At 34.9% G+C, this 57671-nt stretch carries 62 protein-coding genes and 3 pseudogenes (2 of these 65 only partly in view); 51 read left to right on the top strand and 14 right to left on the bottom strand.

The window, feature by feature from the left end; genetic code table 11:
* From AB1284_RS12830 to AB1284_RS12820, 3 genes are all read left to right on the top strand, one after another.
* Positions 1 to 735: the 3' portion of an alpha/beta fold hydrolase gene (locus AB1284_RS12830; protein ID WP_429748893.1), read on the top strand. Its footprint begins 114 nt before the window's first position; the window shows 735 of its 849 coding nt (coding positions 115–849); the start codon falls outside the window, past its left edge; its stop codon occupies positions 733 to 735.
* A 14-nt stretch (positions 736 to 749) separates the two neighbouring features.
* The gene (locus tag AB1284_RS12825) at positions 750 to 1808 is read left to right on the top strand and encodes an alkene reductase (RefSeq protein ID WP_429748895.1); all 1059 of its coding nucleotides are present in this window, start codon (positions 750 to 752) and stop codon (positions 1806 to 1808) included.
* A 102-nt stretch (positions 1809 to 1910) separates the two neighbouring features.
* Positions 1911 to 2903: an NADP-dependent oxidoreductase gene (locus tag AB1284_RS12820; RefSeq protein ID WP_429748896.1), complete on the top strand. Its 993-nt coding sequence runs from the start codon at positions 1911 to 1913 to the stop codon at positions 2901 to 2903.
* Between the two features lie 226 nt (positions 2904 to 3129).
* Here AB1284_RS12820 and AB1284_RS12815 read toward each other — a convergent pair whose 3' ends face one another.
* Genes AB1284_RS12815 through AB1284_RS12805 form a run of 3 tightly spaced genes read right to left on the bottom strand, consistent with a single transcriptional unit; the run spans position 3130 to position 3996 of the window.
* Positions 3130 to 3474, bottom strand: coding sequence for a hypothetical protein (locus AB1284_RS12815; RefSeq protein WP_429748898.1), 345 nt, complete (start codon positions 3472 to 3474; stop codon positions 3130 to 3132).
* A gap of 20 nt (positions 3475 to 3494) precedes the next feature.
* Entirely contained in the window at positions 3495 to 3701 is a 207-nt protein-coding gene (locus tag AB1284_RS12810) for a hypothetical protein (protein ID WP_429748899.1), read from the bottom strand.
* The gene (locus tag AB1284_RS12805; RefSeq protein ID WP_429748901.1) at positions 3694 to 3996 is read right to left on the bottom strand and encodes a hypothetical protein; all 303 of its coding nucleotides are present in this window, start codon (positions 3994 to 3996) and stop codon (positions 3694 to 3696) included. Before AB1284_RS12805 ends, AB1284_RS12810 begins: the two co-directional genes overlap by 8 nt.
* Positions 3997 to 4818: 822 nt before the next feature.
* Between AB1284_RS12805 and rpmG the strand changes: the two genes are divergently transcribed.
* From rpmG to AB1284_RS12755, 10 genes are all read left to right on the top strand, one after another.
* Positions 4819 to 4968, top strand: a complete 150-nt coding sequence (gene rpmG / locus AB1284_RS12800; RefSeq protein WP_429748902.1) for a 50S ribosomal protein L33 — start codon at positions 4819 to 4821, stop codon at positions 4966 to 4968.
* A 216-nt stretch (positions 4969 to 5184) separates the two neighbouring features.
* Entirely contained in the window at positions 5185 to 5574 is a 390-nt protein-coding gene (locus AB1284_RS12795) for a MogA/MoaB family molybdenum cofactor biosynthesis protein (protein ID WP_429748904.1), read from the top strand.
* A gap of 83 nt (positions 5575 to 5657) precedes the next feature.
* Positions 5658 to 6563 (top strand): GTP cyclohydrolase FolE2, encoded by a 906-nt coding sequence (folE2, locus tag AB1284_RS12790; RefSeq protein WP_429748905.1) that lies wholly within the window; start codon positions 5658 to 5660, stop codon positions 6561 to 6563.
* Positions 6564 to 6653: 90 nt separating this feature from the next.
* Positions 6654 to 7829 carry an FAD/NAD(P)-binding protein gene (locus AB1284_RS12785; RefSeq protein ID WP_429748907.1) on the top strand — a complete coding sequence of 392 codons (1176 nt, stop codon included), beginning with the start codon at positions 6654 to 6656 and terminating at the stop codon, positions 7827 to 7829.
* 1583 nt (positions 7830 to 9412) lie between these two features.
* Positions 9413 to 9910 (top strand): DinB family protein, encoded by a 498-nt coding sequence (locus tag AB1284_RS12780; protein ID WP_429748909.1) that lies wholly within the window; start codon positions 9413 to 9415, stop codon positions 9908 to 9910.
* Between the two features lie 333 nt (positions 9911 to 10243).
* Positions 10244 to 10699, top strand: coding sequence for a MarR family winged helix-turn-helix transcriptional regulator (locus AB1284_RS12775; RefSeq protein ID WP_429748911.1), 456 nt, complete (start codon positions 10244 to 10246; stop codon positions 10697 to 10699).
* A 71-nt stretch (positions 10700 to 10770) separates the two neighbouring features.
* A complete protein-coding gene (locus tag AB1284_RS12770) occupies positions 10771 to 11742 on the top strand; it encodes an acetyl-CoA carboxylase carboxyltransferase subunit alpha (protein WP_429748913.1) in 972 nt (323 codons plus the stop codon).
* Between the two features lie 144 nt (positions 11743 to 11886).
* Positions 11887 to 12297, top strand: coding sequence for a nuclear transport factor 2 family protein (locus AB1284_RS12765; RefSeq protein ID WP_429748915.1), 411 nt, complete (start codon positions 11887 to 11889; stop codon positions 12295 to 12297).
* 476 nt (positions 12298 to 12773) lie between these two features.
* Complete coding sequence (locus AB1284_RS12760; RefSeq protein WP_429748917.1) at positions 12774 to 12935, top strand: hypothetical protein; 162 nt, start codon at positions 12774 to 12776, stop codon at positions 12933 to 12935.
* Between the two features lie 338 nt (positions 12936 to 13273).
* Positions 13274 to 13894 carry a recombinase family protein gene (locus AB1284_RS12755; RefSeq protein ID WP_429748918.1) on the top strand — a complete coding sequence of 207 codons (621 nt, stop codon included), beginning with the start codon at positions 13274 to 13276 and terminating at the stop codon, positions 13892 to 13894.
* 603 nt (positions 13895 to 14497) lie between these two features.
* Here the strand turns inward: AB1284_RS12755 and AB1284_RS12750 are convergent.
* Positions 14498 to 14626: pseudogene (locus tag AB1284_RS12750) on the bottom strand (spermidine acetyltransferase); the annotation flags it as partial.
* Positions 14627 to 15161: 535 nt separating this feature from the next.
* On the opposite strand from AB1284_RS12750, the gene AB1284_RS12745 reads away from it, so the two are divergent.
* Entirely contained in the window at positions 15162 to 15878 is a 717-nt protein-coding gene (locus AB1284_RS12745) for a carbonic anhydrase (protein WP_429748920.1), read from the top strand.
* A 127-nt stretch (positions 15879 to 16005) separates the two neighbouring features.
* A pseudogene (locus tag AB1284_RS12740) lies at positions 16006 to 16305 on the top strand (IS4 family transposase); the annotation flags it as partial.
* Positions 16306 to 16401: 96 nt separating this feature from the next.
* Here AB1284_RS12740 and AB1284_RS12735 read toward each other — a convergent pair.
* On the bottom strand, positions 16402 to 16944 hold the full coding sequence (locus tag AB1284_RS12735; RefSeq protein WP_429748922.1) for a GNAT family N-acetyltransferase: 543 nt from the start codon (positions 16942 to 16944) through the stop codon (positions 16402 to 16404).
* A 214-nt stretch (positions 16945 to 17158) separates the two neighbouring features.
* The gene (locus tag AB1284_RS12730; RefSeq protein WP_429748924.1) at positions 17159 to 17626 is read right to left on the bottom strand and encodes a GNAT family N-acetyltransferase; all 468 of its coding nucleotides are present in this window, start codon (positions 17624 to 17626) and stop codon (positions 17159 to 17161) included.
* 661 nt (positions 17627 to 18287) lie between these two features.
* Here AB1284_RS12730 and AB1284_RS12725 point away from each other — a divergent pair.
* Positions 18288 to 18710: a hypothetical protein gene (locus AB1284_RS12725; RefSeq protein ID WP_429748926.1), complete on the top strand. Its 423-nt coding sequence runs from the start codon at positions 18288 to 18290 to the stop codon at positions 18708 to 18710.
* 76 nt (positions 18711 to 18786) lie between these two features.
* A complete protein-coding gene (locus tag AB1284_RS12720) occupies positions 18787 to 19068 on the top strand; it encodes a hypothetical protein (protein ID WP_429748927.1) in 282 nt (93 codons plus the stop codon).
* Between the two features lie 138 nt (positions 19069 to 19206).
* Here AB1284_RS12720 and AB1284_RS12715 read toward each other — a convergent pair whose 3' ends face one another.
* Positions 19207 to 19434, bottom strand: a complete 228-nt coding sequence (locus AB1284_RS12715) for a hypothetical protein (protein ID WP_429748928.1) — start codon at positions 19432 to 19434, stop codon at positions 19207 to 19209.
* 367 nt (positions 19435 to 19801) lie between these two features.
* On the opposite strand from AB1284_RS12715, the gene AB1284_RS12710 reads away from it, so the two are divergent.
* The 5 genes from AB1284_RS12710 to AB1284_RS12690 all read left to right on the top strand — a co-directional run bounded on the left by AB1284_RS12710 (position 19802) and on the right by AB1284_RS12690 (position 24179).
* Positions 19802 to 20680: a class I SAM-dependent methyltransferase gene (locus AB1284_RS12710; protein ID WP_429748930.1), complete on the top strand. Its 879-nt coding sequence runs from the start codon at positions 19802 to 19804 to the stop codon at positions 20678 to 20680.
* 339 nt (positions 20681 to 21019) lie between these two features.
* Entirely contained in the window at positions 21020 to 21226 is a 207-nt protein-coding gene (locus AB1284_RS12705) for a DUF3311 domain-containing protein (RefSeq protein ID WP_429748931.1), read from the top strand.
* Positions 21227 to 21242: 16 nt separating this feature from the next.
* Positions 21243 to 22697, top strand: coding sequence for a sodium:solute symporter family protein (locus tag AB1284_RS12700; protein WP_429748932.1), 1455 nt, complete (start codon positions 21243 to 21245; stop codon positions 22695 to 22697).
* 256 nt (positions 22698 to 22953) lie between these two features.
* Positions 22954 to 23625: an HAD family hydrolase gene (locus tag AB1284_RS12695; RefSeq protein ID WP_429748934.1), complete on the top strand. Its 672-nt coding sequence runs from the start codon at positions 22954 to 22956 to the stop codon at positions 23623 to 23625.
* A gap of 53 nt (positions 23626 to 23678) precedes the next feature.
* Positions 23679 to 24179, top strand: coding sequence for a GNAT family N-acetyltransferase (locus AB1284_RS12690; protein WP_429748935.1), 501 nt, complete (start codon positions 23679 to 23681; stop codon positions 24177 to 24179).
* Positions 24180 to 24363: 184 nt separating this feature from the next.
* Here the strand turns inward: AB1284_RS12690 and AB1284_RS12685 are convergent, their stop codons facing one another.
* On the bottom strand, positions 24364 to 24720 hold the full coding sequence (locus tag AB1284_RS12685) for a winged helix-turn-helix transcriptional regulator (protein WP_429748937.1): 357 nt from the start codon (positions 24718 to 24720) through the stop codon (positions 24364 to 24366).
* A 136-nt stretch (positions 24721 to 24856) separates the two neighbouring features.
* Here AB1284_RS12685 and AB1284_RS12680 point away from each other — a divergent pair, with 136 nt between their 5' ends.
* The 3 genes from AB1284_RS12680 (at position 24857) to AB1284_RS12670 (ending at position 27429) form a co-directional block, all read left to right on the top strand.
* A complete protein-coding gene (locus AB1284_RS12680) occupies positions 24857 to 25876 on the top strand; it encodes a zinc-binding alcohol dehydrogenase family protein (RefSeq protein WP_429748939.1) in 1020 nt (339 codons plus the stop codon).
* 309 nt (positions 25877 to 26185) lie between these two features.
* Positions 26186 to 26752, top strand: coding sequence for a hypothetical protein (locus AB1284_RS12675; RefSeq protein WP_429748940.1), 567 nt, complete (start codon positions 26186 to 26188; stop codon positions 26750 to 26752).
* 173 nt (positions 26753 to 26925) lie between these two features.
* Positions 26926 to 27429 carry an N-acetyltransferase family protein gene (locus tag AB1284_RS12670; protein WP_429748942.1) on the top strand — a complete coding sequence of 168 codons (504 nt, stop codon included), beginning with the start codon at positions 26926 to 26928 and terminating at the stop codon, positions 27427 to 27429.
* Between the two features lie 156 nt (positions 27430 to 27585).
* Here AB1284_RS12670 and AB1284_RS12665 read toward each other — a convergent pair whose 3' ends face one another.
* The gene (locus AB1284_RS12665) at positions 27586 to 27921 is read right to left on the bottom strand and encodes a hypothetical protein (RefSeq protein ID WP_429748944.1); all 336 of its coding nucleotides are present in this window, start codon (positions 27919 to 27921) and stop codon (positions 27586 to 27588) included.
* Positions 27922 to 28215: 294 nt separating this feature from the next.
* On the opposite strand from AB1284_RS12665, the pseudogene AB1284_RS12660 reads away from it, so the two are divergent.
* From AB1284_RS12660 to AB1284_RS12645, 4 genes and pseudogenes are all read left to right on the top strand, one after another.
* A pseudogene (locus AB1284_RS12660) lies at positions 28216 to 28769 on the top strand (GNAT family N-acetyltransferase).
* A 58-nt stretch (positions 28770 to 28827) separates the two neighbouring features.
* The gene (locus tag AB1284_RS12655; protein WP_429748946.1) at positions 28828 to 29256 is read left to right on the top strand and encodes a YkvA family protein; all 429 of its coding nucleotides are present in this window, start codon (positions 28828 to 28830) and stop codon (positions 29254 to 29256) included.
* 492 nt (positions 29257 to 29748) lie between these two features.
* Entirely contained in the window at positions 29749 to 30642 is an 894-nt protein-coding gene (locus AB1284_RS12650; protein ID WP_429748947.1) for a mechanosensitive ion channel family protein, read from the top strand.
* Between the two features lie 478 nt (positions 30643 to 31120).
* A complete protein-coding gene (locus AB1284_RS12645; protein WP_429748949.1) occupies positions 31121 to 31486 on the top strand; it encodes a hypothetical protein in 366 nt (121 codons plus the stop codon).
* A 312-nt stretch (positions 31487 to 31798) separates the two neighbouring features.
* On the opposite strand, the gene AB1284_RS12640 is transcribed toward AB1284_RS12645, so the two are convergent.
* The gene (locus AB1284_RS12640) at positions 31799 to 33178 is read right to left on the bottom strand and encodes an aldehyde dehydrogenase (RefSeq protein WP_429748951.1); all 1380 of its coding nucleotides are present in this window, start codon (positions 33176 to 33178) and stop codon (positions 31799 to 31801) included.
* A gap of 834 nt (positions 33179 to 34012) precedes the next feature.
* Here AB1284_RS12640 and AB1284_RS12635 point away from each other — a divergent pair.
* Complete coding sequence (locus AB1284_RS12635; protein ID WP_429748953.1) at positions 34013 to 34177, top strand: alpha/beta fold hydrolase; 165 nt, start codon at positions 34013 to 34015, stop codon at positions 34175 to 34177.
* A gap of 93 nt (positions 34178 to 34270) precedes the next feature.
* Positions 34271 to 34447, top strand: coding sequence for a hypothetical protein (locus AB1284_RS12630; RefSeq protein ID WP_429748955.1), 177 nt, complete (start codon positions 34271 to 34273; stop codon positions 34445 to 34447).
* A 73-nt stretch (positions 34448 to 34520) separates the two neighbouring features.
* Here AB1284_RS12630 and AB1284_RS12625 read toward each other — a convergent pair whose 3' ends face one another.
* Entirely contained in the window at positions 34521 to 34859 is a 339-nt protein-coding gene (locus AB1284_RS12625) for a YmzC family protein (RefSeq protein WP_429748956.1), read from the bottom strand.
* 451 nt (positions 34860 to 35310) lie between these two features.
* Between AB1284_RS12625 and AB1284_RS12620 the strand changes: the two genes are divergently transcribed.
* From AB1284_RS12620 to tlp, 5 genes are all read left to right on the top strand, one after another.
* Positions 35311 to 35886 (top strand): TlpA family protein disulfide reductase, encoded by a 576-nt coding sequence (locus AB1284_RS12620; protein WP_429748958.1) that lies wholly within the window; start codon positions 35311 to 35313, stop codon positions 35884 to 35886.
* Positions 35887 to 36050: 164 nt separating this feature from the next.
* The gene (locus AB1284_RS12615; RefSeq protein WP_429748960.1) at positions 36051 to 36941 is read left to right on the top strand and encodes a 3'-5' exonuclease; all 891 of its coding nucleotides are present in this window, start codon (positions 36051 to 36053) and stop codon (positions 36939 to 36941) included.
* 282 nt (positions 36942 to 37223) lie between these two features.
* The gene (locus AB1284_RS12610) at positions 37224 to 37367 is read left to right on the top strand and encodes an FbpB family small basic protein (protein WP_098309921.1); all 144 of its coding nucleotides are present in this window, start codon (positions 37224 to 37226) and stop codon (positions 37365 to 37367) included.
* A gap of 42 nt (positions 37368 to 37409) precedes the next feature.
* Positions 37410 to 37544, top strand: a complete 135-nt coding sequence (locus tag AB1284_RS12605) for an acid-soluble spore protein N (RefSeq protein WP_429748962.1) — start codon at positions 37410 to 37412, stop codon at positions 37542 to 37544.
* Between the two features lie 105 nt (positions 37545 to 37649).
* Positions 37650 to 37877 (top strand): small acid-soluble spore protein Tlp, encoded by a 228-nt coding sequence (gene tlp, locus AB1284_RS12600; protein ID WP_429748964.1) that lies wholly within the window; start codon positions 37650 to 37652, stop codon positions 37875 to 37877.
* Between the two features lie 17 nt (positions 37878 to 37894).
* Here tlp and AB1284_RS12595 read toward each other — a convergent pair whose 3' ends face one another.
* Positions 37895 to 39184 (bottom strand): LysM peptidoglycan-binding domain-containing protein, encoded by a 1290-nt coding sequence (locus tag AB1284_RS12595; protein ID WP_429748966.1) that lies wholly within the window; start codon positions 39182 to 39184, stop codon positions 37895 to 37897.
* Between the two features lie 109 nt (positions 39185 to 39293).
* Between AB1284_RS12595 and AB1284_RS12590 the strand changes: the two genes are divergently transcribed.
* Complete coding sequence (locus AB1284_RS12590) at positions 39294 to 39713, top strand: acyl-CoA thioesterase (RefSeq protein ID WP_429748968.1); 420 nt, start codon at positions 39294 to 39296, stop codon at positions 39711 to 39713.
* 24 nt (positions 39714 to 39737) lie between these two features.
* On the opposite strand, the gene AB1284_RS12585 is transcribed toward AB1284_RS12590, so the two are convergent.
* Both AB1284_RS12585 and plsY read right to left on the bottom strand, forming a co-directional pair.
* Positions 39738 to 40028 carry a HesB/YadR/YfhF family protein gene (locus AB1284_RS12585; RefSeq protein ID WP_429748969.1) on the bottom strand — a complete coding sequence of 97 codons (291 nt, stop codon included), beginning with the start codon at positions 40026 to 40028 and terminating at the stop codon, positions 39738 to 39740.
* Between the two features lie 107 nt (positions 40029 to 40135).
* Positions 40136 to 40738, bottom strand: coding sequence for a glycerol-3-phosphate 1-O-acyltransferase PlsY (plsY, locus tag AB1284_RS12580; protein WP_336481090.1), 603 nt, complete (start codon positions 40736 to 40738; stop codon positions 40136 to 40138).
* Positions 40739 to 41054: 316 nt separating this feature from the next.
* Here plsY and AB1284_RS12575 point away from each other — a divergent pair, with 316 nt between their 5' ends.
* The 14 genes from AB1284_RS12575 to AB1284_RS12510 form a co-directional block, all read left to right on the top strand.
* Positions 41055 to 42923 carry an anaerobic ribonucleoside triphosphate reductase gene (locus AB1284_RS12575; RefSeq protein WP_429748970.1) on the top strand — a complete coding sequence of 623 codons (1869 nt, stop codon included), beginning with the start codon at positions 41055 to 41057 and terminating at the stop codon, positions 42921 to 42923.
* The gene (gene nrdG / locus AB1284_RS12570) at positions 42920 to 43372 is read left to right on the top strand and encodes an anaerobic ribonucleoside-triphosphate reductase activating protein (RefSeq protein ID WP_429748972.1); all 453 of its coding nucleotides are present in this window, start codon (positions 42920 to 42922) and stop codon (positions 43370 to 43372) included. The genes AB1284_RS12575 and nrdG overlap by 4 nt, the downstream gene beginning before the upstream one ends.
* Before the next feature lie 15 nt (positions 43373 to 43387).
* Positions 43388 to 44065 (top strand): response regulator transcription factor, encoded by a 678-nt coding sequence (locus tag AB1284_RS12565; RefSeq protein ID WP_429748974.1) that lies wholly within the window; start codon positions 43388 to 43390, stop codon positions 44063 to 44065.
* 176 nt (positions 44066 to 44241) lie between these two features.
* Entirely contained in the window at positions 44242 to 45456 is a 1215-nt protein-coding gene (locus AB1284_RS12560) for a S1C family serine protease (protein WP_429748976.1), read from the top strand.
* A gap of 72 nt (positions 45457 to 45528) precedes the next feature.
* Complete coding sequence (locus AB1284_RS12555; RefSeq protein WP_429748978.1) at positions 45529 to 45942, top strand: CoA-binding protein; 414 nt, start codon at positions 45529 to 45531, stop codon at positions 45940 to 45942.
* A gap of 523 nt (positions 45943 to 46465) precedes the next feature.
* The gene (gene parE / locus AB1284_RS12550) at positions 46466 to 48430 is read left to right on the top strand and encodes a DNA topoisomerase IV subunit B (protein WP_429748979.1); all 1965 of its coding nucleotides are present in this window, start codon (positions 46466 to 46468) and stop codon (positions 48428 to 48430) included.
* 1 nt (position 48431) lies between these two features.
* Positions 48432 to 50855 carry a DNA topoisomerase IV subunit A gene (gene parC, locus AB1284_RS12545; protein WP_429748980.1) on the top strand — a complete coding sequence of 808 codons (2424 nt, stop codon included), beginning with the start codon at positions 48432 to 48434 and terminating at the stop codon, positions 50853 to 50855.
* 140 nt (positions 50856 to 50995) lie between these two features.
* A complete protein-coding gene (locus AB1284_RS12540; protein ID WP_429748981.1) occupies positions 50996 to 52204 on the top strand; it encodes a branched-chain amino acid ABC transporter substrate-binding protein in 1209 nt (402 codons plus the stop codon).
* A gap of 66 nt (positions 52205 to 52270) precedes the next feature.
* Positions 52271 to 53257: a branched-chain amino acid ABC transporter permease gene (locus AB1284_RS12535; protein WP_429748982.1), complete on the top strand. Its 987-nt coding sequence runs from the start codon at positions 52271 to 52273 to the stop codon at positions 53255 to 53257.
* Between the two features lie 9 nt (positions 53258 to 53266).
* Positions 53267 to 54550: a branched-chain amino acid ABC transporter permease gene (locus tag AB1284_RS12530; RefSeq protein ID WP_429748983.1), complete on the top strand. Its 1284-nt coding sequence runs from the start codon at positions 53267 to 53269 to the stop codon at positions 54548 to 54550.
* 10 nt (positions 54551 to 54560) lie between these two features.
* Positions 54561 to 55337 (top strand): ABC transporter ATP-binding protein, encoded by a 777-nt coding sequence (locus AB1284_RS12525; RefSeq protein ID WP_429748984.1) that lies wholly within the window; start codon positions 54561 to 54563, stop codon positions 55335 to 55337.
* A 26-nt stretch (positions 55338 to 55363) separates the two neighbouring features.
* Positions 55364 to 56065 carry an ABC transporter ATP-binding protein gene (locus AB1284_RS12520; protein WP_429761855.1) on the top strand — a complete coding sequence of 234 codons (702 nt, stop codon included), beginning with the start codon at positions 55364 to 55366 and terminating at the stop codon, positions 56063 to 56065.
* 368 nt (positions 56066 to 56433) lie between these two features.
* A complete protein-coding gene (locus AB1284_RS12515) occupies positions 56434 to 57462 on the top strand; it encodes an oxidoreductase (RefSeq protein ID WP_429748988.1) in 1029 nt (342 codons plus the stop codon).
* A gap of 198 nt (positions 57463 to 57660) precedes the next feature.
* Positions 57661 to 57671 carry the start of a branched-chain amino acid ABC transporter substrate-binding protein gene (locus AB1284_RS12510; RefSeq protein ID WP_429754274.1) on the top strand. It continues 1141 nt past the right edge of the window, so only the first 11 of its 1152 coding nucleotides appear in the window; it begins with the start codon at positions 57661 to 57663; the stop codon falls past the right edge of the window.

Below are 57671 nucleotides of genomic sequence, written 5' to 3'. Positions count from 1 at the left end.
TTTAGAGGAACGATGGAAAACTGGGATCCAAACATGCTTGAACCTATTGCAAATACACGCCCAGTAATCTTATTTGACAATAAAGGGGTTGGTGAGACCGATGGACTAACGCCTACTACAATTGTTGATATGGCAAAAGATACAGCAACATTTATAAAAGCTCTTGGATTAGAACAAGTTGACATTCTTGGTTTTTCCATTGGTGGCATGGTTGCACAAGAGCTAGCTTTACAAGAAGGAGATTTAGTAAGAAAAATTATTATGGCAGGTACTTCGCCTGAATCTGGTATTAATCCAAATCCAGAGATTTTTGAAAGAATGAATCGTCACGGCGGAACGGAAGAAGATGGAATAAATGATTTTATGTTCTTTTTCTACGAACAAACCGAAACAAGTAAATCTGCAGGAATGGCTTCACTACAAAGAATTTTTAATCAGAAAAAAGTAAACAGTTCAGAACAAGTAAAAGAGGCACAATTACAAGCCATTGCAAAATGGGCTAAACAAAAATCTAATCATGATTATGAATGGTTACAAAACATCAAACACCCTGTACTTGTTACTAATGGTGTTAATGATGTGATGGTACCGACTAAAAACAGTTATATCTTAACAGAGAAATTACCCAAAGCACAGCTGATTATATATCCTGATTCTGGTCACGGGCATCTGTTTCAATTTCCAGAACTATTTGCAGAACACGTAAATTTATTTCTTGATTCTAATTCTTATTAAAAAGGAGTATTCATATGAGCAGATTATTTGAAAAAGTTCGTATCGGAAACATTGACTTAAAAAATCGTATAGGAATGGCTCCGATGACTAGAAGTAGAGCTTTACCAGATGGTACGCCGAGCGATTTAGTAGCAGAGTACTATGGTCAGCGTGCTTCAGTCGGTTTAATTATAAGCGAAGGAACTCAACCTTCAGATGATGGGCAAGGTTACACTAATACACCTGGTATTTATACAGAAAATCATATTAAAGGGTGGAAAAAAGTAACTTCTAAAGTTCATAGTGAAGGAGGTCATATTTTTGTTCAGCTTATGCATGTGGGACGTGTATCACACCCTGATAACACACCTCACCACCGCCAAGCAGTTGCACCGTCAGCTATTGCACCTGGTGTAGAAATTTTCACGGCAGAAGGAATGAAAGAAATTCCAATACCAAGAGAATTGAGTGAGCTTGAGATAAAAGATGTTATCAATGAGTTTCGTTTAGCAGCACGCTCAGCAATTGAAGCTGGTGCAGATGGAGTTGAAATTCACGGAGCGAATGGTTATCTGATCCAACAATTCCTTAGCGAAAACTCCAATCATCGTCAAGATGCATACGGTGGTACGATTGAGGGTCGTTCTCGATTCGCTATTGAAGTAGCTAAAGCAGTTGTTGATGAAATAGGAGCAGAAAGAACAGGCATCCGTTTTTCTCCTCAAGGAACACTGCAAGGCATTGATGAGGGGGAAAATAGCCTTGAGATGTATCGCTATTTAATAAGTGAATTAAATAAGCTTAACCTTGCATATCTACATTTAATGCACTTTGGAAACGAGCAATTCCTAAAAGATGTGCGTCAACTTTGGGATCAATCACTTCTTGTTAACCGTCCAAGTCGTCCTCTAGATCAACTTTCGTCTGATGTAGATAATAATCTTGCAGATGTTGTCACAGTAGGCACTTGGGTACTAGCTAATCCAGACTTTGTAGAACGGATTCAATCAGGTGCTCCCCTAAACGAACCTGATAAAAACACGCTCTATGCAGGAGGAAAAGAAGGTTATACAGATTATCCTTTCTTAAAATAATTTATTTAATATGAATATCCCATCTAGGGATATTCATAATCTTTTTCTTAGGTTCGTTATGAAAAGATACATGTGCGTTAAATAAAAATGTGGAGGATTGTAATGAAAGCTTTAGCAATTGAAAACTACGGTAAAAAACCAAATTTTTTAGACTTCCCTATGCCCAAAATAAATAATGACGAGGTCTTAGTTGAGATATATGCGGCAAGTATAAATCCTCTTGATACAAAAATTCGAAAAGGTGAATTAAAATTATTATTGAAATACAAGATGCCGCTAATTTTAGGAAACGATTTTTCTGGAAAAATTGTTGAAGTAGGTACTAGTGTCACGAAGTTTAAAGTCGGTGATGAGGTATATGGTCGACCTAGAGCAAATAAAATGGGAACTTTTACTGAATATCTCTCTGTTAACCAAGAAGATATTGCATTAAAACCTAAAAATTTAAGTTTTGAAGAAGCCGCCTCCATCCCTCTAGTCGGATTGACATCCTACCAAGCTTTACATGATATTCTGCGAATTGAAAAAGGATATAAAATATTAATACATGCAGGATCAGGGGGAGTAGGAACATTTGCTATCCAACTTGCAAAACATATGGGTGCTTTTGTCGCAACTACAGCTAGTGATGGTAGTGATTTAGTAAAATCTCTTGGCGCTGACGAAGTTGTTAATTACAAGACAGAAAAGTTCGAACATTCGATTCGTGACTACGACGCAGTTCTTGATACCATTGGGGGGGCGACGTTAGAGAGATCATTTGTAACATTAAAAAAAGGAGGAAAGATTGTTTCTATATCTGGAATCCCGAATGGTCGCTTTGCTAAAGAAAACGGATTTAGCTCATTTAAAAAAAACTTATTTTCAATTGCAAGTTATAAACTTACGAAGCTAGAAAAAAAACATAATGTCCAATATACGTTTCTTTTTATGAAGCATAGTGGAGAGCAGTTGAGAATTTTAACAGAAATGTTAGAGTCAGAAGTGATTAAGCCTACACTTGATAAAGTTTTTATTTTCGAAGATGCCCAAAAAGCATTGGAGTATGCAGAGGCGGGAAGAGCAAAAGGAAAAATAATACTTAAATTAAAATAATTAGTCTTATCTAACAAACCTTTCTTTAGGTAGAAAGTGTTTGTTTTTTTAACTTATCGAGGTTGCTTATAGAACTAACAGGTGCGTTAGTTGATTAAAACGGCTCCCAATTTGGTGGGTTTTTATATCGCAATTGACACAAACTGTGAATGTAAATTGTGCATAAAAGAGGTTGTACTCTTGGACAAAAAAATGAAATGCTGTACAAAAAATATGGACAGCATTTTTAATTGATAAATTTTTGAAAACTTGCGCTTCTCATAAGTCCCTTTTTAGACAAGCATTGGAATTTCACTTCACACTTTATTAATGGATCAAGATAAAAATAGTTCTCATCCTCGTTAGTGATTAGCTGCTTAGATATTTCGTAAAAGGCTTTTCTTTCTTTTGGAGGAACAAATTCTAATATGCTTTTGTATTGATTATCCTGATCTAACATTAACCAACCAAATTTTTTCTTGCGAATTTCTCCTATTTTTACCGAATCATATTGATAGTTCTTTATTTTGAGAAATACGTCTTGTGGTCTTGAATCCAATGTATAAGGTCTATTTAAATTCTTAGAAACCACACCTTCCAGTCCTAAATCCTCTACTCTGTTATAAAGTTCATCACCGTCTGAATAAGTAGGACAAGTAGATATATACGAGTGTTTTCTACAATGGTGTTCAAGGTATCTAAGCGTTCAGATAAAGGTTTGTTTATAAGAGATTCACCATTCAAATACAAAATATCAAATGAAGAAAAATGAACAGGTAACAGGTCTTTTATTTCTTTGATTTTTTCCTGATTAGACATTTGAAAAACGTACCATTAAACTGTCGAAACAAGGTTTTGGAGGGTTTTCTTTTCCGTCAAAGCAAATCATTTCTCCATCTAAAATACAAGTCGTTACAGGCAATTTGATACCTTGTAGCTCAATGTATTTATAGGTGACTTCATTTAGGTATCTGGTGAAAATTTTTATATTGCCTCTATCGTAGTGAAATAAAGCCCTGTGACCATCTAATTTTAATTGGTGGATATACTTATTGCTTTTCGGGATTTCTGTAGCTGGTTGCAAAAGCATCGGCTTAATAGGTGTATTTAACATATTTAAACCTCCTCATACAACAATAACATCCTAAATTACAACTTTTTATGGAGGTTTATTAGAAAAAGAGGATAGATGTGGAAGTTAATTATGTATAGTTAATAAATCTTAAAGGGATGTTACGCAGTACGTTTAAAGATGTACAGTGAGTGACGTTTGCTTTTACTTGAACTAAAGGGCCAGGATAGTTGAACAAGAAAAACTGAAGAAGCGATTTCACCCCTAGCATAGGGAAAATTGCTTTTTTACATCAAAAAAATGTCTTAGCGCACAAAATTCGCGTTTTGCGGTCGGGACCCCTTGTTGCTCTTCACATTATTCCACTCCTTCCAGCCTGTACCTCATTTTCAGTAACCATAAAACTTAATGGGCATGAGGATGCTACTCGGTAAAGAAGAACTAATCTTTAATTTATGTATACATTCGAAAAATGTTATATAAGGGGTCATGTCACATGCCCATCAACTTAAGAAAATGAATTAACCCAAAAAAGAAAAAAATGTGCTTTTTTTATTACAAGTTAACACAAAATTTCGTTCTGGGGGGCGTTATAAAATTTTAAGTTGATGGAGATGTAATCACACCCCTTTTTTTAGAGTAATACTATCAGTATGTCCAAGTTTAGGAGATTACTTGCAAGAGCTTTAGAGTTTTTGCACCAGAACCCCTTGACGTTTAAGAATCAAATTTTATAAAACACTTGCAAATAGGAATGATTACGTTTTATTATTAGTAAGTGATTTTAGCAAAGGACAGGTCTTGATTTAAAGATTCTCTTCCACCGTTTGTTACAGTAGAGGAAAAATATGAGGAGGAATCATGATGAGAGTAAAAATTACATTAGCATGTACAGAAACGGGAGACAAAAATTACATTACGACAAAAAACAAACGTACAAATCCAGATCGTTTGGAATTGAAAAAGTATAGTCCTCGTTTGAAAAAACATACTTTACATCGCGAAACAAAATAGAAAAGACACCAACTTTTTATGGTTTATTTCACTCTTAGTGGAAATGTGTTTTGAAGTCAAGGACATCTATACGTGGGGCAACACAATCGATACAGGCCCATTTTTATGATCCATTCACATAACTCTTACACTATCCAGAGTGTAATTCGCCTAAAAATTTGAATAGAAGGCGGATTGAGTTGACCAGTCGTAAAGAAATAAAAGTAGAAGAAAAGTATGAGCGTAAAGCAACATAAAAAAGAAGCGCCGAAAAGGGTTCATTGTCAAGTGATTACGGTTAGCGATACACGTGTACAAGAAACGGATCGAAGTAGAAACATGATGATACATATGTTAGAAGAAAATGGCCACGCGGTTTGTAGATATAGAATTGTCACTGATAACTATGACCGAATAAGGGAAGTGATTATTGAAGGTTGTGAAGATCATGATATTGATGTCATCTTGATAAATGGTGGGACCGGTATTGTAAAACGGGATGTCACCGTAGAAGTTGTTCGTAATCTATTGGATAAGGAACTAAGCGGGTTTGGTGAAATATTTCGTATGCTTAGTTATCTAGAAGATATAGGAGTAGTGCGGGAACTACGTAAAGATTTGAAGTAGAACAGTGAATAGTAAAACGATTAAATCGAAAAGGTTCCTTTTAAATAGTTATATATGTTTACTGACTGTAAGGAGGATAATGCATGAAGGATTTTAAACTACCCCCAAAGAATGAACGATTAAAGCTGTTTGGTTCTATGGAGCCTGGAATAAAAACGAAACCAAGCGAAAAAGAACATATGCCTGATTTACAAAACATAAGAGAGGATTTCTTGTTTGAGATTGATGCTGTCGGTATCACAAACGTTAAAATTCCTGTTTCTGTCACTTCAACGTTAAATCCAATAACACAAACTACAATCGCTATTTTTACTCTAACTTCTACGATTCCACGAGATGCAAAGGGAACAAATATGAGTCGCTTTACTGAACAATTGGAGCTATATCGTAGACAAGGATTTAATTTAAATTTTTCACAAATACAAGATTTTGTAAAAGAATTATCGGAACGTTTAGGCCAAAGAGATGCAAAGCTTGAAGTAAGTTTCCCTTGGTTTTACGAACAGGAAGCCCCTGCGTCTTCTCTTATGGGTTTGAACCATGCTGATGCCAAGATTTCGTTATCTTATCAAGAGGGAAAGATAGTAGAAAAATTGGTCGAATTAACCTGTGCTGTAACCACCTTATGCCCTTGTTCTAAAGAAATCAGTGAATACAGTGCTCATAACCAACGAGGCTATGTAAAGATGATGGCATTGTTAACTGATGATTATAAGGAATCAGATGATTGGAAGGCTGTACTTTTATACGCTGCTCAGTCTAATGCCAGCGCCATGATTCACCCGATTTTAAAACGTCCTGATGAAAAAATAGTGACTGAGAAAGCATACGAAAATCCTCGTTTTGTCGAAGATATGGTGCGTCTTGTAGCTGCTGATTTATATGAAATGCCATTTATCCAATCCTTTACAGTAGAATGTCGCAATGAAGAATCCATCCATCTTCATGACGCCTATGCCTCTGTAACATTCGATAAAACCAAAAGATAAAGCGTTTTGTTCATTTAAAAAAGTGATAAATGATCAATTGCACCCAAATAAATCGTAATTATTTTGATTTAAATAAGGGGGGGTATACATATGTATGAATGGATTATTGTGGGCGGAGGTATTCAGGGGATTACAATGGCTACTTTTTTACTTAACCGAGAGAAAACATCAATTGATAAGCTTGCCATTATCGATCCGCATTCTGAACCGATTGAAAACTGGAAGCGTTGCACAAATATTATCTCAATGCCTTATTTGCGCTCTCCGTCTGTTCATCATCTAGATGTTGAACCGTTTAGTCTGCAAGCATTTGTGAAAAGTAACTCGCATGATTGGAATACTGCTTTTTACGGACGATATAAACGTCCTTCTCTGCAAGTATTTAATGAGCATTGTGAACATATCATTGACGATTTGTTGCTACATAAGGCTTGGATTCAAGGGCGTGTACAAGAAGCTAATCGAATGGAAAACGGCTGGAGTATCGAACTACATAATGGACAGGAACTAAAAGGGAAAAATCTAGTATTAGCTATAGGAATTAGCGAGCAGCCGTCTTGGCCCGAATGGGCAGAAAGGTTAAAACAAGAATCGGGTTCTTCCGTGTATCATATTTTCGATTCTGATTTGCCAAACTTTGAGCAGCTAAAATGTCCCTTCACGATTATCGGCGGGGGCATTACATCTGTTCACCTAGCCATAAAATTAAGTGCTTTGTTTCCTATGGATGTAACGTTATTAAAACGACATCCGTTTCGCCTTTATGATTTTGATAGTGATCCTGCCTGGTTAGGCCCCAAAAATCAGCAGTCTTTCCGTAAATTAGTAAGCTATAAGAAACGCCGGGAACAAATTATTGATGCGCGCCATAGAGGCTCTATTCCGCGTGATTTACACATAAAACTATTACATTGCCTTCAGCAAGGCAGGCTGCATATAGCAGATGGGCAGGTTGAACAGGCCATAGTAAGCAACGGTCAGGTCATGTTGTATGATGATCAAGACAATATGATTCATCAGACGGGCACCGTTTTATTAGCGACAGGCTTTAAGCCAACATTACCAGGAAAAGAATGGTTGACGCCAATGATTTACAAACACCATTTACAATGTGCAGAATGTGGCTATCCCATCATATCAAAATCATTACAATGGGGACCAGATTTATATGTAACTGGAGCTTTAGCAGAGCTTGAAATGGGACCGATTGCTCGTAATATTTCTGGAGCTCGCCAAGCAGCAGAACGGATTGTTAGTAGTTTATAAAGATCTATTTTTCATGGTTTATAAATAGTTGGATTCAATGTTATTCTATAGAAATTGTCATTTTTCAATGATGAGGCACCAAAAATATCTAGCTATCAGGGGTCACCATACATTACTATCAACTTAAGATGAATTTATACGCATAATTTATAGAAAACGCTATTCTTTTTGTAGAAATATACAGTGGGGTACAGCCGAGATATGTGTAAAAATAGGTCATAGACTTACTTTTATTTCCATATGAGATTTATAGGGCTTATAAATACAATTTTGTCTATTATGGGTACACCCTAATCATCCATTAGTTAGCTACTGAAAACACTTCGTTTCAATTGTATGATTAGGATGTGTGATAATAGGTTCAAAAATAATAAAGAAAACGTCAATTTGATTATGTCTGGAAATAAAAGTAAGCTTATATCTCGAAATTACACGTATTTCGGCTGTACCCCAAGTTATCCAAAAGAATAAGTAATAATAAAACGCCTTGACGTAATGTCTTAGCGTTCTTTTTCATACGTTTACAAAAAAAAAGAAGACAGCAGCACGTCCATACCACCATCTTCAAACGAAAATAAGCATCTTAATTCAATAATTAAATATTAAGATTCAACAAACCTTTACTTATATTGTAAGATTATTGTATATAAATGTCAATAAAAAAACGCCCCAATATAACGTTGAAGCGTTTCTTCGTTATTCTTTTTTCTAGGCAGGGACGCTTGGGTCTTCGTGTAGCTTCGTAATCAATCCCTTAAGTTCCTCGTACGCGTTTAGCACAATTAGGTCAAAAGAAGAGGTTCTGGTGCAAAAATATTTGATAGAGACATAGAACCTATATGGACTGTTCAATGACAGTTTATGATGCAATAATAGGCTTAGCGTACAGTATACAACTTAAAATTTGTCTAAATTGTGTCGTAACGTACAATTTTCTTTTTTTGATATGGTGAGTCCATGAAGAAAGAATCAAAAATTAGAGAGGTGAAAATTCAATGGATTGTGTTGCTCCCCTATGCCTATCAAACACGTCACAGAATTACATACTATCGTATCCATTTTTAATCAGAAATACAAAAAGAACTTGTAGAAATCACTACAAGTTCTTTTTAGGTCTAGGGTAAAAAATAGAAAAACATAAACAATCTTATAAGACATACTAACCTAAGGAGAACTGTCTTAATAATTTTATTATATAACAAATATTAACATTTCAAGATTGTAATTTTGAAATTTATGTGAATTATGAAAACGAATTGCACCTTTGAAATAAAATCGTACTGTTTATAAAAGGAGGTACCGTTTTAGAGAAAGTTATACCGTTTACATAAAAAGTTGCAACGGTTTATTCCTTTTCGATTAAAGAACTCTATGTGAGTTTTAATCAATTTTTTTCATTTTAGGGGGTGTTTTGTTTTGCTAGCTTGATGGCGATGTGGTGCTACCCCATACAGAAAAGTTTTTCGTTTCATAGTTATCGACGGATGAGTTATGATTGAAGAGATTTCGTTATGTTTGCAAATGATGGAAAGATTCAGTGTAGATAACAATGTGTCATAATAAAATAAACAGGAGGTATTATATTGCTGAACGATATTCAAGAAATCCGTGAAGAATTGTTGCAGAGTGTTTCCGGTTTAACAGATGAACAGTTGAATGAAAAACAAGAGAGCAAGTGGAGTATCATGCAGGTATTGGAACACCTATATTTGACTGAGAACCTCATTGTACATAAAATGAAGGTGGTCATGGCAAGTGATGAAGAGACCAACGTAGAGAACAAATCCTTCCGCCAGGCAACAAACCGTAGCCACAAATTTACAGCACCGCCATCCATGACACCGTCCAATGAGTTTTCAACATTTGCTACAATACAAGAAAAGTTGCTTGCATCACGTACTTCTCTGAAAGAATTTCTTGTGAATGCTGAAGAAGAAAAAATGCTAAAACGCTCACTGCCTCATCCTGTTTTTGGTTCTCTTAATGTAAAACAGTGGGTAGAGTTTATTGGTTTACATGAGAAACGACATTTGGCACAAATTGAAGAAATAAAGCAAGAATTAAGATTGATCGATTGTTAAGAATAGTCACTTCCGATAACAAGAATTATGTAAATGAGCTGTCCATATGGGCAGCTTATTGTATTTTTTGCTTAGCGGGGATTTTTTCCAAAATGTGGCGGTACCCCATCGCCATCAAGCTAACATTTTGAGACATCCCCATTACGAGAAATTTACCTTTTTACAGTTATTTATGAGAATTCGACTCATTTTTTCGTTTTGGGGGACAATCAATTTCTTAAGTTGATGGCGATGTGACGTGACCCCTATTTCTTTTAATGAACTTTATGTGTATAATACAATAGTTGTATGATACACTAGTTGTGCGATACATCATTGTAGGAGGAGATATGTTTGAAAAGAGAGGAAGCTCTAAAATTAAGAATGGATATCCTGAAATTTGTAAGAATGTTTGGGTTTATGGATTCTCTGAATAAACCGTTAGGAAGATCTTTATCAGTTTCTCAGGTAATGGCATTAGAAGAATTAGAATTTACCAAATTAACGGTTTGGGAACTAGCTAATAAACTTATGTTAGAGCGTTCGTCAGTGAGCCGATTAGTAGACAAATTGATAAAAGAAGGGGTCGTTTGTCGTGAAATAAACGAGAAAAACAGAAGAGAAATTCACCTCTCTCTGACAGATAAAGGTGAAGTAACAGTTCATCAAATAAGGGAACAATCAATTGAATTTTATCAAAACGTTCTAATGAATTTATCTGAATTAGAACAAAAGAAGGTTGTTGATGGCTTCGAATTACTTATTAAATCCATTTCCGAAGTAACGTGCAAAACAAATAGAGAAAATTAAAAACAGTATTTAAATTTCAAAATATACTCTCATTAATTTACAATTATTCACACTGTAAAAGGGGGACAAACATGAGTCTGGACTTCGAACGTCCTATAATTGAGTTAAGAAAAAAAGTTTCTGAAATACAGAAGTTTATGATAGAAAACGATCTGGATTTATCATCGGAAATCGATATATTACAAGAACGTTTAAATAAAATAGAAAATGAGATATATGATAACCTTACCCCTTTTCAACGAGTTCAAATCGCAAGAGTTCGTAATCGACCTACAACATTAGACTATATTCCCCTATTGTTTACGAACTTTTTGGAGCTTCATGGTGATAGACTATATGGAGATGATAAAGCAATCATAGGTGGAATTGCTAAGTTTCAAGAAGTACCTGTTACTATCATTGGTCAACAAAGGGGAAGAAATACAAAGGAAAGTATCGAACGAAATTTTGGAATGGCACATCCAGAAGGGTATAGAAAAGCTCTAAGGCTTATGAAGCAAGCTGAAAAATTTAAACGTCCTGTTATCACATTTATCGATACATCAGGAGCGTATCCTGGAAAGGAATCTGAAGAACGTGGAATATCAGAGGCAATAGCTCGGAATCTCTTTGAAATGAGCAATCTCAAAGTACCAATCGTATCTATTGTAATCGGCGAAGCTTCAAGTGGTGGAGCCCTCGGTATCAGTGTTAGTAATCATATTCATATGTTAGAAAATTCATGGTACTCAGTTATTTCCCCGGAGGGTGCAGCATCTATACTATGGAAAGATTCTGCTCAAGCTCCTAAAGCAGCTGAATACATGAAAATTACCGCAGCAGATGCGAAAGAATTAGGAATTATTGATACTTTAATCCCTGAGGTTAAAGGTGGAGCGCATAATGATGTAGAATCACAAGCGAAAATGATCGAATCTACAATCGAATCTTCTCTAAAAGAATTGGTATCATTATCTTTAGAAGAGCTTATACAACAACGTTATGACAAGTTTAGAGATATAGGTGAATTTAGGATTGGAGACGGAAACCCTCTATCTTTTTAAACTAGCGATGAAAGTCTGCTTTGTCCAAAAATCTCTTTGTAAAATAGTAAGGAAAAACTTTTCCTTTTTCTCAATTTGCATGATTTTTACTAATTTCTCAAACAATGGGATGAAAACTGTAAAATTTAAGAAAGGAGTTTTGGAATGATGAATAATGCCCAACTGGTTTTAGCCAATTATTATAATGCATTAGGGAGTAAACAAATTGATAGAGTGATTGAACTAGTTCACGATGAAGCAAAATTTATTATTCTTAAAAAAGAGCCATCTAAAAAAATCCCTTTATATGGTACATACGAAGGTAAAGAGGGAGTAAAAAAATATTTAAATATTTTAGCGGAAGCATATCAAATAGATATGTTTGTCATTAATAAAATAATTGGTGATCAAGATACATCATTTGCATGGGGAAGTTTTCGAATCAAAGTCCGAGTAACTGGAAAAACTTTTGAGAGTGATTGGGCAGTGGTTTGTAAAATTGAAAAAGAGAAGATTAAGTTATTTCAATTCTTTGAAGATACAGCTGCATTGGAAGAAGCTTTTGAGTTAACTTAATCGAATAATGATTGAATATTGAGGTGTGATTAATTCAAAAAATTACAAGAAAGAAGAGACATTCATTTTCCATAACCATTATGTTAAAAAATCTGTTGTTCCCCAAAACGAAAAAAATGAGCTGAATTCTAATAGGGGTACAACTGAGATACGTGTAAAAATAGGTTATAGGATTACTTTTATTTTCAATATGATTTAAAATTGAATTTTTTATCTATAATCACACAATTGAAACGAAGTGTTTTCAGTAACTAATCAACGGATGGTTAGGGTTAACTCATAGTAGACAAAGCCAGGTTTTTCATTGTAAATAAACTTTATTTGGAATAAAATAAAGTTATCAATAAATGTCAGAGATAAATATGGTAAAATATACATAGAGTAACAGCTCAAAAAGTAAAATGGTGATTCAAGTTAAAAAAGTACTCATGTGGGTGCTTTTTTTGCTGTCTTACATATACAGAGGGGATTTCATCATGAATATTATCGACTTAGAACTAGTACGAAAGAGAAAGAGCAAGGAAAATAAAATGATTACAATACCCATTATCGAACGGGTTTTTGAAGTAAATGGAGAAATTCAGTTTGAAGTAGCTGGCGAAAAAGAAATTCCCATTTCTTGGCTAGAAAAGGAATAGATATTCTTAAAAAGAAGAGAAATTCAGTTATACTATGAGCTCTTAAATATGTATATTTGTTTATAACAAGTTGTACCATATATAATTATAACTATTTCTGTAAAGAATCCTTATATTACAAGGATTCTTTTTTTGCACCAAAAGGTACACCTTTAGATACATTTTTTACTTTATGAATTAGGATCTCTTAATTCGTTCGTAAAAGTATACCTTTACAGATATATAGAATACTATAAAAAAACACATCTATAAATGTCTATTTCTCACTTTACAGACATCTGTATTTTTCATATACCTTTACGGACATGATTGGTAAAATTAACAGTGAGGTGTAGCATATGAAACATAAAAAATTTGGATATGTACGAGTTTCAAGTAAAGATCAAAATGAAGAACGACAAATTCAGAATATGAAGGATTTAGGAATAGAGGATCGAGATATTTTCATTGATAAAGAATCTGGAAAAAATATGGAGCGAGAGAATTATCAAATGCTAAAACGTCTTGCTCGTACAGGGGACACGATTGTGTTTGATTCCTTAACAAGACTTGGAAGAAATATGAACGATACATTAGAAGAATTTAGATATTATGAAAAACATAAAGTGAATTTACAATTTATAAAAGAACCATACATTAACGTCAATTATACTGGTGAAAGTACAAATGATGTTATTCAGAGTGCAATTCAAAAAGCAACCCTTACAATATTATCAGCCTTTGCAGAAAAAGAGCGGATTGATATTAAACAACGTCAAGCTGAAGGAATTGCTCTTGCCAGAAAACAAGGAAAACACTTGGGACGCCCTCCTGTCGAAATAACAGAAGCATTTATTGAAGCTTATAAGGAATGGAAATCCGGTTCAATTACAGCAGTAGGGGCGATGAAAAAGTATGGCATCAAACGTTCTTCATTTTATAAACTTGCCAAACAGTATGAAGAAAGAATCAAAAATTAGAGAGGTGGAAATTCAATGGATTGTGTTGCTCCCCTATGCCTATCAAACACGTCACAGAATTACATACTATCGTATCCATTTTTAATCAGAAATACAAAAAGAACTTGTAGAAATCACTACAAGTTCTTTTTAGGGTTAAAGTACATATTAGGGAAAAATAAATAATTTCATTAGACATACTAACCTTAGGGGTAATGCCTTAATGATTTTATTATTATATAACAAATATTAATATTTGTTATATAATAATTTTGAAATTTATGTGAATGAGGGGTACAGCCGAGATACGTCTAAAAACAGGCTATAGTCTTACTTTTATCTCCAATCTGATTTTGAATCGAATTTTTATTTCCCCTGAAGGGGGACCGCCACATATCCATCAACTTAAGAAAAATAAATGCCTCCAAAACGAAAAATGAGCTGACTTCTCAGAGTAACTACCTGTAGAGAAAGAAAATTTTCATTTAGGGGGGATATTAAAACCTTAGGTTGATGGGCATGTGATGTGACCCCAAGCACGTTCTGCACCTTCCTTAATACTTAAAAGGAATTTTAGCATACGGTGGTTTTGCGAAGCGTCAATATTACTTTCAATTCAATCAACTACGTACTTTCAAAATATTGCTTCTGAAACATACACATTCTTATCGCATTATGATAGTTACCATCAACGAAAAACTCGTCTAGAAGCTCACCTTCCACCACAAATCCAACTTTTTTATAAACATGTAGGGGGACCGCCACATCGCCATCAAGCTAACAAAATAAAATACCCCCTAAAATGAAATTTTTATCTCTTCATCGTTGTCCATGGGAATTCAGCTCATTTTTTTCTTTTTGAGGAACAATTAATTTCTCAAGTTGATGGACATGCGGCTGAACTCTCGTTCGGAGTAAATCGAATCTTTAATAATTAAAGGACGAAAAAAGAAACATGGAAGTGAAAAACTTCTGTGTTTCTTTTTGATTAATATATTTATTGAAAAAGCATGTTCACAGATGCTTCTGCTATCCTAATTATAGAAACTAGTTTGAACGTAAGAAATTTGTAAGGAATGGATAAGAAAAAAGAAATTTTTCTTGTGTAAGATAAAAATATAAAGAAGAGTGAAAGGGGGATTCACCGTTTGTTAGGATAAAAATAATCATTATGAAAATAATTACAAATTCCATGTAATGAAATTTTTATTTTTTTTACTCATGATATGATTTACTATACTTCTTTTTATGCTCTTCTAAATAATTCAAAAGGATGTGTATAAATATTATGAAAATAAAGTTATTTTCATTTTTGATTGTTTTTAGCATTATAATTAGTGCTTGTTCTAATGATGTTTTAAAAACAACAAAAGAAAAAAACGAATCGAAATCTAACATGATTGAATCGGGTAAATATCAATCACCGATTAATATTGTATCTAATAATGTAAAATCAATGAATGATATAGGAACATTAGATCTAAATTACAACAATTCATTTGTTTCCGTAAAAGATAATGGCCATACTATTGAAGTAAAAAATCAGGATGGAATTGCTAATATTAATGGTAGACAATTTTCTTTAACACAATTTCATTTTCACGCGCCAAGTGAACATACAATAGATGGAAAACAATATGAAATGGAGCTTCACTTTGTTAACAAAAGCTCATCCGGTCGTCTTGCTGTTCTAGGTGTATTTTTCACAATTGGCTCGAAAAATGAAGCATTTCAAACTATTTTAGACCAAATTCAAAAAAACAAAAAAATAGAATTACCACCTACAACAACTATTAATATACAACAATTGCTTCCACAAGAAAGAAATTATTATCATTATTTAGGATCATTAACAACTGCACCTTATACAGAAAATGTTGAATGGTATGTATTAAAACAACCAGTAGAAATTTCAAAAAATCAGCTACAAACTTTTCAAAAATATTATTTAGATAATTCCCGTGAAGTACAACCTTTATACAATCGGGTCATTTTAGAAAAATAAAGATTTTAGAATGTATCCATGTTGGGGTAGCGCCACACATCCATCAACTTAAGGATTTAGACTATTTTTGAAGTTAAAAGCACGTTACTATTCTCTTATGTTAATGAGAAAGGGTGACGTGCTTTTTATGAATATGAACCCAAAACAAGAATTAGCTTTATTTGCCGAAGAGTTATATCGATATATGTCTCCTGCTACACTTAATCAATTAGCTATAGAAGCAGGCGGGATGAAACGAAAACGTAAGTGCCACGGGCACCATTTCTTATCTTTGTGTGTATGGTTAAATCAACAAGTCGCTACTACCTCTCTTACTCAACTTTGTAGTCAACTAGAAACTTCAACAGGAGTTTTATTAAGTCTAGAGGGACTTAATCGACGATTTAATTCGGCTTCTGTAGCCTTCTTTAGAACTGTATGGGGTACCGCCAGCATTTCGGAAAAACCCCACGCTAAGCAGAAAAACTAGCCTCTACAAAAGAAGCTAGTTGACGTAAAATTCGTTAGCGGAAGTAGAATGATTTTAATTATTCCACTCGCTTTTTACTAGAGAATAACTGATAACATCGTTCGGATAATTATTTTGGTACATATATTCTCTTAATACTCCATCTTGTTTAAAACCAAATTTTTGTACTGACCTATGTGAGGCGATATTGTCTGTAAAAATAATTGCACCAATCCTATTTAAATCCCATTCATTAAATCCATATGTAATAACAGTTCTTACGGCTTCTGATATATATCCTTTTCTCCAATAATCCGGATGAATCTCATAACCTATTTCTGTACGTTTATGTTGAGGACTCCAAGCATGAAACCCTATTGTTCCAATGAATTTATTTTCTGTTTTTGTAACAATTCCCCATCGAATTCCTCTTTTATCATGAAAAGCACTCTGAAAGTTCTCTACAAGAGTCTCAGCTTCTTTTAAATCTTTAAAAGAATTCATACCATAAAATTGTGTTACATCCTCTTTTGAAAAATAATCGAAAATAGCCGTTGAATCCTCTTTTGTAATTTCTCTTAGTATTAATCTTTCTGTTTCTAGAACTGGAAATGACATAATGGTTACTCCTCCTTTTGTATTTAGTTTATTTCGCTATGAATATATTTAAATCCTATGTAAATAATAATGTATATTCTATACATGTGAAGTTAACATAACGTATCATTACCGGGATTCAATGTATTTAAGAGACTATTAAAAGTCCCCCAGATTGTTTAACTGTGGGACTTTTGTGTTCACATAATTCTTGTTATCAGAAGTTACTGTTTAACTAAGCGTCTTTTTTCATGAACACTGTTTTTACTTCACTTCCATTTGGTTTTACAACTACTTCTTCTCCACAAATCTCATATCCAACTGATTTGTATAATTTTATATTTTGTGGGGCAGACATACGTACTTGGCAACGAATCTCTTTTTTGCCATGTTGACGAGCATATGTTTCTAACCATGAAAGCATATATTTTGCTACACCTTTCCCTCGTTTTTCTGGACAAACAGAGAGACGGGAAAAATAAAGGGAATTTTCACTTAATTTAAATCTTGCTGAGCCGATTGGAATGTTATTTTGTATGTATAATAAAGCTTGCTCTTTATTATCAGATAAAGATTTTTGTATAGAATTTACTGTTTCGCTTAATGCACTTGATGGAATATCTATATGTCGATACTCTTCAAATGCAGACATCATAACGTCATGAACCAAATGTGCATCTTCTACTTCTGCTAAACGAATCATTATATCCCTCCTTTTTTTCCTAATTATACCACGTAGCAAAAAGCAAAAATTTCAAAGTTTAAATGTATGCCATATACACGTTAGGTTAACATAACGTAACATTATTAGCAGTAACCAAATCTCAGAAATCCATTCATATCAAGGGTTTGCCAGCCTTCCGTTCCCTCCACTGTATGTAGGATTTCATGCATCCCTGTCACAACAGCATTTGGCAGTTCAAACCGTTCTCGCAATCTGCATGAAATCCAGCATATCCTTAGCGTTTAAAATCCGCGTTTTGCCGTCAGCATCCCATTGCCATCAACCTAAGAAAGCAGGTTACCCCCAAAAAGATAAATAAGCTTTTTTTCACAAGAAATTCTAAAAATTTCGTTCTGGGGGTGTAATAAAACTTTAGCTTGATGGGCATGGGGTACATTCAACTAAATATCACATTTTCTACGTTAAGACATTTACTGGAAGTGGCATTCTTGATTTTCTTACACTTAGGATTTTTTTCACTATAACCTCTCGTTTATAGCGAAATTAAAGATACGTTTTTTCTTATAAATAAAAGTATGTTTTGGTTAATTTTTTTGGTTCTGTTAAAGGTAAATGTTGATATTTGATAACTCTCCTGGAACTAAGTATAGTAAGAACGAACATTCGGGAGGTGGCAAGGTTGAGCGAAGCGTTCAGAAATTCATTAAAACATATCGACAAATTATCCCACATAGAAAAAGAGCGAGTGTTGCAATGGGTAAAACGTTATGTAGAGCCTTCTTCCTCTGTCGATGGTCGTTTAATCAATGAAATGCGTGAAATACGTTTCAAAGAGGGATTTGAATGCCCTCATTGTGCTTCTGAACACGTTGTAAGGTTTGGAAAGTATAATGGTCTCCATTCTCGTATGAAACAATGGATAGACCGATTTAAAGGCGTGGCTACAAAATATCTCGATAACTATCTCGCTTGGTTTTTATTTGTTGATAGTTGCAGTAACGAAAGCACTAAACACAATATAAAAGAATTTCTCCTATCGTCATTTGTGTATGAAATGATTGATACGTATGAGAGCTTACGTTTATCTAAGTTTATCGTGTAATTGTTAATTCATATGCAACAAAAAATAATTATCGTTTACTCCTTAAAATGGTAAAATCATATTTGGAGGTGTAATTATGAAAAAATCCAGTATATTGTCGATAGTCTTGATGTTTATAGGGCTATTATTATTCGGATTAAATTCGATAATAGATGGCTATTCTGAACCGATTGTCCTTTTTAGTTTTATTTCTTTTTTAGTTGGAATTGTACTAAGTTTTATAGCAGTTGCTAAACGGGAAAAAGGAACATTAAAATTCATATCACTTATTTCTTTCTTCGTTGTGATGTTTTTAATTACTTGGTTTGAACCATCTCAGGTACTTCGAATTATTACTTGGCTAAAAAATGTTTCTTAACAGCGAAAAAGTCAAAAGTATAAAAACGGGAAACCAAAATATAAGGGTTTCCCTCTAATTTACTCAATTATCAACATTAAAATTTAACAGGGCTATTTTTTTAAAAGAGAAGGGGAGGTAAAACGGAGTAAATCTATATTATTTTTTCTTAAAGTCTTCTAAAGGGCTCTCATCGCTTAGTTCAACGAAGAAAGGAAAAAGGAATAAAAAGAGGCCGCGTAAAATTTCACTTGAAAAACGAAAGGTTTCGGCTGAAATATATTGTCTTTGATTACAATACGGACAATCTTTACCATCATTTTGGAAAAATAGAGACCATACATCTTTTGCTTTCCATCTCGCCTTACAATTTGTACAACGAGTCATAATACTCCTCCTATTCTTTTAACCCATTTTTTAGATTACAATTTGTGTAGTTTCCGAAATATACCATTTAATTATACATAAAATAGTAGGCTATGCTAATTGAATATATATAGCATACAACTAAAATCTCTTCTATTTAGTCTTACTTTTTGATAAGGGCGTGGATGATTGAGCTCTCACATCTTTTATAGGTTCTTTCTGTCTTGATATATTGTTTGCGGTATTCAACAGGAGAAAGGAAAGGGAATTTCAAGAGAACATAACCATTCGTAGATGAAGGATAAAGCTTCACTGAAATTAATTTCTGCTTTTGTGACTTAAGTTAACTCAAAATACTAACTAAACATGGAGAAAGGAGCTTGTTATATTGGAAGATTATTATTGGGATAAAAGATTGGATTATTTAAGGAATACAAGAGATTTGTATTATAACGATGACTATTTAGGATTTTTAGTGAATTCAGTTTGGAAAATTTTTAAACCCGTACATATTATTGACTTTGGGTGCGGGTATGGATATTTAGGACTTAAACTGTTACCTTTGTTACCGCTAGGTTCAAGATATACAGGTATTGATAAAGGGCAACAATTGATTCAGACAGCAAAGAGTCTATTTCAGGACCTTCCGTACGAAGCTGAATTTATTGAAGCTGATATTACTGAAATTGAATTAGAGAGTAAGTATGACATAGCGGTGTGTCATGCATTTTTGTTACATATGGCTGATCCAATAAAAATGCTGCAGAAAATGATTCATTCAGTCATTGATGAAGGTAATATCATATGTTTTGAACCGCACTGGATTTCCAATATGTCTTCGTACAACCTTAACAAACACGACCAATCAGAAATTATTCAGCTTGGTTTTCTTCAAAAACTATTTGAAGAAGATACAAAACGAAATGGAAAAGATGGAAACATCGGGATTAAGTTACCAACCTACCTGAGCGAATTAGGTGTAAAAAACATTGATTGCCGAGTTAGTGATAAAGTTAATTTTCTTGATTCTAATATAAATGAAACAGATAAGCAGAGATTATACGATTCACTCAAAGAAGAAGGATTAGGTGCAGCTCCTACTGAAAGGAAAGAATTTATTGAGCATCTAATCAATCGAGGGGCTACATTTACCGAAGCACAAGATCAGTATGAAGCAGAACTGCGATTTTCTAAAGTATTTAATAGTAATTCCTCTTTAATCTACGCTCCAAGTATGAAAATTACTTTTGGAGTGATAAAAAAATAAGAAACATAGGTTTTAGAATTCAAAATGAAGAAAACTGCTTATTTACTTAATCTATCAGGAGGATGGGCAAGGCCCTTATAATCTTAATTCGTACTAATGTGCAATTTTTCCTATTTGTAGCATCACTTGGCTTCTTATGTTTCGATATCACCAAAATCGTGTAAGAAAAGTTATGACTTTATAAAAAGCACGGTCGATTGTTCTCATCGGCTGTGCTTTTTGTATGTTTTGGTCTATATTCATTGTTATTAATTTTTAATCAAAAAAGGAAATTACCATTTTATGTAGAAAATGATAATTCTGTAAATTGTTATATTATTTTGAAAGGAGGTGTACACTATGAAGTTCGGCAGTGTTTTTATTGGAATGATTATTCCGTTTGCAGCTATTGTTGGTGTCTTACCATTTATTGCATCATCTAATATAAGCATCATGGGGTTCCCAATCGTTTATTTTTGGATTTTTCTATGGCTGCCGCTTACATCGCTTTGTCTTTGGTTATCTTGGATGTTGTATGATCGTCATAATCTGAAGGGGGATTTATAGAAAAGGGGGCTATCGTGTGTCACTAATTATTTTTTCTGTTATCATACTTGCTACTATTCTGTATGCTGTATATTCAAGAGAGAAGAGTGAGCAACTCAGCGTAGAGCAATATTTAGTAGGAGGCCGAAAATTTAACGCTATATTGCTATTTTTCTTAGCTGTGGGTGAAATTTACGGTGTAGGTACTATTTTAGGGTTCCCAGGCGGTGTATATGCAAAAGGGCCAAGTTATGGAATATGGTTTTTAGGATATATCCTGCTGGCTTATGCTGTCGGCTATTTCTTTGCACCTTTAATTTGGAGGGCAGGTAAGCAGTACGGTGCAATGACCATAGCAGATATTTTTAAAGGCCATTACTCACATCGAGGTCTGGAATTGACTGTTACGATAACAGCTCTCATTTTTTTAATTCCATGGGCTCAATTACAATTCGAAGGCCTGGTTGTTTCTTTAAATGCACTGGGGTTTCACTTATCAGCTCCTGTAGCGACTATTATCGCTGGAGTTATGGCTTATATATACATATCGGTATCAGGCGTCAAAGCACCGGCTATTATTTCTATCGTAAAAGATATCCTAATGTTTCTTGCTATTGTGATTGTAGGCGGAGCAGTTTTACACAAGGTTGGCAGTGTGTCCCACCTATTTGAAATGGCGAAACAACAGGGGGCTTTAGTCAAAGTTGATAAGCCAATGGATATGAACTTTGCAATTTCAACTATCATTTTTCAAGCATTTGCATTTTATGCAGTTCCTCATGTTACAGGTGTATTTTTTACTGGCCGTTCTGAACGAGCGGTAAAAAAAGCACAGATTGTCATGCCGCTCTATATGTTTATGTTTCCATTTTTAATCATCATCTCGTATTTTGCTCTGGCTACAATACCAAATCTAGACAAACCTAACAGTGCATTTATGGCTACGGCAATTTCTTTGCTGCCTCCATGGTTAATTGGCGTCATTGCAGCAGGAGCAGTGTTATCAGGCATTGTAGTGCTATCTATGATTAGCCTTGTCATTGGTGCTTTAGTTTCTCGTAATCTTATAAAGAATATATCGGAACAAGCGCAGCTAAAATCAATTAAAGGTGTAGTCATCTTATACTTACTGCTATCTATGGCCATAACGATTTTTGCCCCTAGCTTAATGATATCTCTTGTTAATACAGCTTATTATGGATTTGGACAGATTCTTCCAGGATTTATCGGTGTTTTCTTTATCCGTAAACTTACTCCAATTGGAATTGCCGCAGGTATTCTTGTCGGAGATGTGGCGGTACTTGGAATGAGTATAGGAAAAATTAGTATTTACAATATAAATATCGGCCTTATTGCTCTTATATTAAATGTAATCGTTGCATATGCAGTCAGTGTGTTATTTAAAAGTAATCCAATCTTCGTATCTCCCATCACAAAACAAGAAAATTCTAGTCAGCCTTCAATTTCGTCACAAAAACATGTGGGGAGCTAATCTTAAATATATTTTTTGAAATTATAGGAAGCTGATATAATGCAGCTTCCTATTTCAATTTAATTTTGTATGGGTGTATGCTTGATTTTCTAAAATATATTCCAATCAGAGAAATAATGATTAAGGCAACCATAAAAGGCCAAAAGATTCTCTAATTTGGGAGATTCTTAGAAAAGCGGATAAATGGGGCCAGAATACAGGATGGATTTCTCAAAAATCAGATGCGTAACAATCGCTTAAGTAGGGGGACGAAAGAATGGTTAAAGCTGTAATTTTCGATTTAGATGGAACTCTATTAGATAGAGATAGTTCTCTTAAACTCTTCATTAAAGATCAATATAAGAGGTACATCAATGAACTAAAACATATACCTGAAGAGTTATATGTAAATCGATTTATTGAATTAGACAATAAGGGCTATGTTTGGAAAGATAAAGTATATAAGCAATTATTCCAAGAATATGTTATCTCTAGTTTAACTTGGGAGCAGCTGTTAGAGGATTACATAAGCAATTTTCAACATCACTGTATTCCTTTTTCTAACATGGAGCACGTATTACAAGAGCTTAAAAATAGAGGGATATTATTAGGTATGATTACAAATGGATTCACTGAATTCCAGCTACTGAATATTCGTGCTCTAGGGATTGATAAGTATATGGATGTCATATTAGTTTCAGAGCAAGAAGGGCTTAAAAAACCTCAAGCTGAAATCTTCCTAAGAGCTATAGAAAGATTAGGTATTACTCCTGAAGAAAGTGTGTACGTAGGCGATCATCCAGAGAATGATGTAATAGGAGCTCGGAATGTGGGAATGCATGCAATATGGAAGAAGGATGTATTTTGGGGAAATCAGTTTACAGATGAACATGTAATTGATGATTTAAGAGAGTTATTATCCATAGTTAATACACTTCAAAGAGTTTAGGGAATTTAATCACGAAACACTTATCAAATTCTTTAAAGTAAGGGGAGAAAAATTTGAGTTATATTATTCGGCAAATGAATAGTAGCGATGCAGAGGAAGTAAAGAAAATAGCAAAAATAACTTGGCAGAATGCATATGGACATATCCTTCCTTTAGATATTCAAGAAAAGACATTGGAAGAAGCTTATTCTCTTGAGACGATGCAATACAGATTTGATAATTCTATAATGCTAGTCGCGCAGGAAGAAAGAAGGATAATTGGTTATGCTTTTTTCTCTAAGAAACAAGAAAACGGGGAAGCATTGTTAGAATCGATTTACATACATCCTAATCATCAAAATAAAGGGATCGGATCAAAGTTAATGCAGGAAGGGACACGAATGCTGCAGCCATTAAATAAACTATCGCTACATGTCTTAAAAGGAAATGAAAGTAGTTTATTGTTTTACAGGTCAAAGGGATTTCAAGTTGAAAAGGAATTTAATCATAAATTCCGAGAATTCCCAGTTACCTTTATTAGAATGTCCTTAGAATTGAAGCAATTAAACAAATAGCTATACTTAATTATTATTACTAGAGAACTGTGAAAATGTCATTTGATAAATAATAGGAAGCTGACGTAATTTAGCTTCCTATTATTTATCAATTTCGTATTGTGACCCAATATAATTCACAGCTGGTATGTGCTGAAAAATAATTATGTCATTGCAAGAAAACATGTGGGTTAAACAGTTATTATTATAGTGTTTCTGATTTTTCCGCTAACCTTGACTTGTACATTTTTCCCCAATTCCTCATTTGGACAATAATCGGCTCTAGCGTTCTTCCGAAATCAGTTAAAGAATATTCTACTTTAGGGGGAACCTCTGGGTAAACTTTTCTATGTACAATTCCGTCATTTTCTAGTTCGCTTAATTGTAAAGATAACACTCGTTGTGTAATGCCGGGGATTAATCTTCGTAACTCATTGAATCGCTTTTTTTCATCTAATAGATGATACAAAATAACACCTTTCCATTTTCCGCCGATAACATCAAGTGTTATTTCAACAGGACACCCCTCCTGGCAACCATAACCGCTTTTTCTATTCCTCATAAAGACAGCACTCCATAGTAATAATAATAGTAACACTAATGATACTATACTACATTAATGTGCCTTCTTACATAATTTAATGTTGCAATTTATAATGCAAGGAGAAGACAAATTTCATTAAATGGAGGAAATGAACATGAAAGCAATTGGCTTATTAGAATATCTACCTATCGAAAATGAGAATAGTTTGATTGATATTGAATTGCCAAGACCTATGCCAAAAGGAAGAGACTTACTCGTTAAAATCCATGCCATTTCTGTTAATCCCGTTGATACAAAAGTTCGAGCGCCAAAAGATAAAAAAGAAGAAGAGCCGAAAATACTTGGATGGGATGCTAGTGGTGTTGTTGTAGAAGTTGGGGAAGATTGTACGCTGTTTCAACCGGGTGATGAAGTTTTTTATGCAGGGAGTATTACAAGACCTGGTACATATAGTGAATATCATGTAGTAGATGAAAGAATTGTTGGAACAAAACCGAAAAATTTAACTCACGCACAATCAGCTGCTGTACCTTTAACAGCTATTACAGCGTGGGAAGGAATGTTTGAACGTTTAGCAATTGATTTTAATAATAAGGAAAAGAACAAATCAAAAAATATTTTAATCATTGGCGGTGCAGGTGGTGTTGGTTCTATTGCGATACAATTAGCAAAATGGGCGGGTCTTAACGTCATTACAACAGCCTCTCGAAATGAAACGAAAGATTGGGTGAAAAGCTTAGGTGCTGATTATGTAATCAATCACCATAAATCATTTAAAGAACAATTGTCACAGATTGAAATAGAAGAAGTTGATTACATTTTTTGCTTAAATAATACGGATCAACATTGGAATGGTATGGCAGAAGTAATCAAACCACAAGGAGGGATTTGTTCGATTGTAGAAAATGAGAAACCATTAGCATTAGGTTTATTAAAAAGTAAAAGTGCTACATTTGTTTGGGAATTCATGTTTACACGACCTATGTTCTATACAGAAGATATGATTAACCAACACCTTTTATTAAATCAAGTGAGTGAATTGCTTGAGCAAAATACGATTAAAACAACATTAAACGAGACATTATCGCCAATTCACGCTGCTAATATTAGAAAAGCGCATGCGATGATTGAAACAGGAAGTACGATCGGAAAAATTGTATTAGAAACATTTTAAAACTATAAATGAATAGTGATATATGGAAAATGGAGCTGTATGTATTATGGCTCCATTTTTTAATGGATTAAAAATTATTATGTTTATCCTCTTCAAAAATAAACGGCCTGTTCTTTTCTAATTTCATAAGATTCCTCATATATATATTATTTCACAGAAAACATCTTGTAAGTAATATTGAATCGCTGTAGAAGAGTGAGTTGCTTCACTTTCAAAATTTTTATGGCAGTAAGGAAGGAAAACGATGGAGCGATGTGAAAGAGCGTTATAAGGGGTGAAATTTACATATATCAAGCGGGAGGGAATTGTATGTATATTCTTATTGGGATTGGAATTTTAATTGTGATCCTTGTCTTTTTATTAGCAGAAAAATTCGCTCCAAACTCGGTTATGATGGTAAGTTTTCAAGGGAAACAACTGGAAAAATTTCTTCTAGGACTTACGATTATTTCTATTTTTTGTATAGCTTACGGGATATATCATAAAATGACATACAAACTCCCGTTTATTGATATTACAGTAAACAATGAGAAACATACTATTTTTGGAAACGTTGGAGAGTTAGGGTATTATTCGGATACATTGATTAAAAAAGGGCAAGAAACGCAAATGTATATAGTACTTTGGAAAGATATTCACCCAGCAGATGTTCGAATGTTCATTACGTATCCATCTGGAAAAGAAGAAGTTTGGGAACCTAAAATGTCTTTGCTTACGGCTAGATCTATACAAGACTTGAATCAGAAATTTAAAATAAAAGAAATTTATGAAGTGTCTCCTTATACGTTTAAAGAAGCAGGGGATGTAAAAGTAACTTTAAAAAATGGAGCGAATGTGATTGGAAGTATGCCTGTGAAAGTGAAAGAATCAAAATAATGATTCTTGAATTAACTATGTATACAATTTGACTCTTTTTATGCCGCGTTTTCTTTTTAACGGGAGTCAGTGAACTTACTGTCGAATTTACAGGAAATAAAGAATGCAAACGTACAGTGTTGCGAAGGGAGCTAAAATTAAGGAGAAATAGAAATAAGAAAGAGGGGGTTGGATTGTTCATAAGAGAGGCAACAGAAAAAGACGCAGAAGGCATTTTACATATTCGCAAAAGTATTATCTCTCAAAATAAATTTTTTCTTGCTACAAGTGAAGAATTTCATGTAGATATTGAAATGCAGAAACAGAAAACCATTACAAATAGTCAACAAGGCGGTGTAACATTTGTTGCAGAAGACGGTGAGCGTATTATTGGTTTTTTAGTGTTTACAAGAAACTCAATGAAGCGCTTAAATCACACCGGCTCATTTGGAGTAGGGATTTTAGATAATTATCGTAATCAAGGTGTAGGAACAAAAATGCTTTTACAATTAATAGATTGGACAAAAACTCAAGATGGCATAGAAAAAATTTGTTTAGGTGTTATATCAACAAATGAACGGGCGATAAACGTTTATGAAAAAATAGGTTTCAAAGAAGAAGGTAGAGAGAAAAAACAGATTAAATTTGAGAACGGACAATATGCAGATAATGTTATGATGGCTTTGTATTTGCAATAACTCCAAAACGTAATAAAATTGCAGCGGATTTCTCCAATGCAATTTTTATTTTATGTTTAATTTGCTTTTACTTTAAAACTTAAGGAAGATCCCCCCCGTAGTTCATTACCGTTACCTATATACTATTGAAATAATACATCGTATTGGTAAGGATTTTTACTTATCAGCTTTTACTAAAAAGATAGAAATAAGGTAGATGATTAGAAGAATAATATATAAATTCCAAATACTTGGAATTGCAGCAATGCCTAAATAGATAGTAGCCGGTAACAGCCATGTGAAAAAAATACTCATTAAAGTTAGCCTTCTCATCATTATTAATGCAACCAATGCTAAACAAGAAGGAAGTAATAGCATAATGAAAACACTAAAAATAGTTTGTTGATTGGGTGGTTCCGCAGTATAAGGGTTAAGATAAAGGAAAATTATCGAAAGCGAAAAAATACCTACAGACGAAATTCCTCCAGTATAATTACTGATACGATTTTTCACAACTATAATCACCTCTGCATAACAAATAGATTCCTTTTTTATCCTTATTAACTGTATCCGTATTATTTATAAAAGGTCTTTGAGGTCACATTTTTAGACTCATTGTATTACATTCTCTGTGGTTATATTAACGTACGTTCTTTTTTAATAATACATTCCACTATACCAATATATATTCCTTTCGTTTTCTTATTAATTGTTTTTAGAGGATACGTTTTGTTATTACTTGAATTATCATGCAAATAAAAAGGGTTTTGATATAATAAATGAAAAACAGAATAAAGGAGAATTTCAATGACATTCCCAGTTCTAGAAACCGACCGTCTAAGTTTAGTTGAGATAAACCAATCATATAGCCAAAATATATATGATATCTTTTCACTTGAAGAGGTAACGCGTTACTATGGCATGAATTGTTTTAAAGAGATAGAACAGGCAGCTAGAATGATTGATTCTTTTGCGAAAAATTTTCAAGAAAAGCGTGCGATTCGCTGGGGAATCGTTGTGAAGGAAACGGGTGATTTTGTCGGTACAGTAGGATTTAATAATCTGCAACTTTGGAGTAAACGAGCTGAAATTGGTTACGATATTCATCCTTCTTTTTGGAGAAAAGGGTATGCATTTGACGCTGTTAAAGCAGTTTTAGAATATGGTTTTCAAGAGTTAGATTTGTTTCGTATTGGAGCTATTACCTATCCTGAAAATGAGGCATCATCTCATTTATTATTGAAAATAGGTTTTCAGAAAGAAGGATTATTGAGAGGCTACATTTATCAAGGGAGCAATCAAATGATGCTTTAGTTTATGCCATTTTGAAAACAGATTGGGAGGAAGAAGGTAACCTCTAATATTATTCCTTTTTGCAGAATAGAAAACTATAAAAAAATGAAATGAAGAGGAGATATTTTGAGTCAGAATAAACGAGTACAAACAGAAAAAGGGCTATCAACTATACAGAAAATGAAAAAATGGGCTAAAAACTTAAAGAAACAACTTTTTGTGCTGTATTTGGCATATCGAGATGAAAGAGTCCCTTGGTATGCTAAGTTATTTACAATATTTGTTGTTGCCTATGCTTTCAGCCCTATTGACTTAATTCCGGATTTCATTCCAATCTTAGGGTATCTTGACGATCTCATTCTTGTTCCTTTAGGCGTTTACTTGGCGTTAAAGCTTATTCCTGAAGAAGTATTAGAGGATTGTAAAAGGAAAATAGAAGGACAATCATCTATGAATAAACCTAAGAATTGGATAACAGGATTTCTTATTATTAGTATTTGGCTAATTATTTTTATATGGATTGGAAAACTTGTTTTATCATATACGAATCATTAATGGGTTATGAGTGGGCTATGTTCACTATAACAATGGTGGTTGGGAAGCAACATCATGAAAAATTCGCAATTGAAGTAGGAAACATATTTCAAGAACATATTTAGCTGATCTTGAAACACAAGTAAGACAGCAGAGGTTACGTATTATCAAATAAGTATTATAGTGAACAAAAAAACGAGGACTTTGTTTAAATGAAGTGTCCTCGTTTTTTGTTGATTCCTTGTTACGAATAGATTTAATTAGATATTTACCACGAGTAAATATTACTTATGTGGATTTGAAATAAAGTCGTACCGTTTATAAAAAATTGCACCTTTATACCCCTTTAGATAATCTAAAGGGGTATATTTATAGTAAAAAGAAAAGAACATCTGGAATTAAAAGATCGATTAAGGAACTGTTGAGTGACAAAAATTTGTTTCGTTAAAGGTTCATATTGTTGAAAATGAACTGTGAATAAAAATCAAAATACATAGTTAAGGAAGTGGATGGATGAATTTATTGACTGTTACTGAGGAATTTTTTAATTATGTAAGGGAGTTTTTACTTTTAAGATTTATACTATTTGCTTTGGTTCTCATGGCTTTTTCCTTTGTCATAAACCGTATTATTGATTGGTTCTTTAGGAAGTCAAGCTTTTTTGATGAAGAAGTAGAACAGACGATTCAAAGTGTAATTCGCTCAATTTTAAGGTACGGAATTTTAATCAGTCTTGCTTTTTATCTAATTAGTCAATTTGTAGATATAAAAGGTATTCTTACAGGTGCAGGGATTGCCGGAGTTGTCATCGGTTTTGCTGCACAACAGATGCTAAAAGATGTTATATTAGGGTTCGCAAGATTAACGGACAAAGAGTTTCGTGTCGGTGATTTTGTTACTTTTAACGGAATAAGTTCAGGTACCATTGAGGAAATCGGTATTCGCTTTATGCAAATTCGTGAATGGTCGGGAAAACTCCTTACCATCCCACATGGAGAGATTAGAACGATACAAAATTTTAACAAAGGCTGGATGCGGGTTCTTGAACGGATTACGGTAAGTTATCAGGAAGATCCTACAAGAATAAAGGAATTGTTAGAAAAAGTATGTGTTGTCTGCAATGAAAAATTGGAACAAAGCCTATATAGGATAGGGGACGAGGCTGTTGAATCATTTCAATATGTTGGTGTTACAGACTTAAATCCAAATCTTAAATATGTTGGGTATGAATTTTGTATTGTAGGTTTGGTTAAACCTGAGGAGTACTTTGAAACCTCCAGGCAAGTAAGGTTTGAACTAATGTCTATATTCCATGAGAATCAAGTACAAATGCCAGCAGTGAATATGTTCGTTCATACTGAAAAATTACAGGAGATTCCTGGAGAGCAACTTTCACGAAGCAGGTAAAGAAAACTAGCTGATTGGAGAACCTAAGTCAGTTCATGAGGTGTGATTGGAAATTATATTTAGAATTTGGGTTTGTAGACCGGTATATTTCGATGAGCTTAAGGGGGGAAACAATTCCTCCTAAAAAAGTAACTTCCGCACTCGGGCGCAATTCTGTAGCATGAATCGTGCTTATTCTTTATGTATCGGGACAAATTCTTGAATAACTAATTGTGGAAAAAATAGCAATTTGAGATGGTGCGTTAGTGAAATAAGGAACATTATGTTAAGTGACAAAAAGTTGTTTAATTCCTATTGGACTAACTGACAGGTTAGTTGAAGAGTGTTAGTTAACTTGTGTTCAACAATTGGGCCAGTTTGTTGAGAATCTCGCTCAAAGAGTGTTGGTTATTTATGTTAAAATATTGCGAGTGAAATCAGGTTCTTAACGATTTTATCAAGCAAAATAATTCAGAAACGAAGAAGGGACAGTACTAACATGGAAGACATATCAAATGTAGATAAATTAGAGTCAATAAAATCTTTACAATCGACAATCAGTAAACTCGAAAATGCCTTGTCACAGATGACTCAGAAAGGCGCAAATACTACCTTAGTAAAGAAACGACTCAAAGCTGTTTGCATCGGCTTAGCAATGCTAGAAAACGTTTGGAATCAAAGACCCCATCATTACACCCAGGAAGATTTAACAGAAGCTCGCAATGTTCTTACTGGTTTGCTTCCATCAATTGAGAACATTTATGTTAAGTCAAAGGCTGGTAGTCCCCAAAGAACGCTTTTAGAAAGAAGAATAAAAGCGTTGAAACTAGCTATTCAAGTGATTGACAATCTTTCTAATAAATAACTTATCTAACTAAATAGAGTAACGGGTGCTTTAGTTCAATAAGAATTAAACAACTTTATTATTGATTTTTGAGTGCCAATACTTTTATATAATCCAATAATACCATGAGGAAGTCATTAAAAACCTACATAAAAAGTCGAATACGCTAAAACCACAAAAGGCATCTGCTGTTTCTCAGTGGATGCCTTTTTAGTATTAAGAATGTGGGGACAGGTTTCATAAATAATAATGGCAATAGTTAAATTATGTATCCCACTCCTATTTTACTTTTGGTTTCCATACCCCATGTTCAGTAAACAATTTCTTTCTTAATTATTTAAAAATCTTCCGCAAAATTTTAATTTTGTTCTTATACGGTGGAAATACAAGCTCTAAATCTATCTTTGAGCTTTTCTTTAAAATGCTTTTACGATGTGTAAAAGTATCAAAACTATGTTTTCCATGATAAGCACCGAACCCTGCATTTCCTACTCCACCAAAAGGCAAGTGGAGATTAGCCATATGTGACATTGTATCATTGACGCATCCTCCCCCAAAAGAAATTCGTCCTAATACCTGTTTTTCAACGTTTTTATTTTCAGTAAACACATACAAGGCTAACGGTTTGGGATGATTATTAACCATATGAATGACCGCATCTAAATCATTGTACTCCATAATCGGTAAAATCGGTCCGAAAATTTCTTCTTTCATAGCTGCATTATCCCATGATTTTACTTCAAGAAGTGTTGGTTGAATATATAAATGACTTCTAGATGAATTCCCACTAAATATTATATAATTTTGATCTTGTTCTAATATAGAAATAAGTCTATCGAATTGTCTCTCATTGACAATTCGACCATAATCATTGCTTTTTGATACATCTGATCCATAAAAGCTTGTGATGATTTCTTTCATTTTTGAAATCAGTTTTTCCTTGATAGATTTGTGTGCAATAACATAATCAGGTGCAATACAGGATTGCCCAGCATTTATGAATTTTCCCCAGATAATACGTTTGGCTGCTATATCGAGGTTAGCTGTTTCATCGACAATAGCTGGTCCTTTTCCACCAAGTTCTAATGTTACTGGTACAAGATTTTTTGCCGCAGCTTCCATGACAATTTTTCCAACTTGAACGCTGCCAGTAAAAAAGATATAGTCAAATGGCGCATGAATCAATAAAGAAGTTGTTTCTCTATCTCCTTCAATTACACGAATATATTGCTTATCAAACGTTTCACTTATTATTTTGTTAATTACAGCTGAAACATTTGGTGCATTTTCTGAAGGTTTGAGGACTACACAATTTCCTGCCGCAATTGCCCTAATAAGAGGTTCCATTAATGATTGGAATGGATAATTAAAAGGTCCAATAATTAGCACTGTACCATATGGCTCTTTTATTATGTAACTTTTGGAAGGTACAAAATGAATAGGTGTTTTTACTTTTTGAGGTTTCATCCACTGTTTTAGGTATTTCATAATAAAGTTGATACTGTTAAATGCGAAACCAATTTCTGCAGCATATGCTTCAAACTCGCTTTTGTGTAAATCTTGATATAATGCGCTCAGCAATTGGTTCTCATATTTTTGAATAGAATTCTTTAATTTTTCTAACTTTTCAAGACAGAATTGAAGACTTCTTGTATAATCATTATGGAAAAATTGTCTATGCTCTTGAATGAGTTGTTGAATATTATCAACCATTAGGGAAATCCCTCCAATAGCAAGTGAGTAAAACTTGGATCATCATACTATTATTTTCTATGTTCATCATCTCCATAGTCTCTCATATTATAGGAATCCTCAAGCTTAATGTACTTATTTGTATATCTTTTCAATCCAATTGATGAAAAGATATTGCGTACTTATTTCAATAACCATTAAGAAGATGTGAAATGAGTGATCATACATAACAAAAAGATACAATGCACTAAATGGTACGCTTAAAAGAATACTGCCGTATTTATTTTTAGTAAAGAAGTAAATAGCTGCTCCGCAAATCATTCCGATAAACAATGATTCCAGAGCTATAAATAGAATGGAGTCTCTGTAGTAGAAATCTAATATGTAAGTAAATTGGCCTGGAAAGTTTGCGTGAAAAATCCAAAGTAAGATAATCCATATATTTATAGTAATAATAAAATCTTTTCCGAAATGTACGGTTATAAATGTTCTCCAGCTGCGATACTGTAAAACTCTTACAGTTCTTATTACGAGAAATATAAGAGCGAAGAATCCAGCCCAAATAATCAGTATTTGTGTGATTTCTGAAATAGTAATCACTCCTTTTGGGTATATGTCACGCATCTAACGATTGCTATTGCTTTAATGAACATCATGGTTTGAAGTAATTTGTACATGTTTCTTGAAAGCGACTCTCATTTTACAAAAAATGTATTCGATAGATGGGATAATCTTTCCTGCTCTAATCATGTATTGAAATATGAGTAAATACGAAAGAATAAAATGAATATTCGCTCATTTATGGTAATATATTGTATAATTTGTAATATAGAACTGCTAAGGGAGAAAATTAGGATGCATGAACATTTTGTAAGGGTTGTAGGAAATGGTCAGCCAATTATCTTTTTGCCAGGAACAGGTTGGTCAGGTGATATAGGATTGCATATAGCTGATTCTGTAAAAGATTCTTACCAAGTGCATATGATTGATTTGCCTGGTATTGGACAAAGTCAAAGTTAGGAAAGATTTTTAATGAATTAGGCTAAAACGAATCTGTTTTTGATAGATTGGGAGCAAGTACATAATTTTATAAACGGAGGGGGAGAAAGCGGTATGTCGACAAACAGAAAAATTGGTGTAAGTTGTTTATTGCTAAGCAGCTGTGCGGCACTAAGTAGTTTCTTATTAAAAGGTATCCTTCCTTATTCAGGGATTATTGGCTGGACGTTATCTGTTGTTTTTATTTTATCAGCTGCTCATTTCATCGGGAAGGATGTAAGTGGGTCGTAACTTGTATTTTTCTATCTTAGATTTACACCTATATAAAAAAGAGATCATTACTCGACCCCCTTTTTGTATACTTCTATTTACTTCGATTTAATTGATATACATATATGGAGGAGTTTTCAAGGTTGAATTCTTTTACTTGGGTTATTTTGTTTGTTTTTGGATTGTATGTAAAGATTTTGACTGTATTGTAACCGCCGCTGCTAGGATCAGTGTTTCTAACAACGAATGTATTCTCTCTAATTTGTGTCATATTGTCTTTGTCATATAATTCGTTATTTGTAGGTGGAACGTTTTGATGGCTTGAAGAAGTCTTAATTACTTTGAGTCCGCTTGAAAATAATATAACGATGATGAGTATAACGAGACATATTCTTATTAATCGTAATTCTTTAGCAATCGTTTGCTCCTCCATAGGGTTCATTCCTCCTACTTTTTGAATATATTAGACTATATACGTTTAAGTACAAATAAATGAACAGTAGTGATAACAAACAAAAAGATCACTAATGTCTTGTTTATACTAATTGTATTTCACATGGAATTTTGTCATGCTGCGTATGAAAGATATCATTTATTAATTTGTATGATATTGCTTTGGAAATAAGTCTCCGTATGTAATGAAATACGATGTTTTTTCATAAAATTGCACTAGAAAATATCTGTTTTCTCTTATTATGAGGGTTGTAAACTTAAGCTTTTCTCATTTATACAATGAATAAATAGGGAATTTATGTATTTTGATAAAAATATGCTTTTCTTTCCATAGAGAATATTTCCATCTTTGTCCGTATAAGCTAAAATAAAGTAAAACTTTCATCAGTGAGGATCTTGGGGATAAAGATAAAATATAAGGAATGGTGCATATGTGGCGGAAAATATCTATTGTTGTTGTGTTAGTATGTTTAGCTGGTTATGCAATATATGAGCAGTTTGGAAAAGAGAAAGCACAAGTAACAGACAATCAAAAGCAAAGTACAGAGAATGTAAAAGAAGCAATTGCACAAAATGGCATTGAAATTGGAAAAATAGCGCCTGATTTTGAATTGTCCAAGCTTGATGGTACAAAGGTGAAGCTTTCTGATTTAAAAGGTAAGAAAGTTATTGTGAATTTTTGGGCAACGTGGTGTGGTCCATGTCAGCAAGAAATGCCGGATGTACAGGCATTTTATGATAAGTATCAGAAAGATGTAGAAGTATTGGCGGTGAATTATACAGCGTCAGAAGGGGCTGAAGGAAAAGCGAAGGTCCAAAAATTTGCACAAGAGAAAGGGCTTACTTTTCCGATTCTTCTTGATACAGATATAAAAGTAACGACTACTTATAAAGTTATTACAATTCCAACTTCATATTTTATTGATACAAAAGGAGTTATCCAGGATAAATTTATCGGACCAATGACGGTGAAGGAAATGGAGAAAAGAGTCGCGAAATTAAAATAAAGTGAAACTTCCATCCGCGTGGGGGGATAACTGCCCGCGAATAGCGGAATAAAAGATGAAAATAGGAATGGTATATGTGCCATTCCTATTTTCTATTTAAAGGCTAATTGAGCTTCTTTCATTACGTTAAGTTATAATATAAATAAAAAGCTAAGGAGAAGATTATGGGGAATTTCACAGGTGATTATGTTGTAATTGATTTTGAAACAACAGGATTTAACCCTTATCAAGATAATATTATTCAAATGGCTGCGATTCGGTATCGAAATCATATATGTACCGATCAATTTGTTTCGTATGTGAATCCAGAGAAGATGATTCCGAGCCGTATTACAATGTTGACAGGTATTCGGAATTTTGATGTTGCAAGTGCTCCGACAATTGATATAGTTTTACCCGAATTTATTGCATTTATTGGAGAAGATACGATTATTGCTCATAATGCTTCTTTTGATATGAGGTTTTTAAAGAGTAATATGGAACAATTAGGACTCGGCACACCAAAAAATATAGTGCTGGATACACTTAGTTTAGCAAAACGATATATAAAACATGTACCAAATCATAAATTAGAAACATTGAAACGATTTTTACATATTCAAGTACGCTCTCATAATGCATTAGATGATTGTTTCACTTGCGCTGCCGTATATCAAAAATGTGTAGAAGAGAAGAATGGAAAAGAAAAGAAGGTGATTTCTCAAGGTTTAACAAAGGAAGAAGAAAGAGCCTTTGAAATCATAAAAGAAATATTGGAAATGCATAACAAAGACACAACAGTTATTCGCCATGCTTGTGTCGGGAATTATTTGGATATCAAAGCCCTTTATTCATTTGTAAGAATCAAACTAAAGGGAAGAAAAAAATACGTATTAACGAATAAAGAGCAAGAGGAAATAGTAGCTGTGTATCCAACTGTTATATGTGAACCTGCTACAAAAAGTGAATTAGGTGTTACAAGAATTATGATTGATCAGCCTGAGGATTTGGTTGCTTTTGAAGTACTCATTCTTGCCGCGTATGAGGAGGGAATGAAGACTTTGCAGCGTTCATAAAATGAAACTTCTGCAAGTGTGGGCATCCCACACTTGTTTTCTTTGTTTTCTTTGTTTTTTAAAACTTTATCCTGCATGAACGAGCGGTAAGATTCCTACTGATGGAAGTTGCACTTTATTGCCTATGAATAGCAAGATAAGTGCAAAGGTTGTTTACAATACTTCAGTTTATATTGTGGTTAAATGGATTAATTATGCTAAAAATAAAATTTTCACATAAATCTGATTAGGGAGTTTTTTAACTGTTCATACTAGTAACACGAAAGAGAAAGGGTGAACAGTATGAGAAGAAATCGACGGAGAACGTTTGAAGAACTTGTGATGGAAAATAAGCGGCAGCTACTTAATGATCGTGATGCAATTGAACGGATTGAAGAAAAATTAGAGAAGCGATTTGAAACGCGTATTTTCAAGCAGGCTGAATAATTCTTATAGCTAGTATAATACTAGTTGTAAGGAGGCGATATTATGGGTAATCCAAAGAAACATCCACAAGATTTTGCTCCAAACCAGATTGGAATGCAATCGAGAGCAGCTGGCGGTAATAAAGGAAAACAAATGCAAGACAAATCAGGGAAACAACCGATTGTTGATAACGGTTAAAGAGAGGGAGAATGGAAGCATTCTCCTTCTTTTTTTGCATACATAATTAAAGATATTTTTTACAAACTAATGTTGTATGTATTTTCAATAAAGGAGGAAGAAAGCATGCCAGAACAAAACAAAGCAAATCCAGATGATCGTAGTGATAACGTTGAGAAATTGCAAGAGGCAGTATATAACACAATTGAAAATATGAACGAAGCAAGGGAAGCTGCGGAGTTTTCTAATGCGAAAGATCGCGCAGAAATCGAAGCGAAAAATGAGCGCCGCATGGAAAGTATTGAAGGAATGCGAAAAGAAATTAAAGAGGAAGCTGCATATCGTAATAAATAAGAGAAGGCTGACAATTGTCAGCCTTTTTTTGTAATGGAAAAGTTTTCAGTAAGGAGACGCCAATTTTGCGGGAATGGTAAGCCGATTTTCCAATAACTGATACCGCGAATTCCTTGTTCTTTTATTAAATTAAACTTACTTTGAACAGACCTAGCATCTTCAAACCATACTTCATGTTTCACTCCGTTTTCATCGTAATAATTGAAATGCGGAGCTTGGGAAGTGAAATCGTATTGAATGGGCACATTATATTTCCGAGCAAGTGCAACAGCAGCAACAGAACTAAGTGCTTTTGCAGGAGGATTTCCCTCTTTGAATGGAAGAATCCAATCAAATCCGTATAAGTTTTGTCCCATCATAATTTTACGCGGCGGCATTTGTGATTTTGCATATTGAATGACTTGTTTGACAGGACCAATTGGAGAAACTGCAAGAGGCGGTCCACCTTGCCATCCCCAGTCGTATGTCATAATGACAACGAAATCAACAATTTCACCTTGTGTCTTATAGTCCTGAGCTGCAGCTGCACCTTTTTGAGTTGAACTTGTTTTTGGGGGGAGAGTTGTACTTAGCGTATATCCTCTTGGTAGACGTGTTTTTACTTTGCGTAAAAATTGATTATATGCTTCGCGGTCTCCTGGTGCAAGGTTCTCAAAATCAAAATGAATGTCACGCATTCCATATTTTTGTGCTGTTTGTAAAATATTTGTAATGAGCGTATTTTGAATTGTCTCATTGCGTAAAATAATGCTTGTTAATTCAGGGCTAAAACTTCCATTTTCAAGGTTTGTAATAACGAGCATCGGAATCGTTTGCCCTTGTTTTGCAATTGTGACGATTTCAGATATTTGTGTAGGTTCTTTTAGCGTTCCGTCACGCTTTGCCTCAAAGCTAAAGTAGGCTAAGTAAGTTAAATATGGATTGATAGCTTTGGTGGAAGTAACTAAGCTTTCTTTAATAGGAATTGTGGACGGCTGTAAATAGGCAATGGATTCAATGATTTTTTTTGTTCCTTTTGGTACATATAGCTGCTGTCCGACTTGGAGTGCGGATTTTAATGATAAATGATTCACTTTTGCTAAGCTGGCGACAGGGACATTGTAGGTTAAGGCAATTTTATATAAGCTATCGCCAGGCTGTACATAATAAGTATTTCCTTCCGTATTCACGATTAATGCTTGCCCAATCACGAGTGTTTGAGCTGGATTTAATCCATTATCTCTCACAATTGTTTCTGGGGTTGTTCCGTACTGCTGTGCTAATTTATATACGTTATCACCGCTTCGCACAGTTATAATTTGTAGCATATGCTCACTCCTTTAAGGAAAAAGATCCGCCGCTTCTATTTTATTTTCAGTTTCTCTGTATTATGATTAAAGGTGTAGAAAGAAATGCAAGCGAGAAGGAGACAAAAATATGTTTGTAGCAGAACACGAAATTGACATTCGTTATGCAGAGACAGATCAAATGGGTGTTGTTTACCATGCGAATTATTTAGTATGGCTAGAACTTGGGCGTACAAAGTTAATTCAAGATTTAGGATTTTCATATGTTGAAATGGAGAATGATGGGATTGTATCTCCTGTACTTGATTTGCAAATTACATATCGAAAAGCAATGCGTTACGGAGAAAAAGCAATTGTGAAAACGTGGGTGGAGTCTGTGAGTCCACTACGCGTTATATACGGCTATGAAATTTATAATGGGAACGGCGAACGTTGTATTACAGCATCTACAACAAATATTTGTGCAAAAAAAGAAGGTTTTCGTCCGGTATCCTTTAAAAAATTGTACCCAGAGTGGTATGAAACATACGAGAAGATTAAAAAACAATGAAAAAACGTGGCTTAGGCCACGTTTTTATTTTTCATAATGAAATTGCGGAAAATCATCATCGCTACTGAATGTAACAGATAAATTATGTCCGTCAAAGAACCATTCATCATCGCCTTCAATAAAGAAAGTAATGCCATCTTCTTGAACTTGTACAGCAGGGGTAACTGGATTATCTTTACGAATTCCTAATGAAAGTCCTTTTTGAACAGTGCTACATCCACCGTATTGTACGAAAAAGCGAATAGCATCGCCTGTTTGTAAACCAAGTTCGTTTTTATACCAGCTTACTGCTTCTTTTGATACTGAAATGTTCATCTGTGTTCCTCCAACATAATCACTTTTTCTTTTAGTATAAAAAATAACGCAAAAAGACGCCATTTATATGCTTTGCGTTTTCTTTTTGCGTTATGTGGGTTACAATCCTACTTTTGTTTCTGTTGTTTCTTTGTTAAATTTGCTTTTGGCTCTGTTTTATTTATAATTCGTCCAATATTTGCACGATGTCGATAAATAACCATACCAGCTAATAAACACATCGCAACAATGAAGATTTTATCCCCGTTTATAATTGCTGCAATAACAGCAACGATAGCTGTTAACATAGAAGAAAGTGAAACGTATCTCGTCGTAAATAGTAGGGTAAAAAAGATAACGGCTAGTACTACAAAGGTAACTGGCGCGTAGCATAATAGTACGCCAGCAGAAGTAGCAACTGCTTTTCCTCCGCGGAACTTTGCAAAGATTGGGTATACATGACCAAGTACTGCAGCTAATCCGAACCATAGAGGATGGATATGTAAACCGAAAATCATCGGTAGAGCTGTAGCTAATGTTCCTTTTAGAATATCAGCAATTGTAACAATGAAACCCGCTTTTTTCCCTAATGTACGAAATGTATTCGTTCCTCCTAAATTTCCGCTGCCATGCTCGCGAATATCGATTCCATAGCCAATTTTTCCAACGACAAGCCCAGATGGAATCGAGCCAAGTAAATAGGCAACGATAAATAAAAGATATGTAAGCATAAGTTCAGTCTCCTTTATTCAAATGTGTTGATAAAGGGTAAAAAGAGTTTTTCCCATATATTGTACCATACATTTGTAAAGAACACATTTCTTTTTTATAGAGTGAAACTTCTATTGGTGGTGGGTTCCTCATCTCTCACTGATAGAGAGTATTCACTAATGGGACTCTTATTGTCCGTTCATGCGGGAAAAATAAAAGGTTCGATGAATGTTTAAAAAATTTTCACAGAATGTTACATTTTTCACATACCTGCTCTTACTATATGTTGTATCATTTTGATAGTAAATGAACAAGATGTTGTTGGGGGGTTAAGGAATGAAGCAAGTGATAGAAAAAAACAGTAAATATGAAGAGAACCTAAAGGATATTTTTACGAAAATCGTTTATGCAAATGAACAAGATTTAATGCAGGAAAATGCGAATGTTGATGGCCGGTCTCCGATGGGAATGATGGGGAAATTTGCCTCTGAGAGTGCAAAGTATTATGCGATTGAACATTTACTTTCTGAAGAAGTGAAAAAAGCAATTGATCAAAATATTTTATATCCGCATGATTTAGATTTTTATGCAACAGGTACGACAACTTGTTCGCAAATTCCATTAGCTCAAATGCTTGAAAATGGGTTTCATACAGGCCATGGATATATGCGACAGCCACAAGATATTAAAAGTGCGTTGGCACTTTCCTCTATTATTTTTCAAGCGAATCAAAATATGCAGCATGGTGGTCAATCATTTGCGCTGTTTGATATAGATTTAGCACCATATGTGAGAAAAACGTTTGAAAGAAATAAAAAACGTTTAGCAACATATCCATTAACAGTTAAACAAGTAGAAGAGTTTGCGTGGAAAGAAACAGAAAATGATACGTACCAAGCATGTGAAGCATTTATTCATAATTCGAATAGCATGCATAGCAGGGGCGGAGGACAAGTTCCATTTATTTCGATTAATTACGGAACGGATACATCAAAAGAAGGAAGATTATTGATTAAACAATTGTTACGAGCAACGCAGGCTGGATTAGGAAAAGGAGAAACACCTATTTTTCCGATTCAAATCTTCAAATTAAAAAAAGGTGTAAATTTTGAAGAAAAAGATCCAAATTATGATTTATTTGAACTAGCATTAGCAACGACAGCGAAACGATTGTTTCCAAACTTCTCATTTTTAGATGCACCATTTAATGCGGAACATTATGATGGCCGTTCTGAAAGTGAAGTATGTTATATGGGGTGTCGCACTCGTGTTATGTCCAATATTCATGGGGAAGAAACAGCGATTGGAAGAGGAAATTTATCGTTTACATCTATTAACTTAGTGAAATTAGCATGCATCAGTGAAACAAAAGAAGTATTTTTTGAAGCTCTAAATGATTATGTGGACCTAGGTGTTCGTCAATTATTAGAACGGTTTTCTTATCAATCGACGAAAAAAGCAAGAGATTTTCAATTCTTATATTCACAAGGAGTATGGCGTGGTGGTGAACAACTTCAACCTGAAGATTGTGTTGCTGAAATTTTAAAACAAGGTACATTAAGTATTGGTTTTATCGGCCTTGCAGAATGTTTAGTTGCTTTAACAGGAAAACATCATGGGGAAGATGAAGCGTCATGGAAGCTTGGGTATGAAATTATTGAATATATGAAAAAGAAAATGGATGAAGCAACAGAGAAATATCAATTGAATTTCTCGTTAATTGCTACTCCGGCAGAAGGATTATCAGGAAAATTTATTAAAAAAGATCGAGCTGAATTTGGAACGATTACAGGTGTAACGGATCATAATTATTATACAAATTCATTCCATATTCCAGTTTATTATCCTATTAAAGTAATTGATAAAATTCGTTTAGAAGGACCGTTTCATGCACTTTGTAATGGTGGTCATATTACGTATATTGAATTGGACGGGGCGGCTGTTCATAATCAAAAAGCATTACAGCAAATTGTAAAGGCAATGGCACAAAATGGTGTAGGGTATGGCTCCATTAATCACCCAGTGGACCGCTGTAAATGTTGTGGTTATAATGGTGTGATTGGGAATGAATGTCCAAGCTGTAGTAATGAAGATAAATATTATTTTGAAAGAATTCGCCGCATTACTGGATACCTTGTAGGAGATATGTCAAAGTGGAACAGTGCGAAGCGAAGTGAAGAAGCGGATCGGGTGAAACATATATGAGAGTAATGAATATCATTCATGATAGTGTAGTAGATGGTGAAGGGTTGCGGACAGTCGTATTTTTTGCGGGCTGTCCGCATCGCTGTTTTGGCTGCCATAATCCACAGTCTTGGAATATTTGTAATGGAACTGAGATTACAAAAGAAGAAATGATAACAGAAATTGAAAAAAACCCCCTTACTGATGTAACATTTTCAGGTGGAGATCCATTTTTTCAAGCTGCTGAAGTGAAAGCAATAGCAAAAGCAGTAAAAAAAATGAGAAAAAATTTATGGATTTACACAGGTTATACATTAGAGGAGATACAGAATTCACGAAATAATGATATGATAGAATTGTTGCAGTATGCAGATGTATTAGTAGATGGAAGGTTTGAGCTAGCGAAGCGAGACCTTACATTACCGTTTCGCGGAAGTTCGAATCAACGTATTATACGATTGAAGGAGTAAAAGGACGGGATAGAATTGAATAAAACAGTTTTACTTGTTGAAGATGAAAAAAGATTGCGAGAAATTGTTAGTGATTATTTTCGGAATGAGGGCTTTGAAGTTATTGAAGCTGAAGATGGAAAGAAAGCATTAGAACGGTTTGATGAGCATACGGTAGATTTAATTATATTAGATATTATGTTGCCAGAAATTGATGGCTGGTCTGTATGTAGACGTGTAAGAAAAGAATCAGCGGTACCAATCATTATGTTAACAGCTCGTTCTGATGAGGATGATACTTTACTTGGCTTTGAATTAGGAGCAGACGAATATGTAACAAAACCGTTTAGTCCGAAAATTTTAGTTGCACGTGCTAAAACATTATTAAAACGTGCGGATGGTGCGTTAGGGCAAGCTGAAGAGAATACACTTTCTCTTGCAGGTATCGAAGTGAATCGTTTGTCGCGTACTGTAATGGTAGACGGTGAAGAGATTACATTAACACATAAAGAATTTGAGCTTCTTGTTTATTTAATGGAGAATAAAGGGATTGTATTATCTCGTCAACATTTATTAGATCAACTTTGGGGGTATGATTACTTCGGAGATGATCGTACAGTAGACACACATATTAAGAAACTTCGTAATAAATTAGGAGATAAAGCAACACATATTGGTACAGTTATTCGTGTCGGATATAAGTTTGAAGAGTAATATTGGTGCCTATCTATACATTCTTATACTTAATTGTATGTACAATTTTTTATACTTGATTATTTATGAAATATGATTGTATTTTTTTGTTTGGATTTCACGATGAGTTCACAGAAAGGACACAAACCGTGATTATACTAAAAATACGATTTAAGTAGAGAGGGGATAAATAAGTTATGGGATATTATAATCAAACAGAAACGAATGAAACTCGTACGGAAACAGTAAAATCGAGCAGCAAAAAAGGATACTTTTTTACAGGAGTTGTCGGTGCTGTTATTGGTGCCGTTACAATTAGTTTTGCAGCTCCGTATATGCCTTGGACAAATAACTCTGTGATTTCATCTTCTTCTGGAACAAAAGTAGAGGGAACGGCGGTTCCAGTTGTTAATAAAACAAAAGGTGCAACAGATCTCCCTGGTATGATTGAAGGAGCAAAAGAAGTAGTTGTAGGTGTAATGAATTTCCAAAAAAATATGGATCCATTTTCTCAATCAGCAGGACAAGAAGCTGAAGCTGGTTCAGGATCAGGTGTTATTTATAAAAAAGTTGGAGATAAGGCACTTATTGTGACAAATAACCATGTTGTAGATGGTGCAAATAAATTAGAAGTGAAGTTGAGTAATGGAACGAATGTGCCAGCGAAGTTAGTAGGAAAAGATCCTTGGTTAGATTTAGCGGTTGTTGAGATTGATGGAAAAAATGTTAATAAAATTGCAACACTTGGCGATTCAGATAAAATTCGTGCAGGAGAATCTGCGATTGCAATTGGTAACCCACTTGGCTTTGATGGAAGTGTAACAGAAGGGATTATTAGTAGTAAAGATCGTGAAATCCCGGTTGATATTAACGGGGATGGCCGTCCAGATTGGCAAGCACAAGTTATTCAAACAGATGCTGCGATTAACCCAGGGAATAGCGGTGGTGCCCTATTCAATCAAAACGGTGAAGTAATTGGTATTAACTCTAGTAAAATTGCACAGCAAGCAGTAGAGGGAATTGGATTTGCCATTCCAATTAATGTAGCAAAACCAGTAATTGACTCTCTTGAAAAATATGGTGAGGTAAAACGACCTGTTATGGGGGTTACAGTAATGGGTCTTGATGAAATCCCAAGTTATGCATTAGGTCAATTTAAGTTACCTAAAGATGTAACAAGTGGTGTTCTGTTAAGACAAATTACTCCAGGATCACCAGCAGAAAAAGCAGGATTACAGCAATATGATGTTGTCGTTGCCTTTGATGGTCAAAAAATAGAAAATGCAGTTCAATTCCGTAAATACTTATATGAGAAGAAAAAAGTAGGCGACAAACTAGAAGTGACAGCGTATCGAAATGGTGAGAAAATAACGAAAACATTAACACTAGCTGATAGTGGTACTACGAATTAATAAAGAAAGTCTCTTTCATGTTGAAAGAGACTTTCTTTATCGGCTATACTAAACTAACAGGAGGGATTACATATGACAATTGAAAATCCAACTCGTACGGAAATTGGAGAGATTTTAAAAAATAGTAAGACTATTGCGGTTGTCGGATTATCTGATAATCCAGGACGTACTTCTTATATGGTGTCAAAAGCGATGCAAGATGCAGGATACCGTATTATTCCTGTTAATCCAAACGTAGATACTGTATTAGGAGAACGAGCGGTAAAATCGTTAGCTGAAATAAAAGAGCATGTTGATATCGTTAATGTATTTCGTCGTTCTGAGTTTTTAATGGATGTTGCCAAAGAGTTTACTGCGATTGAAGCGGATACATTTTGGGCACAATTAGGTATACAAGATGAGGAAACATATCGTTTTTTGAAAGAAAAAGGCTATACTGTCATTATGGATCGTTGCATTAAAGTTGAACATGCAATGACAAGATAAAGTGAGACTTCTATCATTGGGGGGCGGTTCGCCTTCCAATGATGGACAGCTCTCATTAATCGGGTTTTTACGGGGAGTTATTCCCCGCATATCTTCCTCACTTCGCCCTGGATTTTGAGGGAGATACTGCTCAAAATAGCGGGATAGATCGTATTTTTGAAGTTTATTGAGCTCCTATTCATATAATAGGGAGGAGCAGATGGACGAGGTGTTCATCATGAAGTTTTTTAAAGGTTGTTTTTGGGGATTGCTGCTTGTCACTCCATTTTGGATTATTATCATTTTGTTGATTATTAAATGGTGGAGTATGTAGTTGTTTTTGGAATACATATCCATGTTTCGTTGACAAACGATTACTTTTCTGAAATAGTAGCGTAGAGGAATCCTTGTGACAAGCAAGGATTTTTCTTATGAAAATAGTATATAAAAGAAATAACGTAACTTGCCAAAAGTGAGTAAAAGGCGTTATTCTATAATAGGAAACATATGTTCTGATTTTTTGGGTAGGAAAGGGGCAAGGAGTTTGGCTAAGCGTCAATTTCAATATGATGAAAATGCAATTCAAGTGCTAGAAGGTCTTGAAGCCGTTCGGAAACGCCCGGGTATGTACATCGGGAGTACGGATAGCCGCGGATTGCATCATTTAGTATATGAGATCGTAGATAACTCCGTTGATGAAGCATTAGCGGGATTTGGCGATGAAATTAAAGTTGTAATACATAAAGATAACAGTATAAGTGTAGTAGATAAAGGGCGCGGTATGCCGATAGGAATGCATAAGCTTGGAAAACCGACACCAGAAGTCATTTTAACTGTGCTTCATGCAGGTGGTAAATTTGGACAAGGCGGTTATAAAACGAGTGGCGGTTTGCACGGTGTTGGCGCATCAGTTGTAAACGCGTTGTCGGAGTGGCTTGTTGTTACAATTAAACGAGATGGTTACGTATATGAACAACGATTTGAAAATGGTGGTGTTCCAGTTACGACACTTGAGAAAATCGGAAAAGCAAAAGATACTGGAACAACGATTCATTTTAAACCTGATCGAACGATTTTTAGCACAACGAATTATAATTATGAAACGTTATGCGAGAGATTACGTGAATCAGCATTTTTATTAAAAGGCATGAAAATTGTGCTTCAGGATAAACGCAACGATTTAGAAGATGTGTTTCATTATGAAACGGGTATTGAAGCGTTTGTTTCTTATTTAAACGAAGAGAAAGACCCATTGCATCCAGTTGTATATTTTGCAGGAGAGCAAAATGGAATTGAAGCGGAATTGGCTTTTCAGTTTAACGACGCATACTCTGAGAACATTCTTTCCTTTGTTAATAATGTGCGTACGAAAGATGGCGGTACGCACGAAGCTGGATTTAAAACAGCAATGACACGTGTATTTAACGAGTATGCACGTAAAGTTTCTTTGTTAAAAGAGAAAGATAAAAACTTAGAAGGAACGGATATTCGTGAAGGGTTAGCTGCCATTGTTTCCATTCGTGTTCCAGAAGAATTGCTTCAGTTTGAAGGACAAACGAAAGGAAAGCTTGGAACAAGTGAAGGGCGTTCAGCTGTTGATGCTGTTGTGTCAGAGCATTTGGCGTATTTTTTAGAGGAAAATCCCGATGTGGCTACGCTTCTTGTGAAAAAAGCAATTAAAGCAGCACAAGCTCGTGAGGCAGCACGAAAAGCGCGTGAAGAAGCGCGCAGCGGCAAAAAGAAAAAACGTTCAGAAGGAACATTGAGCGGAAAGCTGACACCAGCCCAGTCGCGTAATCCACAAAAGAACGAATTATATTTAGTAGAGGGTGATTCTGCAGGCGGTTCTGCAAAACAAGGCCGGGATCGTCGCTTCCAAGCTGTTCTTCCACTGCGCGGTAAAGTTATTAATACAGAAAAGGCAAAACTCGCCGACATTTTTAAGAATGAAGAGATTAACACGATTATTTATGCAATTGGCGGCGGTGTTGGAGCGGAATTTTCTGTTGAAGATATTAATTATGACAAAATTGTTATTATGACTGATGCCGATACAGATGGTGCACATATTCAAGTACTGCTATTGACATTCTTCTATCGTTATATGAAGCCGCTAATTGAAGCAGGTAAAGTATTTATTGCACTTCCTCCTTTATACAAAGTGAGTAAAGGGAAGGGGAAAAGTGAAGTCATTGAATACGCTTGGTCTGATGAAGAGCTTGATGAAGTCACGAAAAAGGTCGGAAAAGGTTATATTCTACAGCGTTATAAAGGTCTTGGTGAAATGAATGCGGACCAATTATGGGAAACAACGATGAACCCAGAGACGCGCACATTAATTCGCGTTAAAATTGATGATGCTTCACGAGCAGATCGCCGGGTTGCTACATTGATGGGGGATAAAGTAGAACCGCGCCGTAAATGGATTGAGCGCAATGTTCAATTTGGTATGCAGGAAGAAGGAAATATTTTAGAAAATGAAATGATTATAGCAACGGAGGTGGAATAACATGCAAGCAGAGAAGTTTCATGACCTCCCGCTTGAAGATGTGCTTGGTGACCGCTTTGCACGTTATAGTAAATATATTATCCAAGACCGTGCGCTTCCAGATGCACGCGACGGTTTAAAACCAGTACAACGTCGTATTTTATACTCTATGTATGTAGAAGGAAATATAAATGATAAGCCGTTTCGTAAGTCTGCCAAAACAGTTGGTAACGTAATTGGTAACTATCATCCGCATGGTGATTCGTCCGTGTATGAAGCGATGGTACGTTTAAGCCAAGATTGGAAAGTACGAAATGTATTAGTTGAAATGCATGGAAATAATGGTAGTGTCGATGGTGATCCGGCAGCGGCGATGCGTTATACAGAGGCTCGTTTATCACCAATTGCTTCTGAGTTATTACGTGACATTGATAAAGAAACAGTGGAGTTTGTTTCAAACTTTGATGATACAAGTGAAGAGCCAGTTGTATTACCAGCTATGTTTCCAAATCTTTTAGTGAACGGATCTACGGGAATTTCAGCCGGTTATGCAACAGAAATTCCGCCGCATCATCTTGGAGAAGTTATCGATGCAACAATGCTGCGCATTGATAAACCAAACAGTACTGTAGACGATTTATTAATGCTGATTAAAGGGCCAGACTTCCCGACAGGTGGGATTATCCAAGGGCTTGATGGGATTAAGAAGGCATATGAAACAGGAAAAGGAAAAATTATCATCCGCGGAAAAGCAGAAGTTGAGACGATTCGTGGTGGGAAGCAGCAAATCATAATTACAGAAATTCCTTACGAAGTAAACAAAGCAAATCTTGTAAAGAAAATGGATGAGCTACGTTTAGATAAGAAGCTAGATGGAATTGCCGAAGTTCGTGATGAAACGGATCGTACAGGTCTTCGTATTGTTGTCGAATTGAAAAAAGATGCAAATGCAGAAGGTATTTTAAATTATTTATATAAAAATACAGATTTACAAATACCATATAACTTCAATATGGTAGCAATTCATAATCGCCGCCCTACACTAATGACATTACCAAAGATTTTAGATGCATATATTGGGCATCAAAAAGAAGTTGTAACACGTCGTTCGCAATATGAATTGCGAAAAGCGGAAAATCGTCAGCATATCGTGGAAGGTTTGATGAAAGCTTTATCAATCTTAGATAAGGTCATTGAAACAATTCGTGCTTCTAAAGATAAACGTGATGCGAAAAATAATTTAAGTGCAAGATTCTCTTTTACAGAAGCACAATCAGAAGCAATTGTATCACTGCAATTGTACCGTTTAACAAATACAGACATTACAGCGTTAGAAAAAGAGGCCGAAGAGCTACAAACGAAAATTACAGAATTACAAGCGATTTTACAAAGTGAAAAAAGACTTCTTCAAGTGATTAAATCGGACTTAAAGAGAGTAAAGAAAACGTATAGTGATAATCGTCGTGCTGTAATTGAGGAAGAGATTGAAGAAATTAAAATTGATGTGGAAGTGATGATTCCACATGAAGATGTCATCGTTACTGTAACGAAAGAAGGATATGTAAAGCGAACTGGTTGGCGCTCGCATAATGCATCGAACGGAAAAGACTTTGGTATGAAAGAGGGCGACATCTTACTCGAACGCTTTGATACAAATACAACCGCGACAATTCTTTTATTTACAAACAAAGGGAATTATATTTATCTTCCGGTATACGAAATGCCAGATATTCGCTGGAAAGATTTAGGTCAGCACGTTGCGAATATTGTTTCGCTTGACCGAGATGAAACACTCGTCTTTGCAACTGTTGTTCCGAATTTTGACGAAGAGAAGCGATTTATTACGTTTGTGACTAGAAATGGAATGATTAAAAAAACAGAATTAAATCAATATAAAGTGCAGCGTTATTCACGTGCATTTGTCGCGGTTAATTTAAAGAAAGATGATGAAGTCGTTGATATTTTTGTTACAGATGGAACACAAGATATTCTTCTTGCAACGCATGGTGCATATGCACTTGTTTTCAATGAAGAAGAAGTGAGTCCAGTTGGCGTGCGAGCAGCTGGTGTAAAAGGAATGAATGTGAAAGAAGATGACTACGTTGTATGCGGTCTTCCTATCAATTCTGAGAAAGATCAGCTCGTTCTCGTTACGCAACGAGGCGCAGTAAAACGATTAAAAGCAACAGAAATTGAAAAATCAACGAGAGCAAAACGAGGACTCGTTATCTTTAAAGAATTGAAAAAGAATCCATATCGCATTGTCGGTGTAGAAATTGTTCGAGCAGATGAAGTTGTTTGTATGCGAACAGAAAAACAGATAATAGAAGAACTTGATCCGAATACACTTCGTAATAAGGATCGTTACAGTAACGGAAGTTTATTAATAGATGTAAGTGATGTTGGTCTTGTTGTGGAAACGTGGCCGCAGAAAAAAGAACAGTAAAAAACGCCCGACTCATATAATGAGTCGGGCGTTTTTGTCTAAATTTGTCTGAAGAATAGTAGTTGTACAAATAAAATACTTCTATTATTATTTAACTAAATATTTTAAATGTTCAGAAAAATGAAATTGGGGGTATATGGGTGATAAAAAAGAAGAATTTTGCTTTTGTTCTTTCAGCGGTATGTATGTTTGGCTTGTTAACGGGATGCGGCAATAAAACAAGTGGTAATGCTGACACAGCAAGTACGGGAGGTGGAGGTGGAAAGGTCATAAAAATTGCGACTCAATCACCGCTTTCGGGTGGTTCAGCAACGCAAGGGGAAGCAATTAAACTTGGTGCACAGTTGAAGATAGAAGAACAAAAAGAAGAGTTTAAAAAATTAGGATATGAACTAAGGCTTGTGCCATATGATGATCAGGCTGATCCGAAAAAAGGTGTTGCGAACGCACAAATTATTGGCGCGGATAAAGAAATACTCGGTATCGTTGGACATATGAATTCAGGAGTTGCGATTCCATCTTCTGAAGTGTATGAGAAAAACAATGTTGTTATGGTATCACCTACAAATACTGCTGTTGAAGTAACAGATCGTAATTTGAAAGTAGTAAATCGTATATGCACAAGAGATGATTTTCAAGGTCCTGCTGGAGCAGAATTTGCATTAAAAACACTGAAGGCAAAAAGCGTTTTTATTATTGATGATAAAACAGCTTATGGAACAGGTTTAGCTAAAGCATTTAAAACAGAAATTGAAAAATTAGGTGGAACGATTGCAGGCTATGAATCTATTACGGTTGGAGAAAAAGATTTTAATGGTGTATTAAATAAAGTACTAGCGAAAAAACCTGATTTAATTTACTTTGGTGGTCTATATGCAGAAGGTGGACTGTTAGTGAAGCAAGCACGTGAAAAGGGCCTTGCGGTTCCTTTTATGGGCGGTGATGGTATGGATTCAGCAACGATGGTAGAAATTGCAGGTAACTCTATTGAGAATACGTATTACACTTCTATCGCTGCTGATCCGAAAACGACGGAAAAAGGAAAGAAATTCGCAGATGATTATAAGAGCAAATTTAATAAAGAAGTAGAAGGATATTCAGCTTATGGTTATGACGCTGCGGGTGTACTTCTGCAAGGAGTGAAAGATGCGATTAAAGCAAATAACAACAAAATGCCAACTCGAGAACAAGTGCGCGATACTGTTCGGAAAACAAATAATTTTGAAGGGGCGGTAACAAACGTAGGATTTGATAACAAAGGTGATAATAAGTTTGCAAAAGTATATATTTATAAATTTGCAGAGCAAAAATATCCAGGTAGACAAGAAGGGGAAGTCGAGAAAAAGTAAGGTGATATGGGTACGGTACTTATGTTCCGTACCTTTTTTAAAGAAAAATAAAAAGGAGGAAATTTTATGTTCGGAGAAATCATGCATACACTTCCTCAAGTGCTAATTGACGGATTAACACTTGGTGCAGTGTACGCAGTTGTTGCGTTAGGATATACGATGGTATATGGAATATTAGAACTTATCAATTTTGCTCATGGAGAAATTTTTATGACGGGTGCTTTTATTGGTACAACAATTTTCCTTGTTTTTATGGGGTTTGGTTGGATGACGGTTATGCCAGCTTTGCTAGCGTTGTTACTTGTTTTAGTTGCAACATCTCTTATAACGGGTTTTCTTGGGATGGGGATTGAAAGGGTCGCGTATCGACCGCTTCGAAAAGCACCGAAACTTATTACGTTAATCACAGCGATTGGTGTTTCTTTTTTGCTGCAAGATATCGTTCGTTTTATTGCTGAATTAAAAAAGGGAAACTACATTATAACAGGTCCTACTTTATTCAATGATCAAATTACAGTACAAGCTTCAGCAATTATATCTTCTTTTAATAATGCTCAACTTAAAACATCTTCACTTATTCTACTCATTCTTGCGGTTATTATGATGCTCTCTCTAGACTTTTTCGTTAATAAAACAAAGTGGGGAATGGCGATGCGTGCTGTTGCGCAAGATCGTGATACTGCTTCGTTAATGTCAGTAAATGTGAATAAAGTGATTTCCCTTACGTTTTTTATCGGTTCCGCGCTTGGCGGAGCAACAGGTGTCCTGTTTGCTGTACAATATGGAACAATAGACCCGTACATTGGCTTTATTTTAGGATTAAAAGCGTTTACAGCAGCTGTTCTGGGCGGAATTGGTAATATCCGAGGTGCGATGGTTGGCGGTATATTGCTTGGGCTGTTAGAAATGTTTGCGGCTGCAAATTTATCGATTTTGTCTTCTGGAATATTGGGAGCTGAATATAAGGATGTGTTTGCCTTTGGAATTTTAATTCTCGTTTTAATTTTTAAACCAGAAGGTATTTTCGGCAAAGCAGTTGCCGAGAAAGTGTAGGTGATGATAATGACAAAATGGCTAGAAATGATAAGGGAAAGTACGAGGATGCAACTTATATTATTAGTCCTTTATATGGGCATAACTGCTGCGAGTCTATATTTTGCACAAAAGTCAGTAACGGCATTTCTACTATTATTATTGTCTCTTTTATTATTGTATTACACAAATTTACACAGTAAATGGAAATGGTTAATAGGGTTATTTGTATTAGTTATATTGCTTCCATTCACAGCCAGTGGTGGTCCTGCTTATCAGTCTTATATGGAAGTGGCGACATTAGTTGGAATTTATATAGCAATGGCGCTAGGGTTAAATATTGTTGTCGGCTTTGCAGGATTGCTAGATTTAGGATTTGTCGCTTTTTTTGCAATAGGAGCTTACACATACGGTATTTTTGCAACAGCTCAAGCAAATAATTTTATGCCATTCGGTCAATATCCATTGTCAGGAGAAAGCTTTTGGATTTTTATTTTACTAGGCGGTTTTATTGCGGCAATATTTGGAGTCTTGCTTGGTATCCCGGTGTTGCGTGTGAAAGGCGATTATTTAGCAATTGTAACACTTGGATTTGGGGAGATTATCCGTATTATTTTTAATAATCTAGATAAACCGGTTAATATTACGAACGGTGCAATGGGTTTATCTTCTGTAAAACCACCTTCTTTATTTGGATTTACATTTTTGCAATCAAGTCAAGTGTACTACATTGTCCTCGGTATTTTACTACTTGTGATCTTTATTGTAAAACGACTAGAGTTTTCGAAAATAGGCCGTTCTTGGAAGGCCGTTCGTGAAAATGAAATTGCCGCCCAAGCGATGGGAATTCCGCTTGTGAAAACAAAGCTGTTAGCATTTGCAATCGGTGCATCATTTTCAGGAATGATGGGTGTTGTCTTTGCAGCAAAACAAACTTTCGTCGATCCAACCAGTTTTACGTTACTAGAATCGATTACTATTCTTGTCATGGTATTACTTGGTGGTATGGGGAGTGTACCAGGGGTTATTTTAGGAGCAGCAGTTATGACGATTTTAAATTTACAAGTACTTACTGAATTAACAAACTGGTTAAACCAATTAAACTTAAGTGGAACGGTTGCAATTCCGGATGCACTTTCTCCAGCTAAAATGCAGCGTTTTATCTTTGGGGGAATTTTAATTTTATTTGCTTTGTATCGCCCGCAAGGACTCATACCTGCGAAAAATCGGAAATTTAATGAAGAGCAGCTGAAAAAAGGTAGGATAAAACAAATCGAATCGAAAACACAAAAAGAGAATGTATTTGGAGCCTAGGGGTGAGGATATGACGATTTTAACAGTTCGGAATATTACAAAGCGGTTTGGCGGGCTTGTTGCAGTGAAAAGTGTTGATATGAAAGTAAACAAAGGATCGATAACTGCTGTAATTGGACCGAATGGAGCAGGGAAAACGACCTTCTTTAATATGGTAACAGGCGTGTATAAGCCCGATGAAGGGGATATTCTACTTGGTGCAGAAAAAATAACTGGTTTGAAGCCGCATGGTATTTCAAAGTATGGCATTGCTCGTACGTTTCAAAATATTCGTCTTTTTAACAATATGACAGTACTTGAAAATGTCATGGTAGGACTTCACAATCATTTGAAAAGTAATCTTTTAGGGATTTTGTTACACCTGCCAGGGGTAAAGAGAGAAGAGGAAAAAGCCCAGCAAACGGCATACGAACTTCTAGAATATGTTGGTTTAGCTCACTTATTAAATGAAGAAGCGCAAAATTTATCGTACGGGGCACAGCGGCGCCTTGAAATTGCTAGGGCGCTTGCGGCAAAACCGCAAGTGCTACTATTGGATGAGCCAGCGGCCGGGATGAACCCGAAGGAAACGAAGGAATTAACAGCGCTTATTTATCGTATGCGTGAAGAGCTGGACCTAACAATTGTATTAATTGAACATGATATGAAACTTGTTATGGAGATATCTGAACATATCATTGTGCTAGATCATGGTGAAAAAATTGCAGAAGGAAGACCGGAAGAGATTCGTAATAATTCAAAAGTTATTGAAGCGTATTTAGGGAAAAGTGCAGTGTTAGAGAAGTAATGAGGGATAAAAAGGAGGGAAGTATTTTGCTAGAGCTTACCAATATAAATGCGTATTATGGTGGCATTCACGCGTTAAAAGGTATTAATATTTCTGTAGGAAAAGGTGAAATTGTAACGCTTATTGGATGCAATGGGGCTGGGAAATCAACGACATTAAAGACAATCAGTGGCCTTGTTATACCGAAGTCAGGAGAAATTTTGTTTGAGGGTAAACAAATTACGAAACAATCCCCGCATGTAACAGCATTATCCGGAATTGCTCATGTACCAGAGGGGAGACGCATTTTTTCACGCCTCACAGTAAAAGAAAATTTAGAGATGGGGGCATTTTCAGTAAAGGATAAAAGAATAGTGAAGGAACGGATGGAGCGCACTTTTCACTATTTTCCAAAGCTAAAAGAACGGCTAGAACAAAAGGGTGGTACGATGAGTGGTGGTGAACAACAAATGCTTGCAATTGGACGTGCGCTCATGAGCCAGCCTCATTTACTTATGTTAGATGAACCTTCAATGGGACTTGCGCCAATTATTGTTGAGCAAATCTTTGAAATTATTTCAGAGCTTAATAAAGAAGGAATGACGATTCTACTTGTTGAACAAAATGCGTATCAAGCGCTGCAAGTTGCACATCGTGGATATGTGATTCAGACAGGGGAAATTAAAATGGTAGGAGAAGGAAAATCATTGATGCATGATGAATTTGTGAAAGAAGCGTATTTAGCATAGTATGAGGGCTACCCTAAGTAGGGTGGCTCTTTGACATGTAGAAGAGAAGTTCCTCATAATCTATGTTACCACTATCAATTTTGTTTATATAATTAGATTTTAATTTTTTGATATACAGATTGATGCTATGCTATGCAGAAAAAGAGGAGTGTGCATTCGTTTTCTCCCTTTGTTTGAACTTCGCATGTGGCAGAAAAAGGCCCTGACCCCTTCTATGCATGGCCAGATGCTCTCGGCCACCTAAAAAGAATGGTTTTATATCGGTTTTTTAATTTGGATTTATATAGAAAGCAAAACATTATGTAGAAAAAAGATAAGTTGATATAATAAAAGTTCATCATATTCCATACATAACCTGGAGGGGTTTTATGAACAAAATAGGTGTTGGTATTGTAGGTTACGGCTTTTCTAGTACAACCTTCCATATTCCGTTGCTACAAACAATTGAAGACTATGAAATCCGTGCGATTGTTTCTTCACAGGAAGAGAAAGTAAAAGCATCATTTCCACATGCAGAAGTTGTGACAACAATCGATGAGCTTGTTATGCAAGAGGACATTGATCTTATTATTATTACATCTCCTAATACAACGCATTTTGAATATGCAAAAAAGGCAGTTCTTCACGGTAAAGATGTTGTTGTTGAAAAGCCTTTTGTTGTTTCTGTTGAAGAAGGGGAAGAGTTGATAGCATTAGCAGAGCAGCATGGTGTTGTGTTAAGTGTATATCATAATCGCCGTTTTGATAACGATTTCAGAACGGTTCAAAAACTATTACAAGATGATAAAATCGGTAAAGTTTATACGTATGAGGCTCATTTTGATAGATTTCGCCCCCATGTTCGCGATCGCTGGCGAGAACATAATTTACCAGGATCAGGGATGTTGTTTGATTTAGGTTCACATCTCATTGATCAAGCGTTGCATCTATTTGGAATGCCGGAAGCAGTTTATGCAGATATTGTCAATCAGCGTCTGGGGTCACAAATAGATGATTATTTTCATATTATTCTTCATTATGAAGAAATGCGTGTGATTCTTCATAGCGGTAGTCACGTTAAACATGCAGGACCACATTTTAGCATTCACGGTGAAAAAGGTTCGATTGTTAAATATGGAATGGATCCCCAAGAAGAGCAGCTAAAGGCAGGAAAGAAACCTGGTGATGAAGGATATGGAGAAGATGCTATGCATATGTATACTGTTCTTTCTACAGAGGAACAAGAAATTCATATTCCAACAGAAATCGGGTGTTATGAGAACTATTATAAAGGTGTCCGAGATGCGATAATGAAACGAGAAAAGCCACCTGTTACTGCTGAGGAAGCTCTAAATGTAATTCGTGTTATTACAGCTTGTTTACAAAGTAGTAAGCAAGGAATGATAGTGAAATGGTAGAGTCAGTGTATGTGCTGACTCTTTCTTTTTGTATGTTAGCAAATCATGTCGGAATTTTACGAGAAAACGCTAACGATTTTTATTGTACAACTTTTATGTATAGATTAATATTTTAAATATTAGGAATATTATGAATTCGGGAGGAGTACTGTGAAGAAAAAGATATCGCTTTTGTTATCAGGGGTTTTATTAGCGGGAATGATGGCAGG

Origin of the sequence: Bacillus sp. S2(2024), assembly GCF_050474045.1 — a bacterium.
GTDB lineage: Bacteria > Bacillota > Bacilli > Bacillales > Bacillaceae_G > Bacillus_A > Bacillus_A yunxiaonensis.
Note: the sequence above shows the minus strand (reverse complement) of the source record. Positions and strands in the feature narration are given on the sequence as shown.

Excerpts from the sequence above, each read along its gene's own strand:
- tlp (WP_429748964.1), top strand. The coding sequence starts at position 37,650 with ATGCCAGAACAAAACAAAGCAAATCCAGATGATCGTAGTGATAACGTT.
- AB1284_RS12825 (WP_429748895.1), top strand. The coding sequence starts at position 750 with ATGAGCAGATTATTTGAAAAAGTTCGTATCGGAAACATTGACTTAAAA.
- AB1284_RS12765 (WP_429748915.1), top strand. The coding sequence starts at position 11,887 with ATGATGAATAATGCCCAACTGGTTTTAGCCAATTATTATAATGCATTA.
- AB1284_RS12695 (WP_429748934.1), top strand. The coding sequence starts at position 22,954 with ATGGTTAAAGCTGTAATTTTCGATTTAGATGGAACTCTATTAGATAGA.
- AB1284_RS12630 (WP_429748955.1), top strand. The coding sequence starts at position 34,271 with ATGTCGACAAACAGAAAAATTGGTGTAAGTTGTTTATTGCTAAGCAGC.
- AB1284_RS12615 (WP_429748960.1), top strand. The coding sequence starts at position 36,051 with ATGGGGAATTTCACAGGTGATTATGTTGTAATTGATTTTGAAACAACA.
- AB1284_RS12575 (WP_429748970.1), top strand. The coding sequence starts at position 41,055 with ATGAAGCAAGTGATAGAAAAAAACAGTAAATATGAAGAGAACCTAAAG.
- AB1284_RS12605 (WP_429748962.1), top strand. The coding sequence starts at position 37,410 with ATGGGTAATCCAAAGAAACATCCACAAGATTTTGCTCCAAACCAGATT.
- AB1284_RS12770 (WP_429748913.1), top strand. The coding sequence starts at position 10,771 with ATGAGTCTGGACTTCGAACGTCCTATAATTGAGTTAAGAAAAAAAGTT.
- AB1284_RS12735 (WP_429748922.1), bottom strand. The coding sequence starts at position 16,944 with ATGTCATTTCCAGTTCTAGAAACAGAAAGATTAATACTAAGAGAAATT.
- AB1284_RS12610 (WP_098309921.1), top strand. The coding sequence starts at position 37,224 with ATGAGAAGAAATCGACGGAGAACGTTTGAAGAACTTGTGATGGAAAAT.
- rpmG (WP_429748902.1), top strand. The coding sequence starts at position 4,819 with ATGAGAGTAAAAATTACATTAGCATGTACAGAAACGGGAGACAAAAAT.
- AB1284_RS12705 (WP_429748931.1), top strand. The coding sequence starts at position 21,020 with ATGAAGTTCGGCAGTGTTTTTATTGGAATGATTATTCCGTTTGCAGCT.
- AB1284_RS12685 (WP_429748937.1), bottom strand. The coding sequence starts at position 24,720 with ATGAGGAATAGAAAAAGCGGTTATGGTTGCCAGGAGGGGTGTCCTGTT.
- AB1284_RS12535 (WP_429748982.1), top strand. The coding sequence starts at position 52,271 with ATGTTCGGAGAAATCATGCATACACTTCCTCAAGTGCTAATTGACGGA.
- AB1284_RS12515 (WP_429748988.1), top strand. The coding sequence starts at position 56,434 with ATGAACAAAATAGGTGTTGGTATTGTAGGTTACGGCTTTTCTAGTACA.
- parC (WP_429748980.1), top strand. The coding sequence starts at position 48,432 with ATGCAAGCAGAGAAGTTTCATGACCTCCCGCTTGAAGATGTGCTTGGT.
- AB1284_RS12755 (WP_429748918.1), top strand. The coding sequence starts at position 13,274 with ATGAAACATAAAAAATTTGGATATGTACGAGTTTCAAGTAAAGATCAA.
- AB1284_RS12820 (WP_429748896.1), top strand. The coding sequence starts at position 1,911 with ATGAAAGCTTTAGCAATTGAAAACTACGGTAAAAAACCAAATTTTTTA.
- AB1284_RS12715 (WP_429748928.1), bottom strand. The coding sequence starts at position 19,434 with ATGACTCGTTGTACAAATTGTAAGGCGAGATGGAAAGCAAAAGATGTA.
- AB1284_RS12650 (WP_429748947.1), top strand. The coding sequence starts at position 29,749 with ATGAATTTATTGACTGTTACTGAGGAATTTTTTAATTATGTAAGGGAG.
- AB1284_RS12635 (WP_429748953.1), top strand. The coding sequence starts at position 34,013 with ATGCATGAACATTTTGTAAGGGTTGTAGGAAATGGTCAGCCAATTATC.
- AB1284_RS12595 (WP_429748966.1), bottom strand. The coding sequence starts at position 39,184 with ATGCTACAAATTATAACTGTGCGAAGCGGTGATAACGTATATAAATTA.
- AB1284_RS12530 (WP_429748983.1), top strand. The coding sequence starts at position 53,267 with ATGACAAAATGGCTAGAAATGATAAGGGAAAGTACGAGGATGCAACTT.
- AB1284_RS12785 (WP_429748907.1), top strand. The coding sequence starts at position 6,654 with ATGTATGAATGGATTATTGTGGGCGGAGGTATTCAGGGGATTACAATG.
- AB1284_RS12795 (WP_429748904.1), top strand. The coding sequence starts at position 5,185 with ATGAGCGTAAAGCAACATAAAAAAGAAGCGCCGAAAAGGGTTCATTGT.
- AB1284_RS12555 (WP_429748978.1), top strand. The coding sequence starts at position 45,529 with ATGACAATTGAAAATCCAACTCGTACGGAAATTGGAGAGATTTTAAAA.
- AB1284_RS12730 (WP_429748924.1), bottom strand. The coding sequence starts at position 17,626 with ATGATTCGTTTAGCAGAAGTAGAAGATGCACATTTGGTTCATGACGTT.
- AB1284_RS12620 (WP_429748958.1), top strand. The coding sequence starts at position 35,311 with ATGTGGCGGAAAATATCTATTGTTGTTGTGTTAGTATGTTTAGCTGGT.
- AB1284_RS12680 (WP_429748939.1), top strand. The coding sequence starts at position 24,857 with ATGAAAGCAATTGGCTTATTAGAATATCTACCTATCGAAAATGAGAAT.
- AB1284_RS12525 (WP_429748984.1), top strand. The coding sequence starts at position 54,561 with ATGACGATTTTAACAGTTCGGAATATTACAAAGCGGTTTGGCGGGCTT.
- AB1284_RS12625 (WP_429748956.1), bottom strand. The coding sequence starts at position 34,859 with ATGGAGGAGCAAACGATTGCTAAAGAATTACGATTAATAAGAATATGT.
- plsY (WP_336481090.1), bottom strand. The coding sequence starts at position 40,738 with ATGCTTACATATCTTTTATTTATCGTTGCCTATTTACTTGGCTCGATT.
- AB1284_RS12645 (WP_429748949.1), top strand. The coding sequence starts at position 31,121 with ATGGAAGACATATCAAATGTAGATAAATTAGAGTCAATAAAATCTTTA.
- folE2 (WP_429748905.1), top strand. The coding sequence starts at position 5,658 with ATGAAGGATTTTAAACTACCCCCAAAGAATGAACGATTAAAGCTGTTT.
- AB1284_RS12640 (WP_429748951.1), bottom strand. The coding sequence starts at position 33,178 with ATGGTTGATAATATTCAACAACTCATTCAAGAGCATAGACAATTTTTC.
- AB1284_RS12590 (WP_429748968.1), top strand. The coding sequence starts at position 39,294 with ATGTTTGTAGCAGAACACGAAATTGACATTCGTTATGCAGAGACAGAT.
- AB1284_RS12720 (WP_429748927.1), top strand. The coding sequence starts at position 18,787 with ATGAAAAAATCCAGTATATTGTCGATAGTCTTGATGTTTATAGGGCTA.
- AB1284_RS12810 (WP_429748899.1), bottom strand. The coding sequence starts at position 3,701 with ATGTCTAATCAGGAAAAAATCAAAGAAATAAAAGACCTGTTACCTGTT.
- nrdG (WP_429748972.1), top strand. The coding sequence starts at position 42,920 with ATGAGAGTAATGAATATCATTCATGATAGTGTAGTAGATGGTGAAGGG.
- AB1284_RS12560 (WP_429748976.1), top strand. The coding sequence starts at position 44,242 with ATGGGATATTATAATCAAACAGAAACGAATGAAACTCGTACGGAAACA.
- AB1284_RS12760 (WP_429748917.1), top strand. The coding sequence starts at position 12,774 with ATGAATATTATCGACTTAGAACTAGTACGAAAGAGAAAGAGCAAGGAA.
- AB1284_RS12585 (WP_429748969.1), bottom strand. The coding sequence starts at position 40,028 with ATGAACATTTCAGTATCAAAAGAAGCAGTAAGCTGGTATAAAAACGAA.
- AB1284_RS12805 (WP_429748901.1), bottom strand. The coding sequence starts at position 3,996 with ATGTTAAATACACCTATTAAGCCGATGCTTTTGCAACCAGCTACAGAA.
- AB1284_RS12675 (WP_429748940.1), top strand. The coding sequence starts at position 26,186 with ATGTATATTCTTATTGGGATTGGAATTTTAATTGTGATCCTTGTCTTT.
- AB1284_RS12745 (WP_429748920.1), top strand. The coding sequence starts at position 15,162 with ATGAAAATAAAGTTATTTTCATTTTTGATTGTTTTTAGCATTATAATT.